Genomic DNA, 57671 nt, shown 5'->3' with positions numbered 1-57671 from the left:
CCGGAGATGGTCAGCGCAGCAGAGGCTGCAACCATTGCCAGAATGTCCGGCTCGTTGACGCCGTCATAGCTCATCACCTGACAGATGACGTTGATTTCGTTGTAGAAGCCTTCGGGGAACAGCGGACGGCAGGGACGGTCAATCAGACGCGATGTCAGCGTTTCCTTTTCCGTCGCGCGACCTTCGCGCTTGAAGAAGCCGCCCGGGATACGTCCGGCGGCTGAGAATTTTTCCTGATAGTGGACGGTCAGCGGGAAGAAATCCTGTCCTTCACGTACCGATTTGGCTGCGGTAACTGCGCACAGCACAACCGTTTCGCCGAGGGTCGCGAGAACCGCGCCGTCAGCCTGGCGGGCAATACGGCCCGTTTCGAGGGTGAGGGTCTGTCCGCCCCATTCCATTTCAACTTTTTTTACATCAAACATTCGTATTTTCCTTTGTCCCGCCTGCCCTATGCAGTGCGGGGGCTTTCATGTGTCCAGCAATCCGGCTGAACAGCGGTTCGGGGTCATTGTACCCCTGTCAATAGATAGCGCTGCCTTATTGCCGCGGTACCCAATATGAAAACGGCCCCCGCATGGAGGCCGCTCTCGAAATCTTATTTCCGGAGACCAAGGTCCTTGATCAGCTTGGCGTAACGCTCGACATCTTTCTTGCGAAGATAGTCCAGCAGGCTGCGCCGCTTGTTCACCATCATCAGCAATCCGCGACGAGAGTGGTTATCCTTGTGGTGACCTTTGAAATGCTCGGTCAGGTTCACGATACGCTCTGTGAGCACAGCAACCTGAACTTCCGGAGAACCGGTATCGCCTTTCGTCTGGGCGAATTTTGTAATCAGTTCTTGTTTTTTTTCTGCGGTAATCGTCATTTATTTCATTCCTTCGAACATCTTTTACATATTGAACCCGCGGACGACCTTTACGGTGCCATCAACCAGCTCAGCCAGTGCAACCGGAGAACCTTCATTCTCTGTCGCAAGAAAAAGCCCGTTGACTGCGGGGTTCCCGATCAAATCCTGTTCGTCCAGCGTCAAGCCTTGCCGAAGCATTCTTGCCTGATCAGGGTCGAGGTCGAAAGCCGGGATGTCGTCCAGCCCCGCCTCAAGCGGCAAGAGGTATTCTTTAATGTCCGCGCCCTTACCAATTTCGTTGAGTTTGTCCAGCGAAATCGCCTGTCCGAGGTGGAACGGACCCGCCTTGGTGCGGCGCAACATGGTCACATGACCAAAAGTGCCAAGCGCCCGCGCAATGTCGCGAGCGAGCGAGCGGATATAGGTGCCCTTGGAAACGGTGGCGGAGAGAGTGACCTCCTGAATTTCCTCCCCGTGCGAAGCATGGGGAGGGGGACCAGCGTCAGCTGGTGGAGGGGCCAAGGCGCTATCCGACCCCTCCACCACGCCTTCGGCGCGGTCCCCCTCCCCGAAGCTTTGCTCCAGGGAGGAAATGGAAAGAGCGTATATCGTCACCCCCCTGAGCTTCATCTCGACATCCACCCCTGCCCGCGCCAGATCATAGGCCCGCTTGCCATCGATCTTCAGCGCCGAATATTTCGGCGGTATCTGCTCAATCGGTCCTGTGAATTGCGGCAGAACCGCCTCAACGTCAGCCAGGGACGGCCGGTGGTCGGACATCTCCGTTACCTCCCCTTCAACATCCAGCGTTTCTGTTTCGCTGCCAAAACCGATCGTAAAATCATAAATTTTGGTAGCATCAAGCATCCGCCCGCAAAGCTTGGTCGCTTCGCCAATCGCGATCGGCAAAACCCCGGTGGCCAGCGGATCCAGCGTCCCGCCATGCCCGACCTTCAGCTTGTTCTTGCCCTTGCCGAGCAGCCCGGCCTCGCGCAGGTTGCGCTTTACCGCTCCGACGGCCTGCGTTGAGCCGAGCTCCAGTGGTTTATCGAGGATGATCCAACCGTGCGGTTTCACGCCCCCCACTCCTCTTTGAGCAACCCGAACACCGCAGTATCCCGCACATAGCCGGTCCAGGTAATCCGGTTCTTGCGCAGCGTGCCCTCATGTTGCGCGCCGAGCTTCATTACCGCCGCCATAGAGCGTTTGTTGCGGGTATCGACGCGAAATTCGATGCGGGTGAAGCCCTGGGCAAAAGCGTGATCGATCATCAGCTTTTTCATAGCATCGTTGAAACCACTGCCCCGAACCGATGGCGCGATATAGGTGCCGCCGATTTCCACCACGCCATGCTGATCGGGATTGATATAGTTGGTCATGCCGACTAGCTTTCCGGTCTGGCTGTTGATCACCGCAAAGCGCACCCAGTTTGTGGTGTCGTGAAAAGCCTCGATCGCCTTGTCGAAATTCTCGTCGAGCATCGAAACCGGGTAAATATCCCAGATATCCTTATCTTCCGCGCAGGCCACACGCAGCGGTTCGAGATGATGCTCGGCCACCGGCTCGAGCCGCACGGGTCCCTGCTCCAGCGTTGCCGACAATTCAACCATTGAGCCGCTCGCGGAAATGTTTCCGGCACAGCGCGATATAGCTTTCATTGCCGCCGATTTCCGTCTGCGCGCCGGCGGCTATGGCCTTGCCCGCTTCGTCGATACGCAGATTCATCGTCGCCTTGCGCCCGCATTCACAGACCGCCTTCAATTCGACCAGACTGTCAGCCAGGCCCAGCAGCTTGGCCGAACCGGGGAACAGATTGCCCTGAAAATCCGTCCGCAGACCATAGCAGAGCACAGGAACGCCCATCTCGTCGGCCAGTCTCGCGCATTGCCAGACCTGTGCTTCGGTCAGAAACTGGGCTTCGTCGATCATCACGCATGCCAGATCGGCAGCTTCCTGTTCCGCCTCGACGGCAGCGAATAAGTCCGTTTCCTCGCTAAATCGATGGGCGTCCGCGTGCAGGCCAATCCGGGAGGCAATAGCACCAAAGCTCGCCCGATTGTCGATCGCCGCGGTCCACAGCATGACCTTCATCCCGCGCTCGCCATAGTTGAACGCTGCCTGCAGCAGATTGCTCGACTTGCCGGCGTTCATCGACGCATAATAGAAATAAAGCTTGGCCATCAGCGTCGGTCCTTAACCGTTCGTGCTGAGCCTGTCGAAGCACTTTTGCGTCCTGATAGGCTCAGGACGAACGGAGTCAGTCCTCGTCGGCATCTTTCGACAGATCCTGAGACACCTTGGGATTGCTGAGCAGGGTCTCGATGTGCTGCGCCGTATCAAAGCTCTCGTCCGAAAGAAATTTCAGCTTTGCCGCATATTTCATCTTCACCCGCTTCGCGACTTCCTTCTGGAAGAAAGCGGTATTGGTCCGGAGCGCCTTGAGCACGTCCGCTTCGTTCGCGCCGAGCAACGGTTTCACAAACACCGTTGCATGACGCAAGTCAGGCGACATGCGCACCTCGGTGACGCTGACGCTGGTGGCGGTCAGCAATTCATCATGCACCTCGCCCCGCATCAGCAGTTCCGACAGAATATGCCGAAGCTGTTCACCCACGCGCAACAAGCGGACCGACCGGCCTTCAGGAGATGTATCGTTATATTTTGCCATGGTTGCTATCTCCCCCCTCCCGTTTGCGGGAGGGGTCGGGGGTGGGAAGATCGGGGGTGCCCGAAGACACTCCCCGGGCCCCTCCCGTAAACGGGAGCGAAACTAGATAATCCGCTCGCGCTCTTCGATTTCGAATACTTCGAGCATATCACCGGCCTTGATGTCGTTGGTGTCTTCAAGCACCGCGCCACATTCCATTCCGGCACGGACTTCCTCGACATCATCCTTGAACCTACGTAGCGACGCGATGGTCGTTGCGCTGACGATGACATCGTCGCGGGTAAGACGGGCGAACAGACCTTTGCGCAAGGAACCTTCGGTGACCAGGAGACCGGCAGCCTTGTCTTTCTTGCCGGACTTGAACACGTCCTTGACCTCGGCACGCCCCATGACATTCTCGATCTTCTCGGGACCCAGCTCACCAGCCATTTCCGCGCGAATCTCGTCGGTCAAAGCGTAGATGATGTCGAAATATTTGAAGCGGACACCGTCGCGCTTGCCGATTTCGCGCGCCTTGGCGTTCGGGCGAACGTTGAAACCGATGATCGGCGCCTTGCTGGCTCCGGCCAGAGTAACATCCGATTCCGTGATCGCGCCGACTCCGCTATGCAGAATCCGGACCTTGATATCATCGTTCGAAAGCTTGTTCAGCGCCTGGACGATCGCTTCGGTCGACCCCTGGACATCGGCTTTCACCAGTACCGGGAATTCGACGGCGCTATTCGCCGCTGCCGAGAACATGTTCTCCAGGCTGGTCGGCACCTGGGTGGTGCGTTTCAGCTTGTTCTGTTCCGCACGATAAGCGGCAACTTCGCGGGCACGGCCTTCATTTTCAACCACTGTCAGCTTGTCGCCGGCAGATGGAACGCCAGAGATACCGAGCACTTCGACCGGTGTCGATGGTCCCGCTTCCTTGACCTGCTTGCCCTTGTCGTCAATCAGTGCGCGGACTTTACCGGTCTGCGAACCGACAACAAAGACATCGCCGCGTTTCAATGTACCGCGTTCGATCAATACAGTAGCAACCGGACCGCGGCCCTTGTCGAGCTTCGCTTCGACAACCGAGCCTTCTGCAGCACGGTCAGGGCGCGCTTTCAGCTCAAGCAATTCGGCCTGAACGTGGATTTTCTCCATCAGTTCATCAAGACCGATTTTCTTGAGTGCCGAAACCTCGGCATCAAGAACATCGCCGGACATTTCTTCGACGATGACTTCATGTTCGAGCAAACGCGTCCGAACCGTCGTCGGGTCGGCACCTTCCTTGTCGATCTTGTTGATCGCGACAATCATCGGAACGCCCGCTGCCTTGGTATGGTTGATCGCCTCGATCGTCTGCGGCATCAAACCGTCATCGGCAGCTACGACCAGGATCACGATATCCGTCACGTTCGCGCCGCGCATCCGCATTTCGGTAAATGCTTCATGGCCCGGCGTATCGAGGAAGGTGACCTTGTCGCCATTTTTCATCGTCACCTGATAAGCACCGATATGCTGGGTGATACCTCCGGCTTCTCCGGCAACCACATCGGTTCCGCGCAGGGCGTCGAGCAATGAGGTCTTGCCGTGATCGACATGGCCCATGATCGTCACAACCGGAGCGCGTGGTTTCAGCGTTTCTTCCGGATCGACATCGGCCTGAGTGTTGATTTCAACATCCGCCTCGGAGACGCGCTGGATATTGTGACCGAATTCCTCGACCAGCAATTCTGCGGTATCCTGATCGATCGTCTGGTTGACGGTGACCATCGAGCCCATTTTGAACAGGGATTTTACGAGGTCCGCGCCTTTTTCGCCCATACGCTTCGCCAGTTCCTGTACGGTAATGGCTTCCGGCACGATAACCGAACGGATCTGCTTTTCGCGTGGCTCGGATGGCCGACCCGACCGCTGAGCCCTTTTTTCCTTTTCCCGGGCACGTTTCAGCGCGGCGAGCGAACGCGCCCGCGCTGCACCATCTTCGCCGCGCAGTGCACGGTTGACGGTTAGCTTGCCAGACTGACGGCGATCGTTGCGATCGTCGCGTCCGACCTTCTGCTTTTCTTTTTCCGGCTTGGGACGTTTTGGTGTTTCGACTGGCGTGAATTTGCGAGCCGGTGGGCGTGCGGGAGTTGCCGTGCTGGCGGCAGGCGTCGCAGCCGGGGCCGCGGCAGGAGCATCGGCGCTGGCCGGTTCGGAAACAGCAGAGGAATCGGCAGCGGCTTTTTCAGCAGCGGCGATTTCTTCCTGCGCCTTGCGCGCCTGCTCTTCTTCAGCCTTGCGGTTTTCTTCAGCACGCTTCTTCTCTTCAGCGGTCTGTTCTTTCTTCTCGCGAGCGTCGCGTTTACGCGCTTCCTGCATCGCGTCGAGGCGCGCTTCTTCGGCCTCGCGGAGCAGCTTTGCCTGCTTCTCCTGACGAGTCAGACCATCATCCACTTTCGGTGCCGCCGGGGCCTTCTTCGGAGCAGGTTTCGGAGCCGGCGCGGGAGCGGGTGCTTCCACAACGGTTTCCTTGACCACTTCCGGCGCGCCGGGCTTGCCAACAAGCTTCTTGCGCTTGACTTCGACCACCACTTTGTTGGTGCGGCCGTGGCTGAACGTCTGCTTGACTTCGCCAGGCTCGACCGAACGCTTCAAGCCCAAAGGCTTGCGTGCAGGTTTTGGCGTATCTTTTGTATCTTCACTCATCGAACAGACTTAATCCCTAAAAATAGATATTATCAATGTATTACCTGGCTCTTCTAAGCCAAACTACGCAACTTTTTCTTCTACCGCACCGGGCATCTCATCTGAGCCCATGAAGCGGATCCATCTCGCCAGCATATGCGAAACCCGTTCGGCCGCGCGCTTATCGATTATCCCGATATGAACAACATTCTGGCGGCCCAATGCCACAGAAAGCCCCTGGCGGTCCACTGGCAAAGTGATACCGCGCAAATCATCGCCTTCACGGTCGCTGCCGACACGCCAGGCCTGGGCCAGTTTTGAAGCTCCATCCTGTCCAGCATCGGACGCATGAAGCAACATCGCCAAGTCGTCGCGTCTCGCCGCAGTCTCGATCTTTTCCGAACCGGTCAGCAAAGTCCCGCCACGGGCTTCGAGACCCAGCCTGTCTAAAGTGGCCTGTTTCAGCGCTTTTTCAAGCTGCTCCATCAGATTATCTGGAATATCAATCTGGCCGGTCTTGAAAGCACGCGATAGCGCACCTTTAAGCTGCCCCTTGGCAACGGCCATTTCGAGCGCAGCGCGATTGACACCAATCCACGCTCCGCGGCCGGGTGCCTTCGCCCTTACATCCGGTGCAATCTGTCCGTCGGGACCCATCGCCAGTCGCACCAATTGCTCCGGAGAGAAGCTCTCTCCGGTTAAAATGCATTTACGGTGTGACGTGCGATCTAGAGGTTTAGACCGCGTCTCATTGGGTGGATTCCGCATTTGCGTCCTCCCCGGTTTCTTCCGTCGCAGCAACTGCTGCAGGCTCGTCTTCATCGTCGAACCAGTGCGCGCGCGCTGCCATGATGATCTCGTTGCCTTGCTCTTCGGTCAAGCCATATTGGGCCAAGACACCATCCGGTTCGGGCTTGCGGGTATCATTGCGGCGGCGCGGCTCTGACTTGCGCTTCAGGACCAGTTCGTCGGTTGCCAGATCGGCAACATCATCCAGCGTTTTCAGACCAGCTTCACCGAGCGTCACCAACATGGCTTCGGTCAGGTGCGGCAGTTCGGCGATGGCATCCTCGACGCCCAGTTCGGTGCGCTTTTCACGAGCAACCGCTTCACGACGGTCCAGCGCCTCGATGGCACGGTTCTGCAATTCAGCAGCGAGCTCGTCGTCAAAGCCTTCGATGTTGGAAATTTCTTCCGGTGCGACATAGGCAACTTCTTCAAGCTCGCTGAAACCTTCGGCGACCAGAAGTTGCGACAATGTTTCGTCTACGTCGAGATCTTCCTGGAACATCTCGGTGCGCGCAGCGAATTCGGCTTGCCGCTTTTCGCTCGAGTCCGCTTCGGTCATGATATCGATGGCGAGACCCGTCAACTGCGAGGCCAGGCGAACATTCTGTCCGCGACGACCAATGGCGAGGCTCAGTTGATCATCGGGAACAACGACTTCGATCCGACCTTCTTCTTCATCGATAACAACGCGGCTAACCGTAGCTGGCTGCAATGCATTGACCACGAATGTCGCAATATCTTCCGACCAGGGGATGATGTCGATTTTTTCGCCCTGCATTTCCTGCACGACGGCCTGAACACGGCTACCCTTCATGCCGACGCATGCGCCAACCGGGTCAATCGAACTATCGTGGCTGATCACACCGATCTTGGCACGAGAGCCCGGATCGCGGGCCGCTGCCTTGATTTCGATGATACCGTCATAAATTTCCGGTACTTCCTGCGCGAACAGATGCCGCATGAAATCGGGATGCGCGCGGGAAAGGAAAATCTGTGGTCCACGGTTTTCGCGGCGAACATCGAGAATAAGCGCGCGGACTCGGTCACCGACCCGTGCCGCTTCGCGTGGAATCTGCTGGTCGCGGCGAATAACGCCTTCTGCGCGACCAAGGTCAACGACAACATGTCCGAATTCAACGGATTTCACGACACCGGTGATGATCTCGCCGGCCCGTTCCTTGAATTCCTCATATTGCCGTTCGCGTTCCGCATCGCGAACCTTCTGGAAGATCACCTGCTTGGCCGACTGCGCATCGATGCGGCCGAGATCAACCTCTGGCAGCGGGTCGACGATGAAGTCGCCAACGCTTGCACCGGGCTCCAGCTTCTCGGCCTGCTTGATATCGACCTGCTTGAAATAGTCTTCGACTTCGTCGACCACTTCGACAACCCGCCACAAGCGCAGATCGCCGGTTTTGACGTCGAGCTTCGCACGAATATCGTTTTCCGCACCATAGCGAGCGCGCGCCGCTTTCTGGATCGCTTCTTCCAGCGCTTCGATGACGATCGTCTTGTCGATCATTTTTTCCGTCGCAACGGCGGTCGCGATAGCGAGCAACTCGGCTTTATTTGCTGAAATAGCACTGCCCATGATTAGTCTTCCTGTTCTTCTAAAGTCTGTTCTTCAATTTCGTCTGCACCTGCTGTCGAAACCGGAACGGTTGCAGCGATCAGGGCGTCGGTCAGAATCAATTTCGCGCTATGGACATTCGTCAGGGGCGTCTCCTGACTTCCCGTCTCGCGATCGTCAATCTTTATTATGTCGCCGTCAATGCCTTCGAGCGTACCGCGCAGCTGTTTCTTGCCCGCCACGGCCTCGGTCAGATTGACCCGCGCTTCGTGGCCGGCCCAGTTTTCATAATCTTTTATCCGGGTCAATGGCCGGTCAATGCCGGGGGAACTGACTTCCAGACGATAGGCATATTCGATCGGGTCGCGCCCCTCTTCTTCCATAGCATCGAATTTTGCCGAAATGCGGCGTGACAAGGCCGCGCAGTCATCGATACCCAGCTGTCCGGTTTCCGGCCGCTCGGCCATGATCTGCAACGTGGGTTCTTCCGCTCCGGACACGAACTCCACCCGCACCAGATCAAAGCCCAAAGCATCCGCTTCCGGCTTAATCAGATCTGTCAGTGTCGCTATATCGGTCAATTCAATTCCATTTCAAAAAGCAAGGCGTCGGCTGCCGGCCCCTTATGGCGCCAGCCCCTTCAAATCTCACAATGTTGGGATGGCCTCTATGTAGAGAGAGATTTTCGAAATTGCAACGCCTGATTCAAACCATCACGACATTATAGACCAGCAATATCAGATAGACGATGAGCAATATCCCGCCTTCCCACCGGGTTATCTTTCGCCCGGTCGCCGCAAATATCAGCAGCATGACGGATGCCGCGATCAGAACCGGCAGTCCGAAATTGGTAATTTCTCCCGGAATAGTGCCGGGAGCTATGACCGCAGTGACACCCCCGATAAGCAGCAGATTGAAGATATTGGAACCCAGAACGTTGCCCAGAGCGACCGCACTCGCGCCTTTATAGGCCGCGATCACGGAGGTCACGAGCTCCGGTAGCGACGTACCGATGGCAATGACGGTCAGGCCTATCACCGCCTCGCTCATGCCTACCAGTCGCGCCAGATCGATCGCGCCCTCAACCAGCCACCGGCCGCCCATCACGATCAGGACGATCCCCAGGACGAGCAGCAAAATCGAGCGCCAAAGCGGCTGCACGTCGTGCAGATGCGTGTCTGTTACCTCCAGAGCCTCGGCTTTTTCATGCAGTGCTGTTGCCCCTGCCGGCTGCGTTTGCTCCGCCCGATAGGCATAAGCCAGATAGGCCAGCAAAACGATCAGGAAAGCGCTTCCTATGGCGACGGTGATACCCGTAGTGCTCGCCACCAGCCACAAAATGACCGTCGCGACCAATGCCAGGCCACCGTCGCGCCATAATGGCCCTCGTGGCACGACTACCGGCAGGATGAGAGATGCGGCACCGAGGATCAGCAGGCTGTTTGCCAAATTGGAACCAACTATATTGCCCCAGGCAATGCCCGGTGACCCGGCAAGCGCCGCTTCGACACTCGCCACCAACTCGGGTGCCGAGGTACCGAACCCGACAATTGTCAACCCGATCAAAAGCTCGGACATCCCTGCCTTTTCCGCCACACGGACGGCGCCGCGGACCAGCAGTTCACCACCAAGGATCAGGACGACAAATCCTGCGAGAAGAAGCAAAAGCGGTATCAGCACCGTTCATGCACCTCAGCGGCAGCGATCGCGACGAGACATGTCACCCGATCGGCGCAGCAATTCCGCGGCATGCGCGGAGGACAGCAGGTCCTAGCCATTACGCTTGCCGAGCAATTTCAACCGCAGCGCATTGAGCTTGATAAACCCTTCCGCGTCCTTCTGGTCATAAGCACCGGCATCATCCTCGAATGTCACCACTTTTTCGCTGTAAAGACTATCGGGCGACTTGCGTCCAACGACGCTCACGGAGCCTTTGTACAGTTTCAGCCGCACGGTGCCGTTGACTCGCGCCTGACTGTGGTCGATCGCCGCCTGCAGCATCTCGCGCTCCGGCGAGAACCAGAAACCGTTATAAACCAGCTCGGCATAGCGCGGTGCCAGTTCATCCTTCAGATGTGCCGCGCCGCGGTCCAGGGTCAGTTGCTCGATCCCGCGATGGGCTGCGTGATAGATGGTGCCGCCGGGCGTTTCATACATGCCGCGCGATTTCATCCCGATATAGCGGTTTTCGACCAGGTCCAGCCGCCCGATGCCGTGCTCGCGGCCATAATCGTTGAGTTTCTCGAGCAAAGTCGCCGGGCTCATCCCCTCGCCATTGATCGCGACGCCGTCACCGCGCTCGAAGTCGACTGTGATATATTCAGGCGTATCGGGTGCATCCTCGGGATTGTTGGTCCGCGAATAGACATAATCCGGAACCTCTTCCCACGGATCTTCCAGCACTTTGCCTTCAGAAGATGTGTGAAGCATATTGGCATCGCACGAAAAGGGCGATTCCCCGCGCTTGTCCTTGGGAATCGGAATCTGGTGCTTCTCGGCGAACTCGATCAGCCGTGTGCGGCTGGTCAGATCCCATTCCCGCCACGGAGCAATCACCTTCACATCTGGGTCAAGGCCATAATATCCGAGTTCAAAACGAATCTGGTCATTGCCCTTGCCGGTCGCACCGTGCGCCACGGCGTCAGCGCCGGTCAGCTTGGCGATCTCGATCTGGCGCTTGGAAATCAGCGGTCGCGCGATCGAAGTGCCGAGCAGATACAGGCCTTCATAGAGCGCATTGGCGCGCATCATCGGAAAGACGAAATCCTTGACGAATTCTTCGCGCAGATCGTCGATGAAAATATGCTCCGGTTTGACGCCAAGCGTTTCGGCAACACGGCGCGCAGGCCCCAATTCCTCACCCTGCCCCAGATCGGCGGTGAAGGTCACCACCTCGCACTGATATTCCTGCTGCAGCCATTTCAGGATGACGCTGGTATCGAGACCGCCGGAAAAGGCCAAAACCACGCGTTTTACAGATTCGCTCATTTGCTTTGCTTTCAATGGATATGTGCCGTCGATTTGATAGCGCGCCTAACAGGCTCGAATTTATCGCGCAATATGATATGCTCGAATAATCAGGAGAGCATTGTGGCCAAAGCGGAACTCAAGACAAAGGCAAACGAAGCGGATGTCGATGCATTTATCGCCACCGCGCAACCAGAACGCAGACAGGAAGAGGCCCGTCAGCTCGTCGACCTGTTCCGGCGCATTACGGGCGAAGAACCGAGAATGTGGGGACCGAGTATCATCGGTTTCGGCAGCTATGACTATAAATATGACAGCGGGCGCGAGGGCACCATGTGTCGCACCGGTTTTTCGCCGCGCAAAGCCAAGCTCAGCCTTTATCTTATGGGCGCCTATTGCACGCCCGAAGCACAGGCAGAGCAGGAACGACTATTCGGTTTGCTGGGCAAACATAGTGTCGGAAAGTCCTGCCTGTATATCAATCGGCTCGAACAGGTTGATATGGACATATTGGAGCAACTGATCCGCAACAACTGGGATTTAATGAACGAACGCTACCCACAATAGTCAGAGCGCTTGGCGGGAAGACCGCTTACCCAATCAACGTTCACGAAGCCCTTTCTCCGTTTCGCCGATATAGTCGCGCGTCAGCGGCAAGGTTCGCCGGTTGCGGCTGAACTGTATCTGGTAATTGCACATCCCGCCATTTTCAAACGCCGCCGTCGCTCCCGCCAGATAGAATATCCACATCCGGTAGAAACGCTCGTCGTAGAGCGCGACGATCTTGTCCCGATTGTCCACTGTCCGCTTGTACCATTCGCGCAAGGTGAAGGCGTAATGGAGCCGGAGGTTTTCGACATCGGTGGCGATCAGCCGATAGGGCTCGCTCGCCTCCAGCGTTTCGCTCAGCGCCGGTATATAACCGCCCGGAAAGATATATTTGCGGGTGAAGGCGTCGGTCGTACCAGGACCGCCCATCCGGCCGATCGTGTGCAACAGCATCACGCCGTCATCGGTCATCAGATTGGCGCAACTGCGGAAAAAGGTGCGAAATTGCGGCGTGCCGACATGCTCGAACATGCCGACCGAGACGATCCGGTCAAAGCCACCTGAATCGCGCGCCGCTAGATCGCGATAGTCGATCAGTTCGAATTTCACCTTGTCGGCGACGCCTTCTTGCTTGGCCCGTTCCCGCGCTTTCTTTAGCTGCTCTTCGCTGAGCGTGATGCCAAGCACCTCGACGCCGGTCGTGCGATGCAGATACAGCGCCATGCCGCCCCAGCCGCAGCCGATGTCGAGCACCCGCTGCCCCGGTTTCAGATCCAGCTTGGCGGCGATATGCGCCTTCTTGTCCGCTTGGGCTTGTTCAAGGGTCATATCCGGTCCGCGCAGCTCGAAGTCCCAATAGGCGCAGCTATATTGCAGATCGTCATCCAGAAACAGATCGTAGAGATCATTACCGATATCATAATGGTGGGCGACGTTGCTTTTCGACCGGTCGAGGAAATTTATCCGATCGAGACGGCCGGCCACATGATTGCGGAATTTTTTGAATGGGCCCGGGTCTTTGATCTTGCCGCCGCGCTCGAAGGGCTTGTTGGCGCGCAAAAGCTGCACCAGTTCCATGATATCGCCCTGCTCGACGATCAGTCGTCCGTCCATGAATGTCTCGGCCGCACCAAGCCGCGGGTCGAGCAGAATTTGCCGCACGACATTCTTGTCAGCCAGGCGGATTCCGACATCTGGATAGCCAGCCGTCGGTGTTCCAAAGGATTCGCACGCTCCATCGGGATGGATGACCTTTATCGATCCCTTTTCGACTACGCTGTCCAAAAACCGGCCAATTATCGTCATCCATTCGCTCCTGATCGAACCCATAACGCCCAAAATGTCAGATGCCCGCATACCATTCATAATTGGCTACATCCTGCCAATAGCCACCCTTGCCTTCGCCAATGCCTGCCAATGATGCCACGGCTTCGATCCCGGTAACATATTTGGCATGTTTATAGCCAAGTTGCCGCTCGACCCTGAGCCGCAACGGCGCGCCGTTTTCAATCGGCAAAGGCTCGCCGTTCAAGCGGTGGGCCAAGATGGTCTGCGGATGAAAACCATCCAGCAAATCGATACTTTCGTAATAAGGTCTGCCACCCAGACGGTCGGCGCAATGGAAAACCAGAAACTGCGCCTCCTTCTTCAGCTGCGCGAGATCGAGAAGAATATTGAGCGGAACGCCGGTCCACTGCCCGATTGCACTCCAGCCCTCGACACAGTCATGCCGGGTAATCTGGGTTCGCTGAGGCAATGCCTGCAAAGCCGCCAGACTGAACTGCTGCGGCTTGGCGAACAAACCGGTAAGTCGCAGCTCCCAATTGGCAAAAGACTGGGCCGCGCTGGCTGCATAATCAGCGGTACCGGGATCACGGGTGCCATTGGCGCGGAATTTGGGAGAAAGGTCGGCGATACGATATTCGCTGGCCAGTTCCATCCGGTCACCAAGAGCCCGCTGGACCGTGAAATTGGCTGTTTCGGCGCTCGCCAGAACATCCTGAAAAGCCGCACTCCGGTTAAGCGCGTCGCAGCCGGACAAAAGAGAGCCGGCACCGATTGCCGCACCGGTGATCAACTTTCTTCGGGTGATAATCGTCATGCCAAAGGCTCCTTGCCTTCTCCACCCGTGATCATCGATCTGGTTTGCCGAAACGGGCCGGAAAGCAGCACCATCACCATATGAACCAGAAAGAATAATAGCAGAAGGAACGCTCCGATGAAGTGGAGCGAACGTGCCGACTGGCGACCGCCGAACAGATCGGTCAGAAACGGCCAATTGGCATCCATCGCCGGAGACATGGCCAGTCCCGAAAAAATCATAAGCGGCAGCAACAGGAAGATCACGCCAATATAACTCATCTTCTGGATGCTGTTATAGTCTTCTCCCGCCGTTTGCCGGATGACACGAAGGTCCAGATGGGCGCGAAACGAACGCCAGATATGCGATGGTCGCCATTGATCGCGACGCATGTGGAGGTCTCGCTGGATGTGCCGGTTCCAGAGCGACATGACCATGAAAAGCGCCAGACCGACGCTGAATATCCAGGCGAAAAAGAAATGCCAGCGCCGACCATCGGCCAGGCTGTAATGGGACGGAATAGTAGCCCAGCCCGGAAAAGCCCATGTCTGGGTTCGACCCTGACTATCCTGCCAATTTCCCAGCGCACCGGTGGTTTCAATGCGCAACTCGCCCAAGCGCAGATAGCCCATCGTCTGGGACGACCCCACCGCCATCCACGCATGGTCGTCATTGGCACCATATTCGCCCCAGTAAAGCCGGGGATGGGCATTGAATATGGTGAGCCCGCTCATCAGGAGTATGAGAAGACACAGGGCATTGCTCCAGTGCCATATCCGGGTGGTCATGCGATGGCGAGACTGGGTGGATATGAGGGCGTCCTTCGGCATTGTTACACTCTAACCGCTGGTTCGGCATTGCCAAGCCTATCGTTACAATTGCCTACTGTGGCATATCGACAACACACTTCGAATAAATCTCGTCCGGAGCAATTCTGACGGGATCGTGCAGTTGTTATTCATATTGGCGATCCTATATCGACCAACGACCACGAAAGAAAAAGCAAAAGTCAAAATCAAGTAGTGGTCATTTAATGACAAAACCAAGGAATAATAAAAATGAAAAATGTAACAATAGCAGCAGCTATTGCAGCATCTGCGCTTGCATCCCCCGTACTGGCTCAAGAAGCTGGTGATTTTTCTGGCGTAAAAGGAACCGCTATCGCCGGATATGACAACACCGACTTTGGTATCGATGGCGCCGGTAGCACTGATAATGCAGACGGCTTTCTATATGGCGCATCGCTCGGCTACGATATTCAGTCCAACAATATCGTTTATGGTGTTGAAGCTGAAATCACCGAATCGACCGGAGAACTTACCGGCGGCGGCGCTAGCGTCGATGCAAGCCGTGACCTCTACGCCGGTGCTCGTCTGGGCTTCGTTGTAGGTGATAGCGCGTTGCTCTATGCAAAAGCCGGCTATACCAATGCGCGCTATACTGCGTCTGGTGCGGGCTTCGGCGGCGTTGCCGGCAACGCTGACGGCGTTCGTGTTGGTGCAGGTATCGAATATAAGCTGAGCGACAATGCATTTGTTCGCGGTGAATATCGTTACAGCAACTATGAAGCTGGCGTTTCGCGCAATCAGGTCGTTGGCGGCGTTGGCTTCCGCTTCTAAACAATAAGCATAACAAAATAATATCGCGGGCGGGCAGAAATGCTCGCCCTTTTTTTATTGCTTCCAAATTTGGCCAATATTCTTAAGAATATGGCACTATATTTCGAGGGAGGGGATATTATGAGCGCTTATAAACAGGTCATCAAACTGAATCCGGATCCGCTTGCAGCTTTCGCCATATCGCCGGGCTGGCAAGTCGGTGACTTGATTTTTCTATCCGGCCAGGCTGCGATTGACGAACAGGGTCAGATTGTCGGCGTCGACGACTTCGATGCCCAGTTGAAGCAGGTATTTGCAAATATCGACCGTGTCCTCCGTGCAGCCGGCAGTAGTCGGGACCAGATTGTCAAAGTGACCATCTACCTGACCGACATGTCAAATTTCCCGAAAATCGTCGCGGCGAGAAAGACCTATTTCGCACCGCCCTATCCCGCCGATACTACCGTCGAAGTCAACGCCTTGGCATTGCCGGAACTGATGGTCGAGATTGACGTAATCGCAGCGGCCTAGCCCAGCGCGGCCTGCTTCTCTTCGGCCAGCCGGTCAAGTTCCGCGCGACTTTTCTTCTCGCTCGCCGATTTGAGCTGGCCGCAGGCGGCCATGATATCCCGCCCGCGCGGGGTCCGGATCGGCGCGCTTATCCCGGCATCAAAAATGATCTTCGAGAATGACTTGATACGCTCCGGAGTGGAACATTCATAATCCGAACCGGGCCACGGGTTGAACGGGATCAGATTGACCTTGGCGGGCAAGTCATAGTTGCGCAGCAGATTGACAAGCTCGCGAGCATCCTGATCGCTGTCATTCTTGTCTTTCAGCATCACATATTCAAAAGTGATCCGTCGCGCATTATTCGCGCCCGGATAATCGGCACAGGCCTGCAGCAGTTCCTCGATCGAATATTTGCGATTGAGCGGAACGATCTCGTCTCTGGTTTCCTTGTTCACTGCGTGCAGGGAAATCGCGAGATTGACGTTAATCTCAGCCCCTGCCCGGGCGATCATCGGCACAACTCCGCTAGTGGAGAGCGTGATCCGGCGGCGTGACAGAGCCAGCCCGTCGCCATCCATCACGATCTTCATCGCGTCGCGGACATTCTCGAAATTATACAGAGGCTCGCCCATGCCCATCAGCACGATATTGGTCAGCAAGCGCCCATCAGATTTATAGGCCTGATTATATTCCTTGGTATTTTCCGTCTCGCCGTCGTCGGCAAAATCCATCACGCCTTTTGGCCACTCGCCAAGCGCGTCACGAGCGAGCATGACCTGACCGACAATCTCGCCCGGCGTCAGGTTGCGCACCAGTCGCATCGTTCCGGTGTGGCAGAAACGGCAGTTCAACGTGCACCCGACCTGACTGGAGATGCAAAGCGTCCCGCGATCTTCGTCAGGAATGAAAACCATTTCATAATCTTGCGCATCGGCGGAACGCAGCAACCATTTACGGGTCCCGTCTTCCGACAGATGCGCTTCGACGATTTCCGGTCGGCCGATCACAAAACGTTCTGCCAACCAGGGCCGCAAGGTCTTGCTCATGTCGGTCATTATCGCGAAGTCATTGATGCCGCGGTGGTAAATCCAGTGGAACAGCTGCTTGGAGCGCAGTTTTCCCTGCTTTTCCTCAAGTCCTGCGGCGATCAGCACATCGCGGATTTGCGACACGCTAAGGCCTATGAGGTCAACGCGACCGTCGGCACGGGGGGTGACCTTGGCGGGCAAGGGAACGGGATCTATGTGGCCAGGTATCTGCATGGCTGGGCATATAGTGCGTGTCTTCAGTAAAATCTACCGCAACCGCGAACAACCGAGCGATGCCGCATCAATTGCGGTCGCCGCCCCGCGCAGCCGGTAGGCATCGACGATCGACTTGCCGTCCCGCCCGACGCTTTCCACGGTCATGCTGGTCGACGAACGGATCGCCGCGATGATTGCAGCATCCATGCGCTTGTCCTGCGACCAGCCATCCGAGCGATTGGCAGTGAGCTGAAATCGCCTACCCGCGATGCTGACAATTACGCGGCTGTTGGACGACCGGTCCCGGCTCAACCGAACGTGAAATTGCCGCCTGATCTTACGCTTTGGCCAGAAACCGATGCTGGCAAAGGATTTACGCTCGGCCTTGCCGTTGATTTCTTCAGATTCCGCGATCGCATAGCAACGCGGGATTTCGGCATCGCGAAATGCTCCCCAACTGTTGAATATACCGAGGGATTCCTTGGCGGCCAGTGGCGTGGAGATTGCAGTCAGCGCCAGTGAAAGAAGAATGAAGCGCTTTCTCAAGCTTTCTCCCCTTCTCCGCCACCGACATGGATGACATCCTCGCGCCCGTCGCAAATCTGCACAATAGATCCTTGCGGCAAGCCTTCGGCAATCGGTGCCCCAAAGCGAGGGTGAGCATCGGCGCCGACGAGCAAACCCCGCAGAACCCGGCTGGTCATGCCGTGGCTGATCAAAACGGCGTCCCGGGTGAAGTTCTGCTCGTCGAGCCAGTGTTTCAGTCGTTTTTCAATGTCTCGATAATCTTCGCCGCCGGGCGCAACCGTCACAAACAAGCGTTCTTCATGGTCGATCTCCAGCTTGCCGTCGAGGTCATGATACATGACGCCGCCCCATTCACCCATATCGATCTCGCGCAACCGCGCATCGCTACGCGCCTGATGCCAGTCGGCACCGACATGCTCCGCAACCACCGACAGGGTTTGCAGCGCCCGGTCGGTGTCCGAAGCAATCAGGTCCAGAGCCGGTGTGTCCGGCGCCAGATGCAAGGCAAGGGCCCGGCCCATTGCATCGGCCTGAGCGAAGCCGCTGCGGGTCAGCGGCGTATGGACATGCTCGCCCTGGATCCGGCCAGCGAGGTTGAAGATCGTCTCGCCGTGCCGCGCGATAAACAGGCGCTTACCATTGGTGCTGATGCCGCTCATAATCACATTATCCCGTTCCAAAATGGCCAATGCCATCGGCTGAAACAGCGGCTTTACCCGCCTCACTAGTTTTTTCCACAGTTTTTCACGGTATTATCGGACATCAAACGGCGATCAGGCTTGCCCTGCGGCTCTTTATTGTTAATGAAGCGGGTAACTATCCGTGAACCCGTGCGGAGTCATTCGCACCGCAATTATCACGGTTGATTGGGAACAAGAAGGACGGTTTATGAAAGCGACCATTGAACGCGCGGCATTGCTAAAGAGCCTGGGCCATGTCCAGTCCGTGGTTGAGCGGCGCAACACTATTCCGATATTGTCCAACGTGCTCATCGAAGCGAACAGCGACGGCAGCATCAAGCTGATGGCGACCGATCTCGATCTTCAGGTCGTTGAAACCGTCGAAGCCCAGGTCGAAACCGCCGGATCGACTACCGTCTCCGCCCACACATTGTTCGATATCGCCCGCAAGCTGCCCGACGGTTCCCAGGTCCAGCTCGACGCAGCGGATGGCAAGATGAAGGTCAATGCGGGCCGCGCGCGCTTCAATCTGCAAACCCTCCCCCGCGACGATTTTCCGGTTATCGCCGAAGGCGAGTTGCCGACCAGCTTTGAATTGCCCGCAAGCTCGCTGATCCAGATCATCGACAAGACGCGTTTCGCGATCTCGACCGAAGAAACCCGCTATTATCTCAACGGCATCTTCCTGCACGTCCAGGATGAAGAGACGCCCGTGCTCAAGGCCGCTGCTACCGATGGGCATCGCCTCGCCCGCGTCACCCTGCCCCGTCCGGCAGGCGCAGAAGGCATGCCCGACGTGATCGTCCCGCGCAAATGCGTCAACGAACTGCGCAAGTTGCTCGACGAAAATAATGAATCCTCGGTCCAGATCGACCTTTCGGCGAGCAAGATCCGCTTCACCTTGGGCACCGCAATCCTGACCAGCAAGCTGATCGACGGAACATTCCCCGATTATACGCGCGTCATTCCAACCGGCAATGACAAGCTGCTCAAGATCGATCCCAAGAGCTTTGCCCAGGGCGTCGACCGGGTCTCGACCATCGCCACCGAAAAAACCCGCGCCGTCAAGATGGCGCTCGGCGAAGACAAGATCACCCTCTCCGTCACCTCGCCCGAAAATGGCAAGGCCGAAGAAGAAGTGCCTGGCTCCTACAAGGACGACGTCTTCGAAATCGGTTTCAACTCGAAATATCTGATGGATATTCTGAGCGAAATCGAGGGCGACAGCGTCGAACTCCATCTCGCCGACGCCAGCGCCCCGACGCTGATCCGCGAAAATGACAAGAGCACGGCGCTCTATGTGCTGATGCCGATGCGGGTTTGATAGCGCTCCCTTGAGGGAGAGGGTTGCGTAGACTTAATGAGCTCCGTTCGTCCTGAGCCTGTCGCAGGACAGCGCTCGGTTACAGGCGTGGTTCGACAAGCTCACCACGAACAGCAACAAACCGTTGCACAACTCTCATCCAACTGCGTTTAATCCTGTCACTCCAGCGAAGGCTGGAGCCTATACCAATGTAGCTATCTCTCGCTTGTTCTCGCCAAGTGCAAAACTTGCTGGTCATCGCCAGATCGGATTGGGCCCCAGCCTTCGCTGGGGTGACGGAAATCTAGGCAGCGACCCTTGAACCTAGACCATATTGCATTGAATGTTCGGCCTCTCGCAGCCGACACGTCCGAGAACACTAGCATTTACTCCCGCGGCACAATATAGCGCCCGCAACACCATGACTCGGCCTCTTCCCTTCTCCCGGTTCCTGAAAACCAACCCGGCGATCCACGCGTTCGCCTTGCTCGCGATGTTGGTGGGTGCGCTGGCGCCGCAAGGCTTTATGCCCACCCAGACTACCGGTGGTTTTGCGATCAAGCTCTGCTCCGGCCACGCCGACAGCAAACTGTCGATCACGCCGGACAATCCCGACTTTGAGCTACTTTCGCTGGTCTATGGTCAGCAGGACGAGACCGCGCCGGAACCCGAACCAGAACCATCGACGCCTGCCTGCGCCTTCGCCGGTGGCACGTCCTTTGGCCTTGCTGCTTCCGCACCAGAACTTGCAACCTCTACATTGGCTCCGGCCACGCACGAACCATCCGAGCCGCGCCGCTTTGCGCTGCGCAACCGGATTAATATACCGCCAGCAACCGGGCCGCCTGTAACCGTCTGAACCCCATCCTAAATTTGCAGTGCGCCACACGGCGACACTGCGTTCAGATATTTACAGGAAATTTTCATGAAGAATCTAGCTTTTGCAGGCGCGATGATCGCGTCTTGCACCCTCGCCTCTCCGGCTTTCGCCCATAATGTGCGTGCCGATGACCATGCGCCCATCGGCGTATCGGCTGACCATACGCACAAGAAAGGCGAGGTCATGTTCTCGCTGCGCTACATGCATATGGCGATGTCGGGCAACCAGGTCGGCACCGACGGCATCAGCAATGATGCTATCGTGACAACCATTCCCAACCGCTTTGCCGGCATGCCGATGCAGCCGCCCACTTTGCGGCTGGTGCCCCAGTCGATGGCAAAGGACATGGTGATGCTGGGCGCCATGTATTCGCCCGCCGACTGGATCACGCTGGTCGCCATGCTTCCTTATAGCGAGCGGGAATCAAACATCACAACCTATGCCGGGCCAACCGGAACCACGGTGCTGGGAGACTTCCAGACCAATCCCAAAGGCATTGGCGACATCAGCGCGGGAGCGATCTTCCCGTTACTGGGCCAAAAGCCGGCCACCAGCGATACCGGTACCGAACTGAACCTCCGCGCGGTGGTCGGCATGCCCACCGGATCAATCGATGAAACCGGCCAGACGCTGTCTCCGATGAACACGCAACCGACAATGGTCATGCCTTATGGGATGCAGAGCGGCTCTGGCACTTGGGATTTGAAACCGGCGCTGACATTGAAACAATGGTCCGGGAAATGGAGCTTCGGCGCGCAATATGCCGGAACCATCCGGACCGGCACCAATGACAATAGCTATCGTCTCGGCGATGTCCATGAAGGGTCACTCTGGGCCAGTTACCTTCCCGCACAATGGATCAGCCTGTCCGGCCGCGTCCGTGCGCAATCGACGGGCCGGATCGAGGGTTTGAACCCGAATGTCATGGGACCGGTGCAGACCGCAAATCCCGATTTTTCCGGTGGAGAAACAGTGGACTTGCTCGGCGGGGTCAATTTCGTCGCGACCCATGGCGCACTGGCCGGCCATCGGCTCGGCATCGAGCTTGGCGCGCCGATCTATCAAAATGTCAACGGCCCGCAGCTGACCGGCGACTGGATGCTGACGGTTGGCTGGCAGAAGGCTTTCTAGTCTGAAAAGCCCCTCCCCCTTTGTCGGGGGAGGGGTTTATACTATTCAGCCGCTTCGAGCATCTCGACCATTTGCGGGCCACGGATCAGACCACCGGGACGCTTGTCGGTCACGACCCCGCCCTTGAACGTCACCTGCCCCGACTTGATCGTATAATCATAACCATCTGCTTTCTGCAGCAATCTCTTGCCGCCCGCTGGCAGATCGAATGCCAGCCATGGCTTGCCCAGCTTGATCCGTTCCATATCGATCACGTTGACGTCCGCCAGATAGCCAGGCTTGAGCACTCCGCGATCGTTCAGGCCATAGAGCCGTGACGTATCCAGACATTGCCGCTTGATCGCGTTCTCGATGCTGATCGTACCGCGCTCGCGATTCTTCACCCAATATTCGAGCATGAAGGTCGGGCTCGCGGCATCGCAGATCGTGCCGCAATGCGCGCCGCCGTCCGACAGGCTGTTCACCGTGTCATCGGCCTGCTGCAATGTTTCGAGAAAATCGAGATTGCCGTCCATATAGTTGAGCAAGGGCAGATAGATGAAGCCCTTGCCATCATCGGCCATCATCAGATCATAAGCATATTCCGCACCCGATTTACCAGCGGCGGCAGCACGCGAGGCGATGCTTTCGTCGGCTTGTGGTTCGTAGTTGAAATCCAGATCCATCTCGAACTGCACCGGCCAGCCCTGGGTGATGATCATGAAGACCGGGACGATATCGACCTGTTCCGGCATCTCGGCACTTTCGCCGAGCAATTGTGCCTTGAACGCCGGATCTTTCAGCCTGGCATATTTTTTATCCCAGCTCAGGTCTTCCATCGCCATCCAGCTCGGGTGGCGAACGAAAGGATGTACCGTGCCCTGCCAGGCCATGACAATGCCGTTGCCGCGCAGCGCAATCTGCGCGACGATATTGGCACCATTGTCATTTTCCGCGCGCATATTGCTGATCTGCTCGTCCAGCGACTGTTCCTTGGCGATTGACTGCAGCGCCGCGAAGGTCACCGGCAGACCGGTTTCGCGGCTGAGATCGCCCATCCAGCCAAATTCGTCCCATTCCTTGTTGAGATCGCTCGCCATTTCGAACACACCATAGCCGACCCGGCCCATCGCCCGGCCAATTCCTATCAGCTCTTCCTTGGTTGCCGTCGTACCCGGCACAAGCTCGCCATCAATGCTGCGATGCAGGATCGTCCGCGAGGTCGAGAAGCCGAGCGCGCCGGCTTTCAGACCGTCCTCGACGATCTGTGACATCTGGTCGATTTCGTCGTCGGTAGGCACTGCGCCCGGCTTTTCCCGGTCGCCCAGCACGTAGGCGCGTACCGCACCGTGCGGTACATGGGTCGCGACATCAACGGTCCGCGGCATTCTTTCCAGCTCGTCAAGATATTCCGGGAAGGTTTCCCAGTTCCAGCTCATACCTTCGGCCAGAGCGGTACCGGGGATATCCTCCACGCCTTCCATCAGGTTGATCAGCCATTCGTGACGATCGGGCCGCGCCGGCGCAAAACCGACGCCGCAATTGCCCATCACGACTGTGGTAATACCGTGCCAGCTCGAGGGCGCCATCTCATCATCCCAGGTCGCTTGCCCGTCATAATGAGTGTGGACGTCGACAAAGCCGGGGGTGACGAATTTTCCAGCGGCATCAATCTCCTCGCGACCCTGCGCCGTGACGGTCCCGACCAGCGAAACACGGTCACCATCAATCGCAACATCGGCGACAAACGGTGCGCCCCCCGTACCGTCAACCACAGTTCCACCACGAATTACCAGATCATGCATCGACTCTCTCCTATATTTTTCTGATGCTTTAGCAGATTTAACTGGTTGGTTAAAGTCTTCTGGTGCAAGATGAAAATATGGAAAAGATTGTCTCATGGAATCCGCCGCCGTCGAGCGGCATCGCCGTGGAATGGATCGAAACCAATGGCCAGATCTTCGAAGTCGCAACCGCAGGGGAAGGGAAGAAGCTGGCTCTGTGCCTCCACGGCTTCCCTGAACTCAACCACAGCTGGCGTCACCAGATGCCGATGCTCGCCGAGATGGGCTACCGCGTGTGGGCGCCCAATTTGCGCGGCTATGGCGGCTCGAGCAGACCGGCGGGTATCAAATCCTATCGCCTGAACATATTGGTCGAGGACATCGCCGCCCTTGTCGACGCGAGCGGCGCGGAAGAAGTCACCCTGATCGCCCATGACTGGGGCGCGATTATTGCCTGGCATTTTGCGATCAAGAAAATCCGACCGCTGACCCGCCTGGTGATCATGAATGTCCCGCATCCCAAATGCGCGCAGCGCGAAATGCGGCACTGGTATCAGCTCCGGAAAAGCTGGTATATTTTCTTCTTCCAGATTCCATGGCTGCCGGAAAGAATGTTTGGACGGAACGAAGCGGAGCCGGTGAAACGGGCTTTCTCGAAAATGGCGGTCGACAAAAGCCGCTTTCCGGATAGTGAATTGCAAATCTACGCCGACGCCGCCAGCCGCCCCGGCGCCCTGCGCGCGATGATCAACTATTACCGCGCCCTGCTGCGCACCAAGGACGCACGCGAAATCGGAGATGGTATGGTCGATATCCCGACCCTGATGATCTGGGGAGAAGAGGATATGGCGATCGATATCCGCTGTACCGACGGCACCGAAGAATGGGTGCCCGATCTGGAGCTGCACCGCCTGCCCGGTGTATCGCACTGGGTTCAGCAGGAAGCACCCGAAAAAGTAAATGCGATATTGCGGGGGTGGCTGCCCGACTAGTCCCGCGCCGCAATCATATCGGCGATATCGGTGAATTTCTCGCGTGGAGAACCATCCCTCGCCCGCGCAATTTCGGCTTCTTCAATTCTCTTCCAGTCACGGAAAGTGACGGTCTCCACGCCGCGCTCTTCAAACAGACGGTCCAGACCCTGGCGCCCTTCCTTGCGGTCACCCGAGCCGATATCCTCCGCGATCGCATCAACAATCGCGAAGCCGTCGGGCTTGTTGGTTCCGATCGTGCCCGACGGCCCGCGCCTCGCCCAGCCAACGCAATAAAGGCCCGGCAAAATCCGTCCGTCGGTATTGGCGAAGCGGCCTCGGCCATGCTCGTAGGGCACGCCTTCGATCGGCGGCGTGCGATAGCCGATGCAGCTGATCACCATCTGGCAATCCAGTTCGTAAAGCTCGCCGGTTCCGGTCGAACGCATATCCTTGTCGAGTTCGGTCTTTTCGACGACGATTTTTTCGACCTTGCCATCGCCCACAATTTCGACCGGCATCGCAAAAAAGTCGAAATCAATCTTGACCGGCTTGTCGAGCAATTCACCTGCCCGTTCGTAAAAGCTGCGCAGATGGGTGACCGATTTGCGCATCCCGGGCTCGAGCATCGCATCGGCGCCTTCGTCGGGGAAATCGAGCGGATCGACGATTGGCCGCGCCCGTTCGAGATGGCCGAGTTCGCCCAATTCCTTGGGGGTCATTGCGATCTGGTGCGGACCGCGCCTTCCCAGCAAGCTAATCTTCTGGACCTTGCTGGCTTTCAATTGATCGAGCGCATGGCCGACAATATCGCTGCCGGCAAATTCACTCTCGGTCTTCGCCAATATGCGCGCAACATCCAGCGCCACATTGCCATTGCCGATGACCGCGACAGACCGACCGTCTAGCGGCGGGTCGAGGTCCTTGAAGTCTGGGTGACCATTATACCAGCCGACGAACGCGGCACTGCCAATCACGCCATCCTGATCGCTGCCCGGAATGTCCAGCTTGCGATCATTGGGTGCGCCGGTGGCCAGCACGACGGCATCATATAACTGCTGCAGTTCGGCGACGCTGACATCCTCGCCGACCGTGACATTGCCGACGAAGCGCACATTGTCACCCAGATTGGTTTTCTCGTAGCGCCGCGAAACGGCCTTGATCGACTGATGGTCGGGGGCAACACCAGTGCGGATCAAACCAAAGGGGACGGGCAAGCGGTCGATGATGTCGACGGCGACATCATCGCCAAATTTCTTCTGCGCCGCTTCGGCTGAATAATAGCCCGCAGGTCCCGATCCTATGATCGCAATATGACGCATCGTCCGGCCTCCCCGATTTACTTGGGATTATGCTAACGCCATAATTTCAAAAGAAAAGCAAAAGCATGGCCGCCATAACCGGCAGGTCTGTCTGCTAGGGGTGGGCTAGCCGGTCACATTGGCAACATTGTAACGCAGCGCTTCCTCCTGAGTCAGACAACGCCGGGTGGACTTGTCCCCGTCCCCGCTGTTGACCGCCTTTGTCTTGTACATCACTTCGGACAGCAATTTGCGCGACACGCCCATGCGGATCAGAAAATCATTGTCTTCGGTGGCGAGCAGAGCGCTTTCCTGTTCGACCTCGCCGATCAGGCCGACGGTGGAATCGGTGCCCATCTCGATACTGTAATTGATGGCGTCCCGGTCATTGGTCATCGTGAACATGTGAACCATGAACTGGCCGCCTTCGTCGATGATCCGGCCCTGGCCGCCCATGAAGACGAAATTGCAGGCGCTAAAGCAGGTCCACCCTGCCGGAACGCGGGTGATCAGAAGTCCGTCGATTTTCTTGGCAAATTGCCGGATGACCTGTCCCGCTTCGTTACCGGCGCGAGCACTTCCGCCAGGAGAGCGCAGCCAGATTTCTGCAATATCGGGATTTTTTTCCAGCGTTTTACGAAGCCTGTCCGGCAGGCCCGCATCGACGGCCCCTTCGGCCAGCAATATTTTTCGGCCTTTGCGGTCGACCGGCGTCAGTTCCATCTTCTTGTTGGACGACCAGTTGGGATAGCGCGGGCAGGTCGGGTTGTCCGGATCCATGCCGGGATCGACGTCGGCGGCGCCGAGTGTCAACAGAGCGGTCGTAGCGATCAGGGCCTTGAGTCTTCTGTTCATGATTAGACCACTACCACATAACGCGTTTCACCGCGGCCCTTGCACATTTGTTTGGAGGCGCGCGTTTCCTCGCCATCAACTATGATGACATCGGTGATCGTCATGCAGCTTGTGCCATCCGCCGTCTGTGTTTTCGCGGTAGCGGTCGAGCTGCCCGACACATCGGCGCGAGTCTCGCTCTTCCATTGCGCGCTGCTGCCCACCGCTTCCGACCGCGTCACATTTCGCGTCGCCTCGGCTGCTTGCAATTGTTCGTCCTGGTCGAGCCGGCAGGCGATAGAGTTGGTCAGCGTGTCCGCCACTTCGGCGCGGGGAATATAGGAGCCGACAACGCCCATGTTCCGGGTGGCGCGCCGGGTGAAGTCGCCGATCATATTGCCCAGAATCGATTTTCCGATCGACTTGCCCGGGTCGGTCGTACAATCATCGGAGTTGCTGTTGTCGCTCGACTCCTGCGGGGCGGAGGAGCGCTTTTTGAACAAACTGCCAAATTGCGCGGAGGCCGGAGCAGGCACCGCGAGCGCCGCGATCACTGTCCCGAGGATCAATTTGCTATAGAAGCCGCCAATCTTGTTTCGCATGATAAGCTCTCGATGTTGTTCAGACATATATATCCTATCACCCCCGCGGTCACAAGCAGTGCCTCAAGTCACAGTTGATGGCAATCGGGGATAGAAAAACCGCAATTTGCTGTTATCCTCTGCATATAAAGGAAAGACCGAACCATGATTGGAAAATATCTGCGAGCCTCATCGGCAATCGTCCTGCTTGCCGCCTGTTCCCTGTCCGGCCAGAATATCGCCGCTGAAACGGGCACGATGTCCGGAACATTGCTGGTTGGCAACAAAGGCGAGGACAGCCTGAGCTTCATCGACCTTGCTACAGGTGAGGAAATCGCCAGGCGCGATACCGGACATCTGCCGCATGAAATCGCCATATCTCCCGACGGAAAGCTTGCGGCGATCGTGTCCTATGGCGGAGAGAGCATCGATATTTTTGATATCGCGGCGATGGAAAAGATCGAGACCGTGTCGCTTTCCCCCGCCCGCCGTCCCCACGGGATCCTTTGGCTCGACGATGGACGGATCATGGCGACGACCGAGGGCAGCGACAGTGTGACGATAGTCTCGCCACCCAGCGGGGAGGCGCAGCAACGCCAGACGCGGATGATCCCGACAGGTCAGAAGGGCAGCCATATGATCGCGGTTGCCCCTGACAAATCGCGTGCCTTTGTGACCAATATGCAATCAGGGACAGTAAGCGTCCTTGATCTGAAGCAAATGACCAAGATCAAAGATCTTCCGGCCGGAGCGGTGCCCGAAGGACTGGCGGTCACGCCCGACGGCGAAACCGTTTGGGTTGCCGACCGTAGCGGTGACATGCTGCGGGTTTTCGACACGCAAAGTCTGGAAGAACTTGCAACGATAAAGACCGGCAGCTTTCCGATCCGCGTGGCGATCAGCCCCGACGGCGGGACTGCGGTCACATCCAATCTTGGCGACGGCGCGCTTGGACTTTTCGACGTGGCGACGCGGAAATCCACCGGCGAAATAATGGTCAGCGGGTCAGCCGAGGCCCGTCAGGTGACAATCCTGTTCGCGCCTGATGGTAAGATGCTATATGTCGCGGAAACCGGACCGGATATGATTGCCGAGATCGACATGGCAGCGGCCAAGGTCAGCCGCCGCTTCAAGGTCGGAGCGGATGGTGATGGACTGGGAATCATCATCGACAGTGATGCCGCGAAGGAATAGTTTGAAGCCTTAAGATGCCCTGGGTCGCACCGAGGGAGACGAAGCGTGCGAAAGCCATTTAATCGACTGCAGGCGCTGATGATCAAGGCCATGACAGAGGCCCTGTTTCATAACCGCCAAATGGCGATTTCCGCCGATCAGGTGGTGGAAAACCTGCAAGAGCATTTCTCCAATATCGATGGCGACAAGCCGGATGAAATCGGCATGGCTCTCTATGGCCTGCTGCTCGTTCTCGGCGGTCCGTTTTTTCTGGCGGCGTCGCCGGAAACGCGCAAAAAACGGATCAGCCGGCGGCTGCAAAAATCCGGGATCGACCTGTTGCAGGATATGGCGCGGACCAAGGGCGTCATTCTGGCTGGCTATTACGGTCATTGGCAGCACGGCGATGAAGCCGAAAACTTCGATAACCCGATCTACGCCGATCTGAATTTTGAACTGCCCGCCCAGCGAGACCGATCGGGTCCGGGCGAACGCCATGTCCGTCGGGAAACACACCGCGACCTCACATCAGAGGTATTCATCGGCCATCAGGCAATCCCGGAAGAAACTGACGTGATCGTCATCGGATCGGGTGCCGGGGGCGCGGTTGCAGCAGCTGCGGTGGCCGACGAAGGACATGAAACGCTGATCATTGAAGCCGGTGGTCATTACCCCTCTGCCCGGATCACCCATGAAGAAGCGCGGATGACCGCACGCCTGTTCAAGGACGGCGCGCTGCAAACGACCTCCGATCGCGATATTATCGTGTTTCAGGGCCGCGTGGTTGGCGGCTCGACCGTCATCAACAACGGCATCTGCCTGCGCATGAAACACGACGGGCTTGTCCATCCCGATGCAGAAGATGTTTACGATAGCTGGGCAAGGCTTGGCGCGCCGATCAGCGAAGCGGAACTGGCTTTGAGCTATGATGCGGTCGAACAAGCTCTCGAGGTCTCGGAAATCGACCGGATCACCGGCCGCAACAATGGTCCGCACCTGATCGACGGCTGGAACAAATATGCCGCACAATCCAGCGATCCGATGGATCATAAAGCGGTCACCGCGTGGTTCAGAAAAAACTACGGCCCCAAAACCGATGATAGCGAATGTGTCTATTGCGGCTATTGCAACACCGGCTGCCCTTATGGCCGGAAAAAGGCCATGCCGGAGAGTTTTCTTGCCCATTCAACCAGTGACGAGCGCGACAGGCCTGCCCGCATTTTGCACCGAGCCGAAGCAACCGAAATCCTCTGGGAGGAAGGCGCCAACGGCAAGAAAATCGCCAGCGCCGTCGAGATCACCCTCCGCGGCGGCGGCAAGTGCACGATCCGGGCTCGCAAGGGCGTGGTCGTGGCAGCCGGTGCGCTGGCGTCCAGCAATCTGCTGCAAGAAAGCGGCATCCTCCAGTCCGGAAGCAATATATCACTGAACATTGCCTGCCCGGTCGTGGCCTTGATGCCTGAAGGGATGGACATGAAAGTCTGGAACGAAGATCAAATGGCGACCTATGTCGATCGTGGCGATTTCCTGATCGAAAGTCATTTCCAGCCGCCGATGAGCATGGCGACCCTGGTACCCGGCTGGTTTGAAGATCATTACGAGCGAATGAAAAATTACAACCGGCTTGTATCCGCCGGCGTGCTGTTTCCGGCCGACCGGCTTGGCTATATGGACAATGGCAAGCTCAAGCTGAAGATCGGTGAAAAAGAATTGGCGCTGCTGCGCCGCGCATTGGCGACAATGACCAAGGTCCACTTTCTCAACGGCGCGGTCGAGGTTTACCCTGCCCTGCTACGCGGCCAGACCCTCACCAGCGACATGACCCATGAACAGATCGACGCCTTTTACGAAACAGCCATCATCGAACCTGATGACGTGGTCCTGTCGAGTTCTCATCCGCACGGGGGCAACGGTATCAACATCGATCCCGAGAAAGGCGTGGTCGATCTCAACCAGCGCGTTCACAATACCACCAATTGCTATGTCACCGACGCCAGCGTGATGCCCAGCTGCATCCGCGTCAACGCGCAACTGACGACGATGGCCATGGCCCATCGGGCAATGGCCGGAAAACGGCGTTTCGGTTAGCCTTCGAACCTGAAATCAGGCAGCGATTGAAAGGCATTTTTTAACGCATCGCCCCAGCCTTCCGAGATCGACTGAAAATAGGGATCGTCTTTCTCGATCCGCTGTTGTTGTTTGATTGCGAAACTGTCGGCTTCGTACACCTGCATATCGAGCGGCAGGTCTACTGCAAGATTGGCGCGGATCGTGGAGTCGAAAGAAACCAGCAATAGCTTCACGGCATTCTCGAAAGACATCTCCGGATCAAAACCACGAACCAGGATTGGACGACCATATTTGGTCTCGCCGCTTTGGAAAAAAGGACTGTCATCGCTGGCTTCGATGAAATTACCGGCCGGATAGATGAGAAACAACCTCGGGTCGCTGCCCCGGATCTGACCGCCGAGAATCAGCGTTGCGCCGAAGGGAGACTTGGCTTCCTGGCCTTGATGGGAATAGGTTTTGACCACCTCGCGCAATGTGTCGCCAATGATCGTGGCGACCTGAAACATGGAGGGTGCCTGCAGGATCGAAGGATTGCGATCATCGGGATGTTTGCCGCGCTCGTCGAGCAAGCTGACAACCGCCTGCGTGGTTGCCAGATTGCCTGCCGAAAGCAGCGTGATCACCCGGTCGCCGGACACTTCCCAGCTGGTCAGTTTCTTTACTTGGGCAATATCGTCGACGCCCGCATTGGTCCGGGTATCGGACATGAATACCAGACCGCGTTTCATCCGCAAGCCCACGCAATAGGTCATTTGTAATGGTTATCCCTGATTAGAATTCGCGGTCTCTCTACTGCTGTACCTGCAGGCTTACAATCATATCCTCGTTGCCCGCACCGTAGCGCAGCCCGGATATCGGCGACGCATCGCGATAGTCCAGGCCGGTAGCGACCCGGACATAGCGTTCATCGGGAGAATAGCCATTGGACACATCGAAACCGACCCAGCCGATATGTTCAACATGTATTTCCGCCCAGGCGTGCGTGGCATCCTGATCGACCCGATCGCTCATCATCAGATATCCCGAGACATAACGAGCTGGAAAGCCCAGGGATCGGGCGGCAGCACAAAAAATATGCGCATGATCCTGACACACGCCACTGCCAAGTTCGAGAGCCTGTTCCGAAGTTGTTCGGGCATTGGTCTCACCGGATTTATAGGTGACCTTGTCCGCGACCAGCGCTGACAAGGCGTGCAGCCGGACAATATCATCACCGTCATCTTGATCCAGCAAATTGATCAGCTTGGCAATCTCCGGCCCCGGCTTGGTCAGCGCGGTCGACCGTTTGAAATACCATAAGGGAGCAAATCCAGCATGAGAGCCGATGACGCCGCTGCCGTCCGTATTCTCGACCTCACCGGTGCAACGAATGATAACTTCGCTGCGCCCGCGTTCTACATTGATCAGGTCAACGTGATTGCAGTGATGGTCCTCGAATGACAACTCCATCGCGCCGCCTTCAATCTCGATATTCCAGTCCAATATTCGCTGACCGGCTCTTTCCTTTGGACGAAGACGCAATTGTTGCAGCCCATATTGCACAGGATTGTCGTAATTGTAGCGGGTTTCGTGATGGATTTTCAGCAGCATATTCAGTTTATCCTGTCCTGAAAATTATAATCTGTCTCGATCTGGGCGGCCAGACTGTTATTTGCCGCGAGAAATTCGACGATGAATTCGTGCAGACCGTTTTCAAATATCGATTTTACCGGTTGGCCGAGCAGACGGTCGCAGATATCCGATACCAGCCGATGCGACGTTACTTCGCTCCCATATTCATGCTCCAGATAGCCAAGATTATCCGATATCTGGGCATAGCAAAAAGCGAGTGAACGCGGCATCTGCCGGTGCAGGATCAAATATTCGGCGACACTCAGGGCGGTTATATCCGAACCATTGAGCCAGCGGTAAGAGCGTTGCGCCGAGACCGACCGCAGAATCGTTTCCCACTGGACATTATCCACCGCCGTACCGATTTGCGCGATCGAGGGCAGCAACAGATAATATTTCACATCCAATATTCGAGCCGTACTGTCGGCCCGTTCGATGAACGTGCCGAGCCGGATAAAATTGAAGCCGTCGTTGCGCAACATCGTGCCCATCACAGCGCCCCTCACAAGCGAGCTTTGCTTGCGTATCACAGCCAGAACATCTGGCAAATCCCGCTCGTCAACCGGATTGGCGAGAGCATTTTTCAGGTTCATCCAGGCTTCGTTGGTTGCTTCCCAGACCTCCCTGGTCAGCGCGATCCGTGCGGTACGGGCGCTGTCTCGCGCTTGCTTGATCAACGAAATGACACTTCCGGGGTTGCTGTTGTCCCGCAACAGGAAATCGATCACTTTGGCAGAACTATAATCCTCGTGCTTCGCCAGATAGTTCTTCTTCGCACCGGAGGAGGCCAAGATAGATGCCCATTCATCGGCAGCCGACGACGAGTGGGTCAGCGCGATTCGAAAACCGGCTTCGATCAGGCGGGCACTATTCTCTGTCCGCTCGAGCAGACGCGCCATCCAGAACAGACTGGCTGCTGTTTTTCCTAACATGATCCCGGCCCTCTCATTCTTCCAGAACCCATGTATCCTTGGTCCCCCCGCCCTGGCTGCTGTTGACCACCAGAGATCCTTCGGTCATCGCCACGCGGGTCAGGCCACCTGGAGTGATATCGATACGATCCGGAGACACCAGAACGAACGGCCGCAGGTCGACATGGCGCGGAGAAAGCCCCTGTTTTGCCAAAATCGGAACCGACGAAAGCGCCAGCGTCGGCTGTGCGATATAGTTGCTCGCATTGCCGATCAGCTTGGCGCGAAAATCCTCGACTTCTTTCTTGGAGGCCGCTGGGCCGACCAGCATTCCATAGCCGCCGGACCCGTGCACTTCCTTGACCACGAGTTCCTCGAGATGCTCCAGTACATAGCCAAGCTGGTCCTTCTCCGAACAGCGCCATGTCGGCACGTTTTGTAGCAGCGGTTTCTGGCCGGTATAAAATTCGACGATCTCCGGCATGTAGGAATAGAGCGCCTTGTCATCCGCAATGCCGGTGCCCGGCGCATTGGCAATGGTAATACCGCCTGAACGATAGACATCCAGGATCCCCGGCACGCCCAGCATCGAATTGGGCAGGAAATTCAGAGGATCAAGATAATCGTCATCAATCCTCCGGTAGATTACGTCGATTGCGGTATAACCTTGGGTCGTACACATTGCCACGCGCCCGTCAACAATCTTCAAATCGTGCCCCTCGACCAGTTCCGCGCCCATTTGATCGGCGAGAAAGCTATGCTCGAAATAGGCACTGTTGTGGATGCCCGGCGTCAGGACAGCGACCACCGGCTTGCCGTCGCATTTTGGCGGCGCACAGGCAGCCAGCGAACGGCGCAATTTGTTCGGATAGCTGCTCACTTCCTGCACGCCGATCTTGGCGAACAGTTCCGGGAACATGTGGAGCATCGTCTCCCGGTTTTCCAACATGTAGCTGACCCCGGACGGGGTACGCGCGTTATCCTCGAGAACGTAAAATTCATCCGGTCCGGTGCGCACGATATCGGTGCCGATGATATGGGTGTATATTCCGCCCGGCGGATCGACGCCGATCATCTGCGGCAGAAACGCAATATTGTTGGCGATCAGGTCAACCGGGATACGGCCGGCGCGCAATATCTCCTGGCGATGATATATGTCGTAAAGAAAGGCGTTGATCGCCTTTACGCGCTGTTCGATCCCGCGCGACAACTTGCGCCATTCATTACCGGACAATATTCTCGGAATGACATCGAACGGGATCAGGCGCTCGTCGCCATCATCCTCTCCGTAAACGTTGAACGTGATCCCGGTCCTGCGAAAAAAAGCTTCGGCGTCGTCAGATTTGCGATGCAGGCGTTTGATATCTTCGTTGTCCAGCCAGCCTTTATAATCGGCATATGGTTCGCGAACCTTGTCGTCGCCGCCCAGCATTTCATCGAACAAACAATATTCCCTTCAAGGTAAGCGACCAGTGCGCCCATTCCCTGAAAAACTAGCGAGACAGGGCTTGAAAGTCAAAGAAAACCAAGGAAAATCCCAATATGCCGTTAAATCGTATAGCGCACTCCGGTCATTTCTTCCGACAGGTTCCACAATTTTTTCGCCGGCTCGATCGCCCGTGCGATCTTACGAGGCTGGACCTCTCGGGCCGGGCCGACCCACTCGCCCTTGCGGCTCGGACCGAAATATTGACCACTCTCGACTTCGCCAGCAGTAGCCGCCGCCAGAGTTGGCCAGGCCCCTTGCGCAGCACTGTTCATGAACAGGCTCGACACCGGCCGGAACAGCGATACCATGAAGCTGGGAAAATTCCTTGCCAACTCGGTATCGGCAACTCCCGGATGACATGCGACCGCGACAACCGGAGAGCCCGCCGCACGCAATCGGCGGTCGAGTTCGTACATGTGCAACAGATTGGCCAGCTTGCTCATCGCATAGCGGCCCCAGCGGCTGTAACTCTTCTCGGCATTGATATCGTCAAAGTCGATCCGGCCGCTGCGATGGGCCATGCTCGAGGTTATCACGATCCGCGGATCCCGACCTTCCGAAAGCTTGTCAAGCAGCAGACCGGTGAGCGCAAAAGTGCCGAGATGATTGACCCCGAATTGCGATTCAAACCCGTCATCAGTCTGCTCCAGCGGTGGCATCATGATCCCGGCATTATTGATCAGAACATCCAGCCGCGGTTCCTTTTCGACCAGATTGGCCGCAGCGCGGACGGATTTCAGATTGCCCAGATCCAGAGAGATAAAGCGCAAGTCAGCGTCTGGATAGACAGCCCGAATATCCGCCATGGCCGCCTCGGCCTTGTCCTTCGAGCGGCAACCCATCAACACCCGGGCGCCCCGGCCCGCCAGCACTTTGGCGGCGGCATAGCCAAGCCCGCTATTTGCTCCGGTGACAAGAAAGACCCGCCCGCTCTGGTCCGGCACGTCCTTGTCTGTGAAATCTCTGATCGCCATTCAGCCTGTCTCCCGATGTTGCCACGTTCCTATCACAGAAATTCGCGCTCAGGCACAAATTCGGCTGCCCGACAGCCACTCTGGAGCGACGATCTGATAAATCCAAAATCGATAGATCCATTGATTCTACCTATTATGAAGCGCCACTGGCTTCGCGCGCTTGCTCCTCTCTATTCCACAATACTTTACTTCCCGCCGATATCGTCTAATCGCTGCTCCGACTAGTTTTGGAGATTATCATGCGTGCCGACGCGCAAGCCTTTGTCGACCGGATCGACGCCGCTCTTTCCCTGATCAAGACCGCCCTCAACTGGGATGTGGCCCTGCGCCGTCTCGACGAGCTTAACGCCCGGGTCGAGGATCCGACCCTGTGGGACGATCAGGCAGCAGCACAAGCCGTGATGACCGAGCGCCGCCGCCTCGATGAATCGATCAGCGCCGCACAGGAAATCCAGCAGGAGCGCGACGACGCGCTAGAATTCATCGAAATGGCCGAGGAAGAAGGCGACGCCGAACTCGCCAACGAGGGCGCTGCCACGCTCGAAAAACTCGCGACCCGCGCCGACCGCGACAAGGTCAAGGCCTTGCTGTCCGGCGAAGCCGACGGGCTCGACACCTATATCGAAATTCACGCCGGCGCCGGCGGTACCGAGAGCCAGGACTGGGCCGAAATGCTGCTCCGCATGTATCAGCGCTGGGCCGAGGCGCGTGGCTACAAGGTCTCGATGGTCGACTATCAGGCTGGTGACCAGGCGGGCATCAAATCCGCGACCATCGAGGTCAAGGGCGACAATGCCTATGGCTATGCCAAGACAGAAAGCGGCGTCCACCGGCTTGTGCGTATCTCGCCCTATGACAGCGCCGCGAAGCGCCACACCAGCTTCTCCAGTGTCTGGGTCTATCCGGTGATCGACGACAGTTTCGAGGTCGAGATCAACGAGAGCGACCTCAAGATCGACACCTATCGCGCTTCCGGATCCGGCGGCCAGCATGTCAACACCACCGACAGCGCCGTCCGTATCACCCACCAGCCGACCGGTATCGTCGTCGCCAGCCAGAATGACCGCAGCCAGCACAAGAACCGCGCCACCGCCATGGGCATGCTCAAGGCCCGCCTGTTTGAAGCCGAGCTGCAACGCCGGGAAGCAGAAGCCTCGGGCGAATATGAAGCCAAGACCGAAATAGGCTGGGGCCACCAGATCCGCTCCTATGTCCTGCAGCCCTATCAGATGGTCAAGGACCTGCGTACCGGCCACACCAGCAGCGCGCCTAGCGATGTGCTGGACGGAGGCTTGGACGACTTCATCGCCGCGACCCTGGCGCAGAAGGTCACCGGCGAAGCGGTCGATGTCGAGGATGTGGACTAGGAAAAACGCCATTGCTCCTCCAGAACGCCTCGCCTATTCAGCGCAGCATGTCTCTGCATAACCCCAGCTTCACGCTATTCGCCCTGGCCGGCATCTTGCTGGTCACATCTTTGACCGCCTGCAAGCGGGTGCCCGATGCAGACGCCAACCGCGCCGAAACCGCGCGCGCCTATCCGCCAGCGTCACGTCCGGTGTCGGATCTGGCCGGCAACCAATGGTCTACCGAGACCGCGCGCGACAAGCGGGGCGAAGCCGAAGAGATTATGAAGGCTGCTGGACTCGAGCCCGGCATGACGGTCGCCGACATCGGTGCGGGCGAAGGCTATTATACCGTGCGGCTGGCTGAGAAAGTCGGTAGCACGGGCCGGGTGCTGGCGCAGGATATTGACGAAGCGGCGATTTCGCGGCTGGCCGAGCGGGTCAACCGGGACTCGCTCGACAATGTCTCGATCAAGCTGGGCGCGACGGATGATCCGCGGCTGCCTGAAAGCAGCTTCGACCGGATTTTTCTGGTCCACATGTATCACGAGGTCCGCGAGCCCTATGCCTTCCTCTCGCGCCTGCGTCCGGCCCTGCTCAACAAGAGCAAAGAGCGCGGTGCCGGGGAAGTAGTGGTGGTAGACGTCAACCGGGATTTCGAACAGCACGGCATCCCGCCGAAGCAGCTGTTCTGCGAATTTGAGGCGGTCGGTTACGAACTGGTCGGCTTCATGGAGCGGCCCGAACTGGGCGGCTATTTCGCCCGGTTCCGGGCCAAAGGTCCGGCAAAATTACCCGGCGAGATAACGCCATGCCCCTATCAGCGCGACAGCGGAACATTAACCGCCGAGAACGGACCAATAATTGGCCGGCTTTCAATAGTGACAAATCGCTCCGACACGGGGGCGTAACCACCGGCGATGATTACTAACCTTCATCACCCATCTTGAGCGCTGCGATAAAGGCCTCCTGCGGGATGCTGACATTGCCATATTCGCGCATCTTGGCCTTGCCCTTCTTCTGCTTGTCGAGCAGCTTCTTCTTGCGGCTGATGTCGCCGCCATAGCATTTCGCGGTCACGTCCTTGCGCATCGCCGAGATCGTCTCGCGGGCAATCACCTTGCCGCCGATCGCTGCCTGCACCGGGATCTTGAACAGATGCCGCGGGATCAGGTCCTTCAGCCGCTCGCACATGTGCCGGCCGCGCGCCTCGGCGGCGTCGCGGTGGACGATCATGCTCAGCGCGTCGACCGGATCGCCGTTGACCATGATGTTCATCTTGACCAGCTGGCCGGTGCGCAGCCCGATCTGGTGATAGTCAAAGCTGGCATAGCCGCGCGAAATACTCTTCAGCCGGTCGTAAAAGTCGAATACCACCTCGTTGAGCGGCAGTTCATAGACCACCTGCGCTCGGTCGCTAACATAGGTCAGGTTCTTCTGTATCCCGCGCCGGTCCTGGCAAAGCTTCAATATGCCGCCGAGATATTCGTCCGGGCAATAGATGGTCGCCTCGATCCACGGTTCCTCGATCTCGCGGATCTTGACGATATCGGGCATGTCTGCCGGATTGTGCAGGAACATCTCGCTGCCGTCGTTCATCTCGATCCGGTAAACCACCGACGGCGCCGTGGTGATCAGGTCGAGATCATATTCGCGGGTCAGCCGTTCCTGGACTATCTCCAGATGCAGCAACCCCAGAAAGCCGCAGCGGAAGCCCTGCCCGAGCGCCGCGCTGGTCTCCATCTCGAAGGTGAAGCTGGCGTCGTTGAGCCGCAGCTTGCCGATGCTCTCGCGCAATTTCTCGAAATCCGCCGCATCGACCGGGAACAGCCCGCAGAACACCACCGACTGCACTTCCTTGAAGCCCGGCAAAGCCTCCGGTGCCGGGTTCTTGACCGTGGTGATTGTGTCGCCGACCGCGGTCTGGCTGACTTCCTTGATCTGCGCGGTGATGAAACCGATCTCGCCCGCCGCCAGTTCCGGCAGCTGCTCGATCTTCGGCCGCATACAGCCGACCCGGTCGACCAGATGCTCGGTGCCCTGGGCCATGAACTTGATCTTCAGCCCCTTGGTCAGCACCCCGTCGATCACCCGCACGAGGATGACCACGCCGAGATAGGGGTCGTACCAGCTGTCGACCAGCATCGCCTTCAGCGGCTTGTTGCGGTCGCCGCCCGGCGGTGGAATCTTGGCGACAATCTGCTCCAATATGTCCTCGATGCCGATCCCCGACTTGGCACTCGCCATCACCGCCTCGGAGGCATCAATCCCGATGATTTCCTCGATCTCGTTGCGTACCCGCTCCGGCTCGGCGGCGGGCAGATCAATCTTGTTGAGCACCGGAATAATCTCGTGATCATGCTCGATCGATTGGTAGACATTGGCCAAAGTCTGCGCCTCGACCCCCTGCGCCGCGTCGACCACCAGCAACGCGCCCTCGCAGGCCGCGAGGCTCCGCGACACTTCATAGGCAAAGTCGACATGACCCGGCGTGTCCATCAGGCTGAGCTCATAGGTCTCGCCATCCTTAGCGGTATAGTTGAGCCGCACCGTCTGCGCCTTGATCGTGATCCCGCGCTCGCGCTCGATATCCATATTGTCGAGCACCTGCTCGCTCATCTCGCGCGCGGTCAGCCCGCCGGTCTGCTGGATCAGCCGGTCGGCGAGAGTCGATTTGCCATGATCGATATGGGCGATGATGGAGAAATTGCGGATATGGGACTGTTTATAGGCCCGGGCAGAGGATGGTTCGGTCATGGCCCGCCGTTAGCAGGGGCGCAAGCCCTTGTCAGCAGGAAACGTCAGCAGGAAACGACCGCCCCGCCCCGCAGATTTTCACCGCCACCGGCCGCGCTCGCCGCGATCGAACTTTACAAACTTTACACTGTTATGAATTTGAAAACTTCCAGGGCTTTTCGGGCGGGATTTGCGCAGCCTTTCCGGCCCGCAGAAGCCGTTTGTTCAGCTTTGGATCAGAAAGGCTGAACCAGTAGCCAGCAATAAGGCACCGCCCAGCCGCGCGCCCTCCCTTGCCGCTGCTGCCGAGGGAGTGGATCGGGATTCGATTGTCAAAGCGCCATTGGTGAATATGACATAAGGCGGCAAGTGTAGGAAAGACTGTTGGAGACTCCACTATCCTCCCCGTTGCGAAGCAATGGGGAGGTGGCAGCCGTATCGACTGACGGAGGGGCGCGTGCAGCAAGCAAACCCAACTTTCCTCCCCGTCGCGCAGCGACGGGGAGGTGGCGTGCCAAAGGCACGACGGAGGGGCAGGCGCGGCAAGAACAACCCTTCAAGATTCGCCCAACACCCAAAGCCAACGCCCAGCCCGACCAACCCCTCCACCATCCTCCGGACGGTCCCCCTCCCCACCGCTGCGCGGCAGGGAGGAAAGTCAATGGTCAGTCGAACGGAAGGTTGATTTCCTTCATGATCCAGTCGGTTTCGGTCAGGGTTTCGAGGTTCTTCTGATAATGGATATCTTCCCATAGTCCGCTTACCCCCCGCAAGCCGCCAATTTTATCCCTCTCGGCAAAAATGATCCGAAACATTTTCCTCCCCGTCGCGCAGCGATGGGGAGGTGGCGTGCCAAAGGCACGACGGAGGGGCAGCTGCGGCAAGAACAGCCCTTCAAGATTACCCCAACACCGGAAACCCGCGCCCAGCCCGACCAATCCCTCCACCATCCTCCGGACGGTCCCACTCCCCATCGCTGCGCGGTGGGGAGGAAAGTCAATGGTCTGTCGAGTGGCAGGTTGATTTCCTTCATGATCCGGTCGGTTTCGGTCAGGATTTTGATGATCTTCTGAATATGGATATCTTCCCATCGTCCGCTTGCCCCCCGCAAGCCGCTAAATTTATCCATCGCGGCCAAAATAGCCCAAAACATTTTCCTCCCCGTTGCGAAGCAATGGGGAGGTGGCGTCCGCCGTAGCCTTGGCGAAGGCGGACGACGGAGGGGCCCCTCCACCATCCTGCGGATGCTCCCCTCCCCACCGCTGCGCGGCGGGGAGGAAAGTGGGTGTTGCCCGTCTGTCTACAAGCGCCTAGATTCACCCCATGCGCACCCGCCTCAGCATCTGCCGCAAGAAAAAACGCTATGCCAGCGAGGCGGACGCTATTGCCGCGGCACAAACCGCCAGCATCGACTTGCGCCCCTATTCCTGTGACCGCTGCCACCGCTATCATCTGACCGGCCGGACCAGGGGCAAGCGGCGCCTGCCGGTGGCCGATTGAGACGACTCCGCGCCCCGCAGCCCCTGTCACAAACATGAAATAAATATGCCATGAAAGAGCAACGCAACCGTCATAGATCGCTCATCAATTGAAAAATCATCCACAACAGACAGGCCATTTCATGACCAATCCTATGCTCAAGACCATTGGCCTGCTGGCCGGCACCGCCGCGATTGCGCTTTGCCCTGCCGCTGCGATGGCGGCCCCGATTTCCGATGAACAGGCCGCGGCGCTGCTCAGCAGGCTGAACCAGCTCGAGCGCGAAGTCGCCGATCTGAAGGCCCAGCTTGGCAATGTCCAGCAGACGCAGCAGGCATCGACCAGCGCGATTGCCGCGACCGACGCGAAACTGGCCGCGACCGAGGAGAAATTGGCGCAGCAGAAACCACCGGTCCAGATCGCCTTCAAGGGCGCGCCGGAAATCAAGGACGGCGCCACTGATGGTGCGGGGGGCTGGAGCTTCAAGCCGCGCGGGCGGATGCTTTATGATTTCGGCACGGTCAACGCACCGGATTCGATCAATGACGCGGGTCTCGGCTTTGCCAACGAGGCGCGGCGCATCCGGCTCGGCGTTTCGGGATCGATGCCGGGCGGCTTTGGCTACAAGATGGAAGCGGATTTCACCGGCGGTACGGTCGAGATGACCGACGCCTTCCTGTCCTATGACCGCGGACCGCTGACGATCACCGCCGGACAGCATAATAATTTCCAGGGGCTCGAGGAACTGTCGAGCAGCAACGACACCAGCTTCATCGAACGGGCTGGCTATACCGATGCCTTCGGTTTTGAACGGCGGGTCGGACTGTCGGCGCAATATGGCGCGGGCATGTTGCTGCTTCAAGGCGGTGTCTTTACCGACAATATCACCGATCTCGGGGATGATGTGAACAACAGCATCGGCTTTGACCTGCGCGCGGTGGCGATGCCGAAATTCGGCGATACCCAGACCCATTTCGGGGCGTCCTACCATTATGCCGATCTCGGCGACACGGTCATCGCGCAGCGCTATCGCCAGCGGCCGGCGGTGCATTTCACCGACACGCGCTTTCTCAACACCGGCAATATCGACAATGCCAAGTCGGAATCCAGCATCGGGCTGGAAGCAGCAATCATTTCCGGTCGCTTCCACGCCGCGGCGGAGGGCCACTGGCTGACGCTGAACCGCAACGCCAATTTCGCCGACCCGAGCTTCTTTGGCGGATCGGTCGAGGCCGGGCTGTTCCTGACCGATGACACGCGCGGCTACAAGGAAGGCGTGTTCAAGGGCGTCAAGGTATCCAATCCGGTTGGCTCGGGCGGTATTGGCGCGTGGCAGGTCAATGTCCGCTATGACCGTCTCGACCTGACCGACGCCGGCTTTGTCGGCGGCACGCAGGACGCCTATCAGGCTTCCCTGATCTGGACCCCGATCGATTATGTCCGTTTCATGCTGTCTTATGCCAAGCTCGACTATCGCGACGCGGCCATCGCGGCGGCAAACGGCAACGACTATAGCGTCGACAGCCTTGCCGGACGTTTTCAGATCAGTTTCTGAACCGGTCGCCCGCGCAAGGAATACAGCCTAGCGCGGTAATCTCTGCATCGGTTCGAGCGGAGGACTGTCTGCCATCGGGTGGAACAGGTCTACGCGCTCGAAGCCGAGGCTGGCGTAGAAACGCCGGTTCGCCGGGTTGCTGTTCTCGAGATAGGCCATGGTGCCGGACCGGTCGCAGGCATCGAGCACGGGACCGACCAGCCGCCGGCCAAGGCCCCGCCCCCTGCCCGCGCTGGCGACGCCAACGGTGAACAGATAGGCGTGCGGCTGTGCCGGATGGTGTTTCGCCATCGCGTCCCCCGCCGCCTTTCCCCGTTTCAGCGCGCCGAGGCCGCCGCTTGCAAACAGGCCCCAATAGGTCTGCAGCGTACCGGCGAGACTCGCATCGCCGCTATCGCCGGGCATCAGCCACATCGCCGCAGCGCGGTCTTCACCTTTTTCATTGAGCAGCTGGCAAAAGCCGTTGGGCGCGTAAATATGCCGCGCGAGATTGGCGAAGGTCCGCTCCATCGGATCGAAGCCGCCGAACAGCCAGCGGTTGAACGGATCATCGCGAAAGGCGTCGGCGGTGATTGCAGCGAGCGTGTCGACGCTCTCCGGTCCGACCGTGCGGATGCCCTGCGCGGGCGCAATGTCGGCCGGCTTCAGCACCAGCCGTCTGATCCGTCGGCGCTAATAGATGCCGCCTTCGGCCTGCAGAAATTCATCGTCATTCCGCGCCGGACCGCGATTGCGATTGGCATCCGCAGCCCGTGCTCGTGCGGCCGCACGCTCGGCGATCAGCTCGGCCTTGCGGGCTTCGAGCCGGGCCAGCAGTTCGTCCTTGCGGATCGACCGGCGGGGTTCGGTTTCGGGCTTGAACACGTCCCAGATGACCGCAGATTTCGGATCTTCGGTCGGCCATCCGCCATAGACACGCTTGCCCGACTTGCGATCGACGCGGACCATGCGGACGCCATTGGGCGCAACAAACGGGGTTTTCGGCATGCCGGCCATCGCCCGTTCGGCAAAGCGACGGAATACCGGCGCTGCCAGTGTGCCGCCCTGGGCATAGCCGCCCATGTTGCGCGGCTGGTCAAAGCCGAGATAGACGCCGGCCACCATGTCGGGCGAACCGCCGACAAACCAGACATTGGTCGGACCGCTCGACGTACCGGTCTTGCCGAACAGCGGCCGCTCGAGGCTTTTCAGATTCTGCGCGGTACCGCGGGTGATCACGCCCTGCAGGATGTCGATCATCTGATAGGCAGTGATCGGGTCCATCAACTGTTTCCCGGCAGGACGCGGACGCGGCATCGGCTGTCCGTCCCAGTCACGCTGATTGCAATTGTCACAGACTCTCTGGTCGGCACGGAAAATAACCTTGCCGTTGCGGTCCTGCACGAAGTCGATCACCGTCGGGTTGAGTTCGCGACCGTGATTGGCGAGCATCGAATAGGCGTTGGTCAGCTTCATCACCGTGGTATCGCCAGCGCCGAGCGCGAAAGCGAGATAAGGCTGATATTCGCCGATTCCCATGGTCTTGATCGTCTTGACGACATTGTCCATGCCGGCGTCATTGGCGGCGCGCACGGTCATCAGGTTGCGCGACTGTTCGACGCCCCAGCGCAGGGTCTGCTCGCCAGCGCCGCGCGCATTGCCGAAATTCTGGAAACATTTGCGCCCGAGAGATGCGGACTGATAGACGCAGAACGGGCTGTCGGCGATCAGCGTTGCCGGTGTCATGCCATTATCCAGCGCGGTTGCGTAAACGAACGGCTTGATCGTCGATCCCGGCTGGCGTTCCGCCTGGGTCGCGCGGTTGAACGAACTCATCCGGTCGTCAAAACCGCCCTGCATCGCCCATATTCTGCCGTTGCGGGGATTTTGCACGACCATGCCGCCGGAAACCTCGGGCACATTTTCGAGCCGGTAGCTACTGCCGCCAGCAGGGCTGACGGCGATAATGTCGCCGGCCTTGAGCGCACTGGGCACCGAATTGATACGGCCCGTCGTGCCATCGGAGAAGCCGATTTCGGCGCCGCCACCGGTGGTCCGGATTGCAACAGCGATCTGCCAGTTGGCATAGTCCGTGCCGATGAAGGTCGAAGAAAGCCGTTGCGCCCATTGCTCGTCAATCTCGATCTTGTTGATCGGACCGCTCCAGCCTTTGCCGCTGCTGTAACGCAGCAATCCGCCGCGCAGGGCGTCCTTGGCATATTCCTGCAATTCGGGGTTGAGCGATGTTCGCACCCACAGACCGCCAGAATAAACGCTATAGGGCCCGGCTTTCTCGTCATCGCCGAATTTCTCGATCAGCTGACGCCGGACTTCCTCGATAAAATAGCCGCCGACCCGTTCGAAACGTGGCCCGGAGCGGGAGATCGTGCCCAGCGGTTGCGCTACAGCGGCCTGGTGTTGCGCGTCGTTGATCCAGCCATTGTCGAGCATGCGACCCAATACCCAGTTCCGCCGGCTGATCGCACGCTGTTCGTGCGCTTCGGGGCGATAGTTGGACGGCCCCTTGGGAAGGATCGCCAGATAGGCGATTTCATGCAACGCCAGCGCGTCGACATCCTTGCCGAAATAGGCCTGTGCTGCTGCCTGGACGCCGTAAGCGTTTCGGCCAAGGAATATCTGGTTGAGATAGAGCTCGAGAATTTCTTCCTTGGTCAGCGCGTCCTCGATCCGGTAGGCGAGGATCGCTTCGCGCACTTTCCGGCGGTAGGATATTTCACCTGACAGCAGGAGGTTCTTGGCGACCTGCTGGGTAATCGTCGAAGCGCCGATCGGTCGGCCGCTGTTGGTGATATTGCTGACTATCGCGGTGGCGATGCCCGGATAGTCCAGTCCGCCATGTTCGAAGAAAGTACGATCTTCCGCAGCCAGATAGGCGCGCACCAGAAGCGCGGGATATTCGGAAAACTCGAGCTGGACGCGGCGTTCGCGGGCATAGCTGTGCACCGGTTCGCCATCATAGGCGCGGACCATCGTCGGCAAGGGTGGCTCGTAGGTTCGCAGCGCGGTTGCGTCGGGCAAGTCCCGGGCGAAGATCAGCCAGATCAGCAGCCAGCCCAGCACGCACAGGGCGAGAAAGGCCACGAGCAAACGGAACCATTTCTTCTGCCAGAAATTTTCGATCCGCTCGAAAAAGCTGCCGGTGCTCCGCTCGAGCTTGTAGGCGAGACTTTCTCCAGCCGTATCAGACGCATCATTTACCATAGGCTGCGCTATCTAAACCGCCTCGCGAGCATTTTCCAGCGATTATCGATGAAAATCGCGCACTGCCTCAAGCCGGTACGACCGGATAAATTTACACCGGGGAATTATGCTAGCGCATCGCCAGCTTGCGGGCGAAATGCGACTCGATCGCGCTGGCAACTCCGGTAGCGACTTTGGCGCGGCCTGCACGGGAGTTGAGAAAGGCGACATCATCCTTGTTGGTCAGATAGCCGGTTTCGAACAATACCGACGGCGTGTCGGGGGCCTTGAGCACGACAAAGGATGCATAGCGGTGCGGTATCTTGCGGAAATTCATCTGGCGGCTGCTCTCGCGGTGCAGCAATTTGGCAAAATCGGCAGAGACGTTCATGGTCTCGCGCTGGGTCAGATCGATCAGGATCGATGAAACGTCCCGGGTCGCGCCCCCGAGATTGATGCCGTTGATGATATTCGCCTTGTTCTCGCGTGCCGCCAGTTTAGCAGCTTCCCTGTCGGAAGCGACTTCGGACAATGTATATACGGTTGCACCGGATGCGGTCTCGTTCCCTGCCGCATCGGCATGGATCGACATGAACAGGTCCGCGTCGAGCCGGCGGGCAATGCCATAGCGTTCTTCCAGAACCAGATACTCGTCGCTGTCGCGCGTCAGGGCCACCCGCACTCTTCCGCCTTCGACCAGTCGGTCGCGGATCGCGCGTGCAATTGCGAGGGTGACATTTTTCTCGCGCGCAGCACCGTGGGGCGAGATCGCTCCCGGATCGTGCCCGCCGTGGCCGGCATCGATCACGACCAGCGGCCGGGTCGGGTCATTCGGCCCGTGGATCATGGGCAAGCTCACGGAGTCGCGCGGCTTGCCGAGCGGAACCTTGACGCTATATTTGGTTTTCGGCGGTTCGGCGCGAAATTCCAGCGGCGGCAGGAAGGATTTGCGGCCCAGAGCGATCTGCTTCTCGCCTACCGCTTGCAGGCTGAGCTTCAGGCTTTTTCCGTCCTGAGAAAAACCGCCATTGGTGATCACCGCCGGACGGTCGAGGTCGAACACGATCCGCGCTGTGTTGGGATCATATTGCCCCTGGCGCACAGACTTGACAATACCGGACGCATATCCGCCCTGCCCCGCCTTGCCGCCGCGAACATCGATCGCGATCCGGTCCGGCCCGATCAGGGAAAAGGTCGAAGCCCCTTCGACCACGTCATCAAAGGCAACGGTGATTTGCGAACCGCTCGCCTCGATCCGGCTGATCGAGCCAGCCTCGGCGGGCTGGGTCATCAACAGGGCGGAGACCATGATCGTTGCATATGCCATGGCCCGCTTATGCCCCGCACGGGCCTTTTTGGTCCAGTCAATTTTCATAGGCTCGGGCTTCCTGGCTAAATCGCAACTAACAATTGAGTAAAGAAGCCATTAAGGAAGCTTTCGTAAGGGGCCGTAAAATGACGCGGTTAACGGCGCGTTATCCATGAATCGGCAAGCAGCGATATTCACGGAAACCTTTTCGCTAGTTCACAGTTTATGTTGCCGATTAACCCGAGCGGTGCTAGCAGACCTATCGAACCTTTCGGGAAACATCCTGACACGGTTCGTCTAAATGCCGGAAATCATTCGGCATCTACCAGGTTGACGCAACATGAGGCATGACATCTCCGGCTATGAAGCTTTCCGTTTCGGAAGCGCTTCCACAGGCGGAACGACCTTGGCCAACGGCCAGGGCCATGCAGTTGTTGCAGACGCAATTTTATCTGAAATATTTCAAATCAACCGGATGACGCCGCCCGCCCCTAATCAAAGGACCGCGCGCGAACACCCGTTATCCCTACCATATCGCATGGCCCGAACGGGCTCCGGCCCCTTCCTGTGCCATGCCAGGAGACTATTGAATGAAAACGCGCATGCTAATCGACGCGCGCCACCAGGAAGAAACCCGGGTGGCGGTCGTAAAAGGGAACAAAATTGAGGAATTCGATTTTGAATCTTCCGAGCACAAACAACTTAAAGGCAATATCTATCTAGCAAAAGTAACCCGGGTCGAACCGTCGTTGCAGGCTGCCTTCGTGGATTACGGTGGCAACCGCCACGGATTTCTCGCCTTTTCCGAAATTCATCCCGACTATTACCAGATCCCGAGAGAAGATCGTGAAGCGCTGCTGGCTGAAGAAGCCGAGCATGCTGCAGAAGAAGCCGCCTTGCGCGCACAGGAAGAGGAAGAAGACGATTCTCCCGCCGACATGGTGCGCAGCGAAGCGACCGAGGAGCTCGACACCGCGTTGGTTGAAGTCGACAAGGATGACAGCGTCGATACGATCGACGTTACCGAAGGCGAAGTTCCTCAAGAAAGCAATGATGACGACGATGATGATGATGACGACGACAGTGATGAGTCGGACGAATCAGACGATGAATCATCCGATGACAAGGCCGAATCAAAAGGCAAAGGCGGAGCGCGTCGCGGACGCGGTGGCCGCAACACGCGTGGTCGCGGCAAGGGCAGCATCCCCAAAGCCAGTGATCAGGCGCGTCAGAAGCGCATGGCATTGCGCAAACGTTACAAGATCCAGGACGTCATCCAGCGGCGGCAAGTTGTCCTCGTTCAGGTCGTCAAGGAAGAACGCGGCAACAAGGGCGCTGCGCTCACCACCTATCTCAGCCTGGCGGGCCGCTATTGCGTGCTCATGCCCAACACCTCTCATGGTGGCGGAATCAGCCGGAAAATCAACAATGCGGGCGATCGCAAACGACTGAAGACGATTATCGCCGATCTGAAGTTGCCGACCAGCATGGGCTGTATCGTTCGCACCGCCGGACTTTCGCGGACCAAGCCTGAAATCAAGCGTGATTTCGACTATCTCGCCCGGCTTTGGGACGAAATCCGCGAAAAGACGCTGGTGGCAACCGCACCAAGCCTGATCCACAGCGACAGCGACCTCGTAAAACGCGCGATCCGTGACATTTACAATCGCGAGATCGAGGAGGTGCTGGTCGAAGGCGCGAATGGCTACACGGCTGCGAAAAACTTCATGAAGCTGCTGATGCCAAGCCACAGCAAGCGGGTGAAAAGCTATGCCGATCCGGTTTCGCTGTTCCAGCGCTATGGCGTCGAGGATCAGCTGTCCGCCATGTATTCACCGGAAGTGCAACTGAAGTCCGGCGGCTATCTGGTGATCAACCCGACCGAGGCTCTGGTCTCGATCGACATCAACTCCGGACGCTCCACCCGCGAGCACGGTATCGAAGCGACTGCGGTCAAGACCAATATGGAGGCCGCCGCAGAAATCGCCCGCCAGTTGCGACTGCGCGACATGGCCGGACTGGTCGTGATCGATTTCATCGACATGGACCGCAGCGGCAATGTCCGCAAGGTCGAACGGGCGATGCGCGATGCGCTGAAGAACGACCGGGCGCGCATCCAGGTCGGACGGATTTCAAGCTTTGGCCTGATGGAAATGAGCCGCCAGCGTCTGCGCACCGGCGTGCTCGAAGCCTCGACCAAGGTCTGCCCGCATTGCGAAGGCACCGGACTGGTACGTACGGCATCGTCTGCCGCGCTGTCGGTTCTGCGTCTGCTCGAAGAAGAAGCCGCAAAGGGCAAGGCCAGCCAGATCAGTCTGCGTACCAGCCAGGAAGCGTGTATCTATGTGCTGAACAGCAAACGTCACGAGATCGAGGATATCGAAAAGCGCTACGGCGTCTCGATCGAAATCGTGCCGGATGGTGAAACCGAAGGCGCGCGGATGGAAATCCAGACGTCCGGAAGCCCGCCAAAGAACATGCCGAAATTCGAACCCATCGTCGATGAAGACGATGACGACGATCACATCGAAGAAGCTGATGCGACGGAATCGGAAGACCGTGCAGATCGTGGAGACCGTGCGGAACGCGATGATGGCGCGGAACGGCCCAAACGCAAACGGCGCCGTCGTGGAAGACGCAACCGTGGCGGTGACCGTTCGGAAGCCGGCAATGCCGAAAACGGCGGCGAAAACAGCGGTGAAGCTTCTGCTCAGCAAAATGATGCTGAAACTGGCGAACAGGCTGAGAAACCTCAACCGCGTCCTCGCCGTAGCAGCGCCCGCAAAGCGGATGCTGCACCGGTTGACGCAGCGGAAGCCAATGCTGATGACAAGCCGCAAGCCGAAGCAAAACCGCGCGGCAGACGCCGTTCGGCCAAGACCGAAGCCACGGAAGAACAGCCAGCGGTAAGCGCTACGCCAGAGGGTGAAACATCGGAAGAAAAGCCGAAACGGCGCCGCGCTCCACGCAAGCCCAAGGCGACAGCCGACGCACCGGCGACTGCAACCGCTGATGCGACGCCTGAGGAAAAAGCGCCGCCAAAACGCGCTCCAAGAGCCCGCGCCAAAAAGGCCGACAGCGTGGAAGCGTCTGACAATGCCGCTCCTGAAGCGGACAAGCAGGTCAAGGAAAAGGCTCCACCAAAACCGCGGAAATCGAGAGCAAAGGCTCCTGCCAAAGCGAAAGATGAAGCCGTTGCCAAAACGCCCGACAGCGCCGACAAATCGGAGGCTGTGACCGCTGAAACCAACGACGGACCGCCGCGCAGCGGCTGGTGGCAACGTACCTTCGGCTAATGATATGGATACCGTTCCGCCTGGGTTTTCCGAGGCGGAACGGTATCATTTTCATCCTCGGTTCAGGCAAAGAATGTCAGGGGAGGAAACTCCAACCGGACTTCCAGGCTGAGGATATTCATGCGCAATAGATTTGCCTTTTCACCTTCCCGCATTGATCTGCCAGCGCTTGGCCGGTTGACCCGCTTCATCGCGGCATTGCTGGTGATCGTCTCGATCACCGTCCAACCGGTTGCAGCCCAGTCGATCTTGCGCGATGCCGAGACCGAAGCGTTGTTTACCGACATGGTGGCGCCGCTGGTGGCGGTATCCGAACTGGATGCCGAAGAGGTCGAGGTCGTGCTGATCAACGACAATCAGATCAACGCCTTCGTCGCGGGCGGACAGCGGATGTTTTTCTACTCCGGCCTGATCGAGACGGCGGATAGCGCCAATGAAGTGCAAGGCGTGATGGCCCATGAACTCGGCCATATCACCGGCGGACATATAATCCGGTTCGATGAAGGCGTGAAAACCGCGACCGGAATCACGATTCTCAGCCTTATCCTCGGTGCTGCGGCCATTGCTGCGGGCGCCGGCGATGCCGGCATGGGAATATTGGCAGCGGGTCAGCAGGCCGCGATGGGCAAGTTCCTCGCCTTCAGCCGAGTGCAGGAACGGTCGGCAGATTCCGCCGGCGCGCGCTATCTTTCCGAGGCCGGCATATCCGGCAAGGGCTCGATCGATTTTTTCAAGAAACTTCAGAACTACGAATTCCGCCTCGGCATTCCACAGGAGGATAGCTACGGCCGTACCCACCCGTTGTCCGGAGAACGGGTCACACTGCTGAGGGACGTCTATCAGGCAGATCCCGCTTGGAACAAGCCTTCCGATCCCGACATCGAGGCACGCTTCCAGAGGGTGAAGGCCAAGCTGCTCGGCTTTACCGCCGATCCGACCGTGACGTTGCGCGAATATCCCGAAAGCGACCAGTCGGTTCCGGGCCGCTATGCCCGCGCTTATGCCTGGCACAAAAGCGCCTACCCCGACCGGGCCCTCTATGAGGTCACGAACCTGCTGAAATCCGCACCGAACGACCCCTATTTTCTCGAACTGCACGGCCAGATCCTGCTCGAATCCGGCAAGCCGGACGAGGCCCTGAGATCGCTGCGCAGGGCCGTCCAGCTAACCAACAACCAGCCGCTGATCGCGAGCCTGTTCGGTCACGCACTGATCGCCACCGAAGACCCGCAATATTTCGACGAGGCAACACAGGTCCTCAAAGCCGCCGTCAACAAGGACAACCGCAATCCCTTCGCCTGGTATCAACTCGGCGTGGTCTATTCGCAGCAGGGCGACATGCCGCGGGCGCAACTGGCGACGGCGGAAAGCTCCTTGCTCCAACGCAATTACGCTGCGGCCATCCGCAGTTCGCAGATTGCCATGTCCGGTATCGCCGAAAATACCCCCGACTGGATTCGCGCGCAGGATATCTCCTTCATCGCCAAGGCTGAGTTCGAGCGAGACAGCAAGCGCCGCTAAGCCGCACCCTCCCCTCGCCAAGGCCGTTTAGGCTGGACAAGCCATGCGGCCATTGCCAAGGGCATGGTTCAAAGAAAGAACCCGATTGTGGAAAATGTTTCAAATAGGAAGTGGATGATTATGGCGGGTGGCGGTCTGGCCATAGCGGCGGCATTGGGTGTTTGGTTCTGGCAAGCGGGCAGCGCCTCTTCGACCGAAGACGTCAACGCAGCGGTCTTGGCTGCGGGCATCAATGCCAAGGAGCAGAAAGCCATCGAGGCAATCGTACGCGACTATATCCTGAACAATCCGGAGATCATCCCCGAAGCAGTGGAAATATTGCAGAACCGCCAGAAATCCTCCGCCATTGATGCCGTGCGCGCGCAGATCGAGCAGCCTTTCGCCGGCAATGCCTTCGCCGGCAATCCCGATGGTGACGTGGTTGTCGTCGAATATTCCGACTTCAACTGCCCCTATTGCAAACAGACCGAGCGCGACATCGCGCGGGTGATTGCCGAAGACAAGAATGTGAAAGTCGTATTCCGCGAACTGCCGATCCTCAGCGAGGCCAGCAACGACGCCGCGTTGATGGCGCTGGCTGCTGCCAAACAGGGCAAATATTATGCCTTCCACAAAACCATGTTCGCCACCGGTCGCCCGACGCCATCGACGATCCAGGCTGCCGCGAACGAGGTCGGTCTCGATATGGCTGCTGCGCGAGCCTTTATCGCATCGCCGGAAGCGAAGCAGGAAATCCAGAATAATATCGCGATTGCGCAACAGATGCGGTTCACCGGGACACCGGCCTGGGTGGTCGGTGATCAGTCGGAAGTCGGCGCTGTGGGATATGACGGTCTGAAGGAAATGATCGCAAAGGCGCGCGCCGCCAATTAGGACGGCTCCTCGTTGTCCTTGAACCCCTGGGCAATCACATACCATTCCGACGAGCCCTTGCGGCTGGCTGGCGGCTTGGCATGTTTCACGACCTCGAAATGCTTCTTGAGCAAGGTCAGCAGCTCGTTGTCGGTTCCGCCGGCCAGCACCTTGGCGACGAAATTCCCGCCCTTCTGCAGATTTTCCACCGCGAAATAGGCAGCAGCCTCGACCAGACCCATCGTTCGCAAATGGTCGGTCTGCTGATGACCGACGGTGTTGGCCGCCATGTCGGACAGGATCAGATCCGGCTTGTCGCCCAGGGTTTCGATCAGCAGATCCGGCGCAGCATCATCCATGAAGTCCATCTGGAAAATGGTCACCCCTTCAATCGCGTCGACTTCCAGCAGATCGATCCCGACAATAGCGGCCTTGGGCGCATATTTGCGTACCACCTGCGCCCAGCCACCCGGCGCGATCCCGAGATCGACAACCAGCTTGGCTTTGCGCACCAGCTTGAACCGCTCGTCCAGTTCCAGCAATTTATACGCCGCGCGCGAGCGATAGCCTTCGGCCTTCGCCTGTTTGACATAAGGATCGTTCAACTGACGCTCCAGCCAGCGCGTGGAGCCGATTTTGCGGCCCTTGGCGGTCTTGACCCGCTGCTTGCTTCCTGATCTGCCCCGACTCATTGACTTGACCGCCGTTCATAGGATGACATTAGCGAGCGCAATATGCCCTCGCGGATACCGCGATCGGCGACGCCGACCCGGGGTGCAGGCCAGATATCGAGGATCGATTCCAGTATCGCACAGCCCCCGACAACAAGGTCGGCGCGTTCGCGGCCGATGCACGGGATATCGGCCCGCTCGTCCGGCGATGCATTGGCCAGCATATTGCTGATTTCGCGCATCGATTCGGTCGGAACGATCAGGCCGTCGATGACCTTGCGATCATATTGCGGCAGCTTCAGGTGCAGGCTGGCCAATGTGGTTACCGTGCCGCTGGTTCCCAGCAAACGATAGTCACACTGGTCGAGCCGCGGTAACCGCTCGGCAAAACTGGCAAAACTGTCGGTCACGCGCGCGCGCATCGAGGCGAAAGCCTCGGCACGTGCGATCGGGTCGTCGGCATTGAATTTCTCGCTTTCGGTCAGCGAAACGACACCCCACGGCACGCTCAGCCAGTCGACAATCTCCGGCGCCGAGCCGGTCGTGTCGACCAGCACGAGCTCGGTCGATCCTCCGCCGATATCGAAAATAAGCGCAGGACCCGCGCCCGGCTCGAGCAGTATCTGGCAGCCGAGCACGGCGAGCCGCGCTTCTTCCTCGGCGGTAATAACATCGAGCGCGATACCGGTCTCGCGGCGCACCCGTTCGATGAACTTGTCACCATTGCTGGCCCGTCTGCAGGCCTCGGTAGCCACCGAGCGGGCAAGCGTCACGTTGCGACGGCGCAGCTTGTCGGCGCAGATCGACAGGGCGGCGACCGCTCTGTCCATCGCCCGATTGCTGATCCGGCCGGTTTCCACCAGCCCCTCCCCCAGACGCACGACGCGCGAAAAAGCATCGGTGACGATGAAGCCGTCCGACGAAGGCTTGGCGACCAGCAACCGGCAGTTGTTGGTGCCCAAATCTATCGCTGCATAGGACCGCAATTTGGGCCAGCGTCCGGGTCCGTGAGGGGCAGAAGGCGCAACTCGACTCTGTCCATTATGTGTCGCCGCAGGGTTCGGGCGGGATTTCCTTGCGGATGACCCGCCTGTTGCATCTTGCGGCGATGGGGATTCTTGATCCGCCATGACCGTACTCTTATGTTCTCCGGATCGGATAATACCGCCGGTACTTGGGGGCGAAGATAACGATGCGGTGCCAATGACGCAAGTGCCGGTAACCCTGTTCGATCGAAAACATCTCCGACAAACGCGGATTCGGTCGCAAAATGCCAATCGCGACCGGAGAACCGAGAATTTCGATGCAACAGGCCCCGTTTTGCCCCACTTCGATTGTCCGCCCGATATCCAAGATCAAAGCTTAGTCAAACTTCACCACCAAAAGGCTTGACGCTAGCCCCCTCCCTGCCTATTGCCGCGCACCGGCACTCCCCTGTCGTATAATGGTAATACCACGGACTCTGACTCCGTTAATTGAGGTTCGAATCCTCACGGGGGATCCAGTTTTTTCCCGACATCTCCGCCACGAACAGCGTCCATCCAGCAGCATTCGTCAGGTTAGCAGCGACACATTCCCGCCGGCGGCGGTGGTGTCGATGCAGACGTGACGTTCTACCAGGCACTGGTGATCAAATGCTTCCTCGGTGATGATCGGGATCAGCGGTCCGTCGCGCCTGGCGAGCGCCTTGCGGATGGCGCGGATATCGTCGATCTCGCTCCAGCAAACCACGGCATCGATGCCGGTCAGTCCAGCCAGGGTTTCTCGCGGCACGAACCCGTCGAGCGCATGATCGCCGCCGGCACCGGGAGCGCAGATCAATGTCTCACACCCCTGCTTCCGGGCGATCTCCGCCTGTTTCGTCGCATCTTCCGCCGTTGGGCCGAGGCACAGGATCGTGCCCCGCGCATAAGTGAACAACTCGTTTGATTCGCCGGTCGGTCCGGGCATGATTTCCGAACTGCGCGGCCGTTTGTCCGGCGTAGGCAGATTGTCGAGCGCCACCTGAACAGTTTCCGCCATCTGAACCGTGCCGTCAGTCACCGGCATTGTCGGTCTGGAAGTTGCGAAAAAGCGCGGCAGATAATGCGGGCCGCCCGCCTTGGGACCAGTGCCGGAAAGCCCCTCGCCGCCAAAGGGCTGGGAACCGACCACCGCGCCAACCTGGTTGCGGTTGACGTAAATATTCCCGACCTTCATCGCGCTGGTCAGCTTGTCGATGCGGCGTTCGATGCGGGTCTGCAAACCGAAGGTCAGCCCGTATCCGCGACCGTTTATATCAGCGATCACCTGGTCGAGGCCGCCGCTCTTGAAGGTGGCAACATGCAGGACCGGTCCGAATATCTCTTCGTCGAGATCATTGATATTATCGACCTTGATCACCGCTGGTCCGACGAAATAGCCATCATCCGGACAGTCCAGCTGCTTGAGCAACCTGCCCTCTTTCTCGGCAGCCGCGATATGCCCGCTGATCTTGTCATGCGCTGCCTGATCGATAACCGGTCCGATGTCGGTCGACAGCCACCACGGATTGCCCATCTCGGTCGCGTCCATCGCGCCATATAACATGTTGAGAAACGGTTCGGCGACATCCTCTTGCAGATAGAGGACCCGCAGGGCCGAGCAGCGCTGTCCGGCGGACTGGAACGCAGAAGTGATAATGTCGCGAACCGATTGTTCCGGCAAAGCGGTCGAATCGACGATCATGCAGTTAAGGCCGCCGGTCTCGGCGATCAGCAGCGAATCTGCCTGACCATTTTCGGCGATGTTGCGGTTTATCGTCTGCGCGGTTGCGGTAGAGCCGGTGAAACACACGCCGTTGATCCGAGCGTCGCCGCTGATTGCAGCACCGACGGTGGCACCCGCACCGGGCAGCAATTGCAGCGCAGCCAATGGCACACCGGCCTCGTGCAGCAAATTGGTCGCGAGAGCGGCGATCAGCGGTGTCTGGTCAGCAGGCTTGGCGAGCACGCCGTTGCCGGCAGCGAGAGCCGCAGCCACCTGACCGGTGAAAATCGCCAGCGGGAAATTCCATGGCGAGATGCAGCTGATTATTCCACGCGGCCTGCCCTCGGGATGTTTCTCCGCTTCCTTGGCGTAATAGCGGAGAAAGTCGACCGCCTCGCGCAGTTCGGCGATCGTATCGAACTGGGTCTTGCCCGCCTCCCGCGCCAGCAACGCAAATATCTCGCCATGATGCTGCTCGTAGAGATCGGCAGCGCGGCGTAAAACTGCGGCACGTTCGACCACCGGAGCGTCCCAGATGCGGGCGTCTTCGATTGCTTCACCGGCTTGTTTTTCGTCCGCCTCAATCACTTCGCCGACCTGGCTGTCCTTGATCGCCGGATTGAATATCTTGTGCGCCGTTCCGCTGGTCACCGGACGAACGGTGATTGCCGACGAACGCCAGAGCTTTTCGGCAAAGGGTGCGCGCTCCGCTACATATTCATTCAGATCGGTGCGGTTGGCGAGATCCCATCCGCGCGAATTGAGGCGTTCGGGCTGATAGAGGTCCGCAGGCTTCATGATTTTCGACTGGCTCGATTGCTGGTCGGCCACCAAGGTCTCGAACGGATCGGTGGCGATCATCTCCGCGGCGACCGCATGATTGGCGAGCTGGTTCACGAAGGACGAGTTCGCCCCGTTTTCAAGCAGACGCCGGACGAGATAGGCGAGCAGTTCGCGATGCTTGCCGACCGGCGCATAGATGCGCGATCGCACTTTCTCGTTGCGCAGCAAGGCGTCGTGCAGCGTCTCTCCCATGCCGTGCAGGCGCTGGAATTCGAAATCCTGATTGTCACCCGCCATTTCGAGAATGGCAGCAACGCTATGCGCGTTGTGGGTGGCGAATTGGGGATAGATGCGGTCGGTCATGTCCAGCAGCTGGGACGCGCAACAGATATAGCTGATGTCGGTCGCGGATTTTGTCGTGAATACCGAAAAGTCGGGGACGCCATCCATTTGCGCGCGCTTGATCTCGCTGTCCCAATAGGCACCCTTGACCAGGCGAACCATGATCTTGCGATCAAGCTGGGTCGCGAGCGAATAGAGCCAGT

General features: G+C 58.2%; 51 protein-coding genes and 1 tRNA gene (2 of these 52 running past the window's edge). 17 read left to right on the top strand and 35 right to left on the bottom strand.

The features are described from left to right. The 12 genes from pnp to HUO14_RS04120 all read right to left on the bottom strand — a co-directional run. Positions 1–425 carry the 5' end (the start) of a polyribonucleotide nucleotidyltransferase gene (pnp, locus tag HUO14_RS04175; protein WP_176278588.1) on the bottom strand. It extends 1873 nt beyond the left edge of the window, so 425 of the gene's 2298 nt are visible here — the first part of the coding sequence; its start codon is at positions 423–425; the stop codon falls past the left edge of the window. A gap of 173 nt (positions 426–598) precedes the next feature. Beyond that, the gene (gene rpsO, locus HUO14_RS04170; RefSeq protein WP_176278587.1) at positions 599–868 is read right to left on the bottom strand and encodes a 30S ribosomal protein S15; all 270 of its coding nucleotides are present in this window, start codon (positions 866–868) and stop codon (positions 599–601) included. Between the two features lie 24 nt (positions 869–892). Next, complete coding sequence (gene truB / locus HUO14_RS04165) at positions 893–1927, bottom strand: tRNA pseudouridine(55) synthase TruB (RefSeq protein ID WP_425500472.1); 1035 nt, start codon at positions 1925–1927, stop codon at positions 893–895. Then, positions 1924–2460, bottom strand: coding sequence for a GNAT family N-acetyltransferase (locus HUO14_RS04160; RefSeq protein WP_176278585.1), 537 nt, complete (start codon positions 2458–2460; stop codon positions 1924–1926). Before HUO14_RS04160 ends, truB begins: the two co-directional genes overlap by 4 nt. Further along, on the bottom strand, positions 2453–3031 hold the full coding sequence (locus HUO14_RS04155) for a thymidine kinase (RefSeq protein WP_176278584.1): 579 nt from the start codon (positions 3029–3031) through the stop codon (positions 2453–2455). The genes HUO14_RS04160 and HUO14_RS04155 overlap by 8 nt, the downstream gene beginning before the upstream one ends. Before the next feature lie 76 nt (positions 3032–3107). Continuing rightward, positions 3108–3518: a 30S ribosome-binding factor RbfA gene (gene rbfA, locus HUO14_RS04150; protein ID WP_176278583.1), complete on the bottom strand. Its 411-nt coding sequence runs from the start codon at positions 3516–3518 to the stop codon at positions 3108–3110. 102 nt (positions 3519–3620) lie between these two features. Continuing rightward, complete coding sequence (gene infB, locus HUO14_RS04145; protein ID WP_176278582.1) at positions 3621–6182, bottom strand: translation initiation factor IF-2; 2562 nt, start codon at positions 6180–6182, stop codon at positions 3621–3623. 63 nt (positions 6183–6245) lie between these two features. Next, positions 6246–6929, bottom strand: a complete 684-nt coding sequence (locus HUO14_RS04140; RefSeq protein WP_176278581.1) for a DUF448 domain-containing protein — start codon at positions 6927–6929, stop codon at positions 6246–6248. Beyond that, complete coding sequence (gene nusA, locus HUO14_RS04135; RefSeq protein WP_176278580.1) at positions 6910–8541, bottom strand: transcription termination factor NusA; 1632 nt, start codon at positions 8539–8541, stop codon at positions 6910–6912. Before nusA ends, HUO14_RS04140 begins: the two co-directional genes overlap by 20 nt. Before the next feature lie 2 nt (positions 8542–8543). Continuing rightward, on the bottom strand, positions 8544–9101 hold the full coding sequence (gene rimP, locus HUO14_RS04130; RefSeq protein ID WP_176278579.1) for a ribosome maturation protein RimP: 558 nt from the start codon (positions 9099–9101) through the stop codon (positions 8544–8546). A 124-nt stretch (positions 9102–9225) separates the two neighbouring features. Further along, positions 9226–10200 (bottom strand): calcium/sodium antiporter, encoded by a 975-nt coding sequence (locus HUO14_RS04125; RefSeq protein ID WP_335647513.1) that lies wholly within the window; start codon positions 10198–10200, stop codon positions 9226–9228. A 90-nt stretch (positions 10201–10290) separates the two neighbouring features. Then, positions 10291–11508 (bottom strand): argininosuccinate synthase, encoded by a 1218-nt coding sequence (locus HUO14_RS04120; protein ID WP_176278578.1) that lies wholly within the window; start codon positions 11506–11508, stop codon positions 10291–10293. Between the two features lie 102 nt (positions 11509–11610). On the opposite strand from HUO14_RS04120, the gene HUO14_RS04115 reads away from it, so the two are divergent. Then, a complete protein-coding gene (locus tag HUO14_RS04115) occupies positions 11611–12054 on the top strand; it encodes a DUF1801 domain-containing protein (protein WP_335647515.1) in 444 nt (147 codons plus the stop codon). A 33-nt stretch (positions 12055–12087) separates the two neighbouring features. Here the strand turns inward: HUO14_RS04115 and HUO14_RS04110 are convergent, their stop codons facing one another. The 3 genes from HUO14_RS04110 to HUO14_RS04100 are packed head-to-tail and all read right to left on the bottom strand — an operon-like array spanning position 12088 to position 14946. Beyond that, positions 12088–13341, bottom strand: coding sequence for an SAM-dependent methyltransferase (locus HUO14_RS04110; RefSeq protein ID WP_176278576.1), 1254 nt, complete (start codon positions 13339–13341; stop codon positions 12088–12090). Between the two features lie 37 nt (positions 13342–13378). After that, on the bottom strand, positions 13379–14137 hold the full coding sequence (locus HUO14_RS04105; protein WP_176278575.1) for a molybdopterin-dependent oxidoreductase: 759 nt from the start codon (positions 14135–14137) through the stop codon (positions 13379–13381). After that, complete coding sequence (locus tag HUO14_RS04100; RefSeq protein ID WP_176278574.1) at positions 14134–14946, bottom strand: cytochrome b/b6 domain-containing protein; 813 nt, start codon at positions 14944–14946, stop codon at positions 14134–14136. Before HUO14_RS04100 ends, HUO14_RS04105 begins: the two co-directional genes overlap by 4 nt. Positions 14947–15174: 228 nt before the next feature. Here HUO14_RS04100 and HUO14_RS04095 point away from each other — a divergent pair, with 228 nt between their 5' ends. Continuing rightward, a complete protein-coding gene (locus HUO14_RS04095; RefSeq protein ID WP_176278573.1) occupies positions 15175–15735 on the top strand; it encodes an outer membrane protein in 561 nt (186 codons plus the stop codon). A gap of 120 nt (positions 15736–15855) precedes the next feature. Continuing rightward, positions 15856–16245: a RidA family protein gene (locus HUO14_RS04090; RefSeq protein ID WP_176278572.1), complete on the top strand. Its 390-nt coding sequence runs from the start codon at positions 15856–15858 to the stop codon at positions 16243–16245. Here HUO14_RS04090 and rlmN read toward each other — a convergent pair. From rlmN to HUO14_RS04075, 3 genes are read right to left on the bottom strand one after another with little or no spacing between them, the layout of a single operon-like run. Further along, positions 16242–17489: a dual-specificity RNA methyltransferase RlmN gene (rlmN, locus tag HUO14_RS04085; protein ID WP_176278571.1), complete on the bottom strand. Its 1248-nt coding sequence runs from the start codon at positions 17487–17489 to the stop codon at positions 16242–16244. The two genes, HUO14_RS04090 and rlmN, sit on opposite strands and share 4 nt — an antisense overlap. Before the next feature lie 33 nt (positions 17490–17522). Continuing rightward, positions 17523–18017 carry a hypothetical protein gene (locus HUO14_RS04080; protein ID WP_176278570.1) on the bottom strand — a complete coding sequence of 165 codons (495 nt, stop codon included), beginning with the start codon at positions 18015–18017 and terminating at the stop codon, positions 17523–17525. Then, positions 18014–18658, bottom strand: coding sequence for a histidine phosphatase family protein (locus HUO14_RS04075; protein ID WP_176278569.1), 645 nt, complete (start codon positions 18656–18658; stop codon positions 18014–18016). The genes HUO14_RS04080 and HUO14_RS04075 overlap by 4 nt, the downstream gene beginning before the upstream one ends. A gap of 229 nt (positions 18659–18887) precedes the next feature. On the opposite strand from HUO14_RS04075, the gene dnaN reads away from it, so the two are divergent. From dnaN to HUO14_RS04060, 3 genes are all read left to right on the top strand, one after another. Further along, complete coding sequence (gene dnaN / locus HUO14_RS04070) at positions 18888–20003, top strand: DNA polymerase III subunit beta (protein ID WP_176278568.1); 1116 nt, start codon at positions 18888–18890, stop codon at positions 20001–20003. A 400-nt stretch (positions 20004–20403) separates the two neighbouring features. Continuing rightward, positions 20404–20841, top strand: a complete 438-nt coding sequence (locus HUO14_RS04065; protein WP_176278567.1) for a hypothetical protein — start codon at positions 20404–20406, stop codon at positions 20839–20841. Between the two features lie 66 nt (positions 20842–20907). Further along, the gene (locus HUO14_RS04060; protein ID WP_176278566.1) at positions 20908–21993 is read left to right on the top strand and encodes a transporter; all 1086 of its coding nucleotides are present in this window, start codon (positions 20908–20910) and stop codon (positions 21991–21993) included. Positions 21994–22034: 41 nt separating this feature from the next. Here the strand turns inward: HUO14_RS04060 and HUO14_RS04055 are convergent, their stop codons facing one another. Beyond that, positions 22035–23777: an N-acyl-D-amino-acid deacylase family protein gene (locus tag HUO14_RS04055; RefSeq protein WP_176278565.1), complete on the bottom strand. Its 1743-nt coding sequence runs from the start codon at positions 23775–23777 to the stop codon at positions 22035–22037. A gap of 77 nt (positions 23778–23854) precedes the next feature. Here HUO14_RS04055 and HUO14_RS04050 point away from each other — a divergent pair, with 77 nt between their 5' ends. Further along, positions 23855–24748 (top strand): alpha/beta fold hydrolase, encoded by an 894-nt coding sequence (locus HUO14_RS04050; RefSeq protein ID WP_176278564.1) that lies wholly within the window; start codon positions 23855–23857, stop codon positions 24746–24748. On the opposite strand, the gene HUO14_RS04045 is transcribed toward HUO14_RS04050, so the two are convergent. The 3 genes from HUO14_RS04045 to HUO14_RS04035 all read right to left on the bottom strand — a co-directional run bounded on the left by HUO14_RS04045 (position 24745) and on the right by HUO14_RS04035 (position 27464). Beyond that, positions 24745–26049 (bottom strand): FAD-dependent oxidoreductase, encoded by a 1305-nt coding sequence (locus tag HUO14_RS04045; protein WP_176278563.1) that lies wholly within the window; start codon positions 26047–26049, stop codon positions 24745–24747. The two genes, HUO14_RS04050 and HUO14_RS04045, sit on opposite strands and share 4 nt — an antisense overlap. A gap of 105 nt (positions 26050–26154) precedes the next feature. After that, complete coding sequence (locus tag HUO14_RS04040; RefSeq protein WP_246255220.1) at positions 26155–26883, bottom strand: COG3904 family protein; 729 nt, start codon at positions 26881–26883, stop codon at positions 26155–26157. A 2-nt stretch (positions 26884–26885) separates the two neighbouring features. Then, the gene (locus tag HUO14_RS04035; protein WP_246255218.1) at positions 26886–27464 is read right to left on the bottom strand and encodes a hypothetical protein; all 579 of its coding nucleotides are present in this window, start codon (positions 27462–27464) and stop codon (positions 26886–26888) included. A 144-nt stretch (positions 27465–27608) separates the two neighbouring features. On the opposite strand from HUO14_RS04035, the gene HUO14_RS04030 reads away from it, so the two are divergent. Together HUO14_RS04030 and HUO14_RS04025 are read left to right on the top strand one after the other, a co-directional pair. After that, positions 27609–28637, top strand: a complete 1029-nt coding sequence (locus HUO14_RS04030) for a YncE family protein (RefSeq protein WP_176278562.1) — start codon at positions 27609–27611, stop codon at positions 28635–28637. 45 nt (positions 28638–28682) lie between these two features. Then, complete coding sequence (locus HUO14_RS04025; RefSeq protein ID WP_343046046.1) at positions 28683–30704, top strand: GMC family oxidoreductase N-terminal domain-containing protein; 2022 nt, start codon at positions 28683–28685, stop codon at positions 30702–30704. Here the strand turns inward: HUO14_RS04025 and HUO14_RS04020 are convergent. The 5 genes from HUO14_RS04020 to HUO14_RS04000 all read right to left on the bottom strand — a co-directional run bounded on the left by HUO14_RS04020 (position 30701) and on the right by HUO14_RS04000 (position 35671). Next, a complete protein-coding gene (locus tag HUO14_RS04020; RefSeq protein ID WP_176278561.1) occupies positions 30701–31438 on the bottom strand; it encodes a proteasome-type protease in 738 nt (245 codons plus the stop codon). The two genes, HUO14_RS04025 and HUO14_RS04020, sit on opposite strands and share 4 nt — an antisense overlap. Positions 31439–31475: 37 nt before the next feature. Beyond that, a complete protein-coding gene (locus tag HUO14_RS04015) occupies positions 31476–32276 on the bottom strand; it encodes a transglutaminase family protein (protein ID WP_176278560.1) in 801 nt (266 codons plus the stop codon). A gap of 2 nt (positions 32277–32278) precedes the next feature. Next, entirely contained in the window at positions 32279–33229 is a 951-nt protein-coding gene (locus HUO14_RS04010) for an alpha-E domain-containing protein (RefSeq protein WP_176278559.1), read from the bottom strand. Between the two features lie 13 nt (positions 33230–33242). Next, positions 33243–34640, bottom strand: coding sequence for a circularly permuted type 2 ATP-grasp protein (locus tag HUO14_RS04005; RefSeq protein ID WP_176278773.1), 1398 nt, complete (start codon positions 34638–34640; stop codon positions 33243–33245). Positions 34641–34756: 116 nt separating this feature from the next. Continuing rightward, complete coding sequence (locus tag HUO14_RS04000; RefSeq protein WP_176278558.1) at positions 34757–35671, bottom strand: oxidoreductase; 915 nt, start codon at positions 35669–35671, stop codon at positions 34757–34759. Positions 35672–35910: 239 nt separating this feature from the next. Between HUO14_RS04000 and prfB the strand changes: the two genes are divergently transcribed. After that, positions 35911–37038: a peptide chain release factor 2 gene (gene prfB / locus HUO14_RS03995; RefSeq protein ID WP_176278557.1), complete on the top strand. Its 1128-nt coding sequence runs from the start codon at positions 35911–35913 to the stop codon at positions 37036–37038. Between the two features lie 47 nt (positions 37039–37085). Next, complete coding sequence (locus tag HUO14_RS03990; protein WP_176278556.1) at positions 37086–37928, top strand: class I SAM-dependent methyltransferase; 843 nt, start codon at positions 37086–37088, stop codon at positions 37926–37928. Between the two features lie 16 nt (positions 37929–37944). Here the strand turns inward: HUO14_RS03990 and lepA are convergent, their stop codons facing one another. Beyond that, on the bottom strand, positions 37945–39774 hold the full coding sequence (gene lepA, locus HUO14_RS03985; protein WP_176278555.1) for a translation elongation factor 4: 1830 nt from the start codon (positions 39772–39774) through the stop codon (positions 37945–37947). Positions 39775–40418: 644 nt separating this feature from the next. Then, positions 40419–40568: a hypothetical protein gene (locus HUO14_RS03980; protein WP_176278554.1), complete on the bottom strand. Its 150-nt coding sequence runs from the start codon at positions 40566–40568 to the stop codon at positions 40419–40421. Between the two features lie 508 nt (positions 40569–41076). Here HUO14_RS03980 and HUO14_RS03975 point away from each other — a divergent pair. Both HUO14_RS03975 and HUO14_RS03970 read left to right on the top strand, forming a co-directional pair. Then, entirely contained in the window at positions 41077–41253 is a 177-nt protein-coding gene (locus tag HUO14_RS03975) for a hypothetical protein (RefSeq protein ID WP_176278553.1), read from the top strand. 121 nt (positions 41254–41374) lie between these two features. After that, positions 41375–42787, top strand: a complete 1413-nt coding sequence (locus HUO14_RS03970; protein ID WP_246255210.1) for a porin — start codon at positions 41375–41377, stop codon at positions 42785–42787. 27 nt (positions 42788–42814) lie between these two features. On the opposite strand, the gene HUO14_RS03965 is transcribed toward HUO14_RS03970, so the two are convergent. The 3 genes from HUO14_RS03965 to HUO14_RS03955 all read right to left on the bottom strand — a co-directional run bounded on the left by HUO14_RS03965 (position 42815) and on the right by HUO14_RS03955 (position 47342). Then, a complete protein-coding gene (locus HUO14_RS03965) occupies positions 42815–43438 on the bottom strand; it encodes a GNAT family N-acetyltransferase (protein WP_176278552.1) in 624 nt (207 codons plus the stop codon). A gap of 21 nt (positions 43439–43459) precedes the next feature. Further along, on the bottom strand, positions 43460–45988 hold the full coding sequence (locus HUO14_RS03960; RefSeq protein WP_176278551.1) for a penicillin-binding protein 1A: 2529 nt from the start codon (positions 45986–45988) through the stop codon (positions 43460–43462). Between the two features lie 109 nt (positions 45989–46097). Then, positions 46098–47342, bottom strand: coding sequence for an N-acetylmuramoyl-L-alanine amidase (locus HUO14_RS03955; protein WP_176278550.1), 1245 nt, complete (start codon positions 47340–47342; stop codon positions 46098–46100). A 524-nt stretch (positions 47343–47866) separates the two neighbouring features. Between HUO14_RS03955 and HUO14_RS03950 the strand changes: the two genes are divergently transcribed. The 3 genes from HUO14_RS03950 (at position 47867) to HUO14_RS03940 (ending at position 52966) form a co-directional block, all read left to right on the top strand. Then, positions 47867–50572, top strand: coding sequence for an Rne/Rng family ribonuclease (locus tag HUO14_RS03950; RefSeq protein WP_176278549.1), 2706 nt, complete (start codon positions 47867–47869; stop codon positions 50570–50572). A gap of 120 nt (positions 50573–50692) precedes the next feature. Next, entirely contained in the window at positions 50693–52093 is a 1401-nt protein-coding gene (locus HUO14_RS03945; protein WP_176278548.1) for a M48 family metalloprotease, read from the top strand. Between the two features lie 114 nt (positions 52094–52207). Then, a complete protein-coding gene (locus HUO14_RS03940) occupies positions 52208–52966 on the top strand; it encodes a DsbA family protein (protein WP_246255208.1) in 759 nt (252 codons plus the stop codon). Here the strand turns inward: HUO14_RS03940 and HUO14_RS03935 are convergent. Continuing rightward, positions 52963–53637: an RlmE family RNA methyltransferase gene (locus tag HUO14_RS03935; RefSeq protein WP_176278547.1), complete on the bottom strand. Its 675-nt coding sequence runs from the start codon at positions 53635–53637 to the stop codon at positions 52963–52965. The two genes, HUO14_RS03940 and HUO14_RS03935, sit on opposite strands and share 4 nt — an antisense overlap. After that, positions 53634–54746: a Ppx/GppA phosphatase family protein gene (locus HUO14_RS03930; protein ID WP_176278546.1), complete on the bottom strand. Its 1113-nt coding sequence runs from the start codon at positions 54744–54746 to the stop codon at positions 53634–53636. The genes HUO14_RS03935 and HUO14_RS03930 overlap by 4 nt, the downstream gene beginning before the upstream one ends. A gap of 300 nt (positions 54747–55046) precedes the next feature. On the opposite strand from HUO14_RS03930, the gene HUO14_RS03925 reads away from it, so the two are divergent. Further along, positions 55047–55120 (top strand) — tRNA-Gln (locus HUO14_RS03925). A 50-nt stretch (positions 55121–55170) separates the two neighbouring features. On the opposite strand, the gene putA is transcribed toward HUO14_RS03925, so the two are convergent. Further along, positions 55171–57671, bottom strand: partial view of a bifunctional proline dehydrogenase/L-glutamate gamma-semialdehyde dehydrogenase PutA gene (gene putA / locus HUO14_RS03920; RefSeq protein WP_246255206.1) — the 3' portion only. Its footprint extends 982 nt past the window's final position; the window shows 2501 of its 3483 coding nt (coding positions 983–3483); its start codon lies beyond the right edge, outside the window — the gene reads right to left on this strand; it ends in the stop codon at positions 55171–55173.

The sequence above is a fragment of the Parasphingorhabdus flavimaris genome, assembly GCF_013371215.1.
Lineage (GTDB): Bacteria > Pseudomonadota > Alphaproteobacteria > Sphingomonadales > Sphingomonadaceae > Parasphingorhabdus > Parasphingorhabdus flavimaris.
The sequence above is the reverse complement of the archived record's forward strand: the minus strand, read 5'-3'. Positions and strand labels throughout refer to the sequence as shown.

Excerpts from the sequence above, each read along its gene's own strand:
- HUO14_RS04105 (WP_176278575.1), bottom strand. The coding sequence starts at position 14,137 with ATGACGATTATCACCCGAAGAAAGTTGATCACCGGTGCGGCAATCGGT.
- HUO14_RS03935 (WP_176278547.1), bottom strand. The coding sequence starts at position 53,637 with ATGAGTCGGGGCAGATCAGGAAGCAAGCAGCGGGTCAAGACCGCCAAG.
- HUO14_RS04000 (WP_176278558.1), bottom strand. The coding sequence starts at position 35,671 with ATGGCGATCAGAGATTTCACAGACAAGGACGTGCCGGACCAGAGCGGG.
- HUO14_RS04005 (WP_176278773.1), bottom strand. The coding sequence starts at position 34,640 with ATGCTGGGCGGCGACGACAAGGTTCGCGAACCATATGCCGATTATAAA.
- lepA (WP_176278555.1), bottom strand. The coding sequence starts at position 39,774 with ATGACCGAACCATCCTCTGCCCGGGCCTATAAACAGTCCCATATCCGC.
- HUO14_RS04020 (WP_176278561.1), bottom strand. The coding sequence starts at position 31,438 with ATGACCTATTGCGTGGGCTTGCGGATGAAACGCGGTCTGGTATTCATG.
- HUO14_RS03990 (WP_176278556.1), top strand. The coding sequence starts at position 37,086 with ATGTCTCTGCATAACCCCAGCTTCACGCTATTCGCCCTGGCCGGCATC.
- HUO14_RS03955 (WP_176278550.1), bottom strand. The coding sequence starts at position 47,342 with ATGAAAATTGACTGGACCAAAAAGGCCCGTGCGGGGCATAAGCGGGCC.
- HUO14_RS04015 (WP_176278560.1), bottom strand. The coding sequence starts at position 32,276 with ATGCTGCTGAAAATCCATCACGAAACCCGCTACAATTACGACAATCCT.
- HUO14_RS04120 (WP_176278578.1), bottom strand. The coding sequence starts at position 11,508 with ATGAGCGAATCTGTAAAACGCGTGGTTTTGGCCTTTTCCGGCGGTCTC.
- HUO14_RS03930 (WP_176278546.1), bottom strand. The coding sequence starts at position 54,746 with ATGGCGGATCAAGAATCCCCATCGCCGCAAGATGCAACAGGCGGGTCA.
- HUO14_RS04050 (WP_176278564.1), top strand. The coding sequence starts at position 23,855 with ATGGAAAAGATTGTCTCATGGAATCCGCCGCCGTCGAGCGGCATCGCC.
- HUO14_RS04090 (WP_176278572.1), top strand. The coding sequence starts at position 15,856 with ATGAGCGCTTATAAACAGGTCATCAAACTGAATCCGGATCCGCTTGCA.
- HUO14_RS04160 (WP_176278585.1), bottom strand. The coding sequence starts at position 2,460 with ATGGTTGAATTGTCGGCAACGCTGGAGCAGGGACCCGTGCGGCTCGAG.
- HUO14_RS04030 (WP_176278562.1), top strand. The coding sequence starts at position 27,609 with ATGATTGGAAAATATCTGCGAGCCTCATCGGCAATCGTCCTGCTTGCC.
- HUO14_RS04035 (WP_246255218.1), bottom strand. The coding sequence starts at position 27,464 with ATGCGAAACAAGATTGGCGGCTTCTATAGCAAATTGATCCTCGGGACA.
- HUO14_RS04055 (WP_176278565.1), bottom strand. The coding sequence starts at position 23,777 with ATGCATGATCTGGTAATTCGTGGTGGAACTGTGGTTGACGGTACGGGG.
- HUO14_RS04045 (WP_176278563.1), bottom strand. The coding sequence starts at position 26,049 with ATGCGTCATATTGCGATCATAGGATCGGGACCTGCGGGCTATTATTCA.
- HUO14_RS03950 (WP_176278549.1), top strand. The coding sequence starts at position 47,867 with ATGAAAACGCGCATGCTAATCGACGCGCGCCACCAGGAAGAAACCCGG.
- HUO14_RS03940 (WP_246255208.1), top strand. The coding sequence starts at position 52,208 with ATGATTATGGCGGGTGGCGGTCTGGCCATAGCGGCGGCATTGGGTGTT.
- HUO14_RS03975 (WP_176278553.1), top strand. The coding sequence starts at position 41,077 with ATGCGCACCCGCCTCAGCATCTGCCGCAAGAAAAAACGCTATGCCAGC.
- HUO14_RS04060 (WP_176278566.1), top strand. The coding sequence starts at position 20,908 with ATGAAGAATCTAGCTTTTGCAGGCGCGATGATCGCGTCTTGCACCCTC.
- HUO14_RS04065 (WP_176278567.1), top strand. The coding sequence starts at position 20,404 with ATGACTCGGCCTCTTCCCTTCTCCCGGTTCCTGAAAACCAACCCGGCG.
- prfB (WP_176278557.1), top strand. The coding sequence starts at position 35,911 with ATGCGTGCCGACGCGCAAGCCTTTGTCGACCGGATCGACGCCGCTCTT.
- HUO14_RS03980 (WP_176278554.1), bottom strand. The coding sequence starts at position 40,568 with ATGTTTCGGATCATTTTTGCCGAGAGGGATAAAATTGGCGGCTTGCGG.
- HUO14_RS04110 (WP_176278576.1), bottom strand. The coding sequence starts at position 13,341 with ATGACGATAATTGGCCGGTTTTTGGACAGCGTAGTCGAAAAGGGATCG.
- rbfA (WP_176278583.1), bottom strand. The coding sequence starts at position 3,518 with ATGGCAAAATATAACGATACATCTCCTGAAGGCCGGTCGGTCCGCTTG.
- rpsO (WP_176278587.1), bottom strand. The coding sequence starts at position 868 with ATGACGATTACCGCAGAAAAAAAACAAGAACTGATTACAAAATTCGCC.
- HUO14_RS04100 (WP_176278574.1), bottom strand. The coding sequence starts at position 14,946 with ATGCCGAAGGACGCCCTCATATCCACCCAGTCTCGCCATCGCATGACC.
- HUO14_RS04010 (WP_176278559.1), bottom strand. The coding sequence starts at position 33,229 with ATGTTAGGAAAAACAGCAGCCAGTCTGTTCTGGATGGCGCGTCTGCTC.
- HUO14_RS04040 (WP_246255220.1), bottom strand. The coding sequence starts at position 26,883 with ATGAACAGAAGACTCAAGGCCCTGATCGCTACGACCGCTCTGTTGACA.
- HUO14_RS03960 (WP_176278551.1), bottom strand. The coding sequence starts at position 45,988 with ATGGTAAATGATGCGTCTGATACGGCTGGAGAAAGTCTCGCCTACAAG.
- HUO14_RS04095 (WP_176278573.1), top strand. The coding sequence starts at position 15,175 with ATGAAAAATGTAACAATAGCAGCAGCTATTGCAGCATCTGCGCTTGCA.
- HUO14_RS03945 (WP_176278548.1), top strand. The coding sequence starts at position 50,693 with ATGCGCAATAGATTTGCCTTTTCACCTTCCCGCATTGATCTGCCAGCG.
- infB (WP_176278582.1), bottom strand. The coding sequence starts at position 6,182 with ATGAGTGAAGATACAAAAGATACGCCAAAACCTGCACGCAAGCCTTTG.
- rlmN (WP_176278571.1), bottom strand. The coding sequence starts at position 17,489 with ATGCAGATACCTGGCCACATAGATCCCGTTCCCTTGCCCGCCAAGGTC.
- HUO14_RS04155 (WP_176278584.1), bottom strand. The coding sequence starts at position 3,031 with ATGGCCAAGCTTTATTTCTATTATGCGTCGATGAACGCCGGCAAGTCG.
- HUO14_RS04140 (WP_176278581.1), bottom strand. The coding sequence starts at position 6,929 with ATGCGGAATCCACCCAATGAGACGCGGTCTAAACCTCTAGATCGCACG.
- nusA (WP_176278580.1), bottom strand. The coding sequence starts at position 8,541 with ATGGGCAGTGCTATTTCAGCAAATAAAGCCGAGTTGCTCGCTATCGCG.
- HUO14_RS04075 (WP_176278569.1), bottom strand. The coding sequence starts at position 18,658 with ATGAGCGGCATCAGCACCAATGGTAAGCGCCTGTTTATCGCGCGGCAC.
- dnaN (WP_176278568.1), top strand. The coding sequence starts at position 18,888 with ATGAAAGCGACCATTGAACGCGCGGCATTGCTAAAGAGCCTGGGCCAT.
- HUO14_RS03970 (WP_246255210.1), top strand. The coding sequence starts at position 41,375 with ATGACCAATCCTATGCTCAAGACCATTGGCCTGCTGGCCGGCACCGCC.